We start from the raw sequence: 48,168 nt of genomic DNA, 5'->3' as shown, positions 1-48,168 counted from the left end.
GAACGAGCGGAGCGAGCCCGACAGAGAGTTGTTTCTGTATCTGTATGATAGTCAATGAGTAGCATTTACGATCATCAGCGAGATGCGCACAAATGGTTCATAGGGTGAAGGTACAGTATCATGCTCTATAGTTTGTTGTCAATCTCTATAGGTTGCTGTCAATAAATTCTTTTTTCCGTCTTCCGTCTGTGGCTTCTCACCCGACAGGGAGATATTCGGAATTCCATTTGTCCCCCTGTCGGACGGGGGTTAGGGGGCTGCTTTGCCTAGCGCCGCGCGAATCCGGCTAATGGCCTCGGTGACGCGCTCGCCCGCTTTGTCGCCCGCAATGGTGAGGCTCATGCGGACGTACTTATCGCCGTATTCCCCGTAGCCGACGCCGGGGATGACGAGCACCCCCGCTTCTTCGAGGAGCAGCTTTGAGAAGCTCATCGAGTTGTGGCCGTCGGGGACGGGAATCCAGACGAAAAAGCCTGCCTTGGGGTAGGGCAAGCTCCAGCCCAGCGAGTTCAAGCCATCAATGAGGAGCTTGCGGCGCGTGTCGTAGAGGGCGAGCGTCTCGGAGTTATCGGCATTGAGCAGTGCCCAGCCCGCGGCACGGGAGATGGCGGAGAACTGCTTTGAGTCAATATTGCTCTTCATTTTGTTCAGACTCGCGATGGCATCGGGGTTACCGACGGCAAACCCGATGCGCCAGCCCGTCATATTGAAGGTTTTAGACAGTGAGTGCGTCTCGATTGCCACGTCTTTTGCGCCTTTTGCCTGCAAAATAGACGGCGGTTTGTAGCCATCGTAGCCCACTTCCGCGTAGGCGCAGTCGTTGCAGATCAGCAAGTCATACTCTTTGGCGAAGCGCACAGCCTCCTCAAAGAACGAGAGAGGCGCGGTTGCCCCCGTGGGGTTGTGTGGGTAGTTCAGAAAGAGTAGCTTGGCGGCTTTTGCTGTCTCGCTAGGGATAGCCGTGAGATCGGGGATAAAGTGATTCTCCGCCGTGAGGGGCATTGCGTAGGGAACTCCCCCAGCGAGCAGCGTCTGCACCTTGGGCACCGTGTAGTTCGGGTCCGGAATCAGCGCAATGTCACCGGGGTTGATGTAGGCCCAGCAGAGATGCGCCAGTCCTTCTTTTGAGCCGATCAGCAGAATGATCTCGGATTTCGGGTCCAGTGAGACGCCGTAGCGATTCTCAAACCACTGGCACGCGGCCACGGTCAGGCCCGGGTCGCCTTGGTCGGACTCATCGTAGCGGTGGGTCTCTGGGTCTTGGGCAAACTCGTAGAGCTTGTCAATAATAGGGCGTGGCGTTGGCTGATCTGGGTCACCGATACCAAAATCAATGAGATCCTTGCCCTCGGCGCGAGCCTTGGCCTTGAGGCGAGCGATCTCGCCAAATAGATAGGGGGGGATTAAATCCAGTCGGGAAGCACGTTGTGGCATGCGAGAATTTTATCAGGAAATTTTAGGTGACGGTAAACTCTTGGGCATTTCTACCGATCATAGTAGTGTCAGAATCTGTGATACACTTCTTGTGGTTCTCAAAAACCATCCTGGGGGCGATTGGAGTAGACAGGGTGAGGATGAGACAGGTGGCGAGCCGAGGCGCGGGTGGCCTCGTAAAAACCCGTAAAAAAAACAAACGCCAAGAAGAATAACTTCGCGGTTGCTAAGAACGCAGTGCGTTCCTTAGCGCTTGCTTAACTAGATTAAGCCATCGCGCTGCTGACCAGTGAGGAGTGAGCAGTCCGGTGAAATTAAACCTCACTACCTATCGGCGTAACGTGCGCACCGCCGGGGGAAACGAATCGTACTAGGACCCAGCCCAGCCCGTCCGTAGGCGGGGCCGTCTGAAATTAAATTGCGGACTATGCTCGTAGAGGCTTGTTCTTTGACCACTTTGGACTGGGGTTCGAGTCCCCACGCCTCCGTTTTAGTTGGTGTAACTATCAATACGTGTTTTTAACTGACTGGCTTAAGGGAGATCTCCATCGGATGCCGCAGAGGAAAATAAGTGTCGTTACTGTTGCCGGACTTGTGGGGATGTCAATGGTGCTTCCTGCACAGGCGCAGAAGACCAAACATAAACCTGAGCTAGGGGCGGTTTGGGCGAGCCAGTTCGGGGGCACCATACGGGTGCTCTTTGGGACCGTCCCACTGCCGGTTTCAAGCTCAAGCCGCCTGCCGTACCGGGATGCACGTGATAGTGCTATTTGTGTGGCTCCGGAGTCGCTCACCGCGCTTGGGATTGTAGCAACGGTCGAAGGGGGCTCTGTCAAGCTAGTGGGCTCCGACCGCAACCTGATTATGGTCGCCGCGCGCCAGGGGCCGTTTGAGCGCTCTGGGGGCGTCTTTGTGGATGTGGTGGAGGTTCTCAAGACCATGGGAGTTGCTACCCTGACCTACGAGCCTTCCACAACAACTCTGACCCTGCGTGCGGTTCTGCGCGAGGTTGCGCTACAGGGCGACTCGCTTCGTGTCAGTGCGGGCTTGCCGATCGCACCGAAAATTACCACGGAGAACCAGGGATTGCGTGTCTTTATTGATTTTCCGGGAACGACAATTGCCGAGCTGCCGCCCGCTCTAGAGCTAAGCTCCGCTAAGGTTGCCTCCGTTCGCGCCACCCAACTAGACGAGAATACGGCTCGCCTCACTCTTGAACTTCCGGAGCCGCTGGCGCTGAACTGGAGGGAAGGGAAGGCCGCGACTGTTGCTACACTGACACCACCCGGTGCTCCGGTGACAATTGCATCGCCTGTAGTGGCACCAAAGCCTGCCACGTCGGCGTCGAAAGCGCCTCCCCCGATGGTGTTTCGCAGTGTTTCCGCCACGCCTCTGAGCGACGAGCGACTGCGCTTTACGCTGGAGACGAGCCGCTTGGCTGCGGTACGCCCGTCGGTGCAAAAAGACACTCTCACGCTTGATTTTGGCAATATCTACCTAGCAGACTCCGCCAAAGCGGGCGCGGCGACTCTGGCTGGTGTGCAGCACCCGCTGATTAAATCCGCGCAGCTTGTGCCCGTTGGGGCCAATGCTGCACGGCTGGTGATTGAGCTGGCGAGCCGTGTCGGCTACACAATAAAGCATAGCAAGGGGGGCGGCTTGCTGCTTGAGCTGCTCACGCCGCGCAAGACCGAGGGGCCGCTTGTGGGCAAGACGATTGTGGTGGATCCCGGGCACGGAGGCTCCAGTACGGGTAACCCGGGGCATGATGGGATTCTGGAGCGCACCTTGACGCTGCCCATGGCGCTCTCGCTGGCGCAGACTCTGGAGGAGCTGGGAGCCAATGTGATTCTGACACGGGAGTCCAACTTTGATCCTGGCCTTGAGGAGCGCGCCCTGATTGCCAACCGGGCCGGTGCAGATCTCTTTGTCTCGGTTCACTGCAACGATGGCAGCTCTAACCACACGATTCGTGGTGCCGAGGTCTACTACCACGCCAGCGAGCCGATCAGTCAGGATGTCGCAAAGTTCATTGCCGATAAAGTTCGGCAGGGTGTCAGTGCTATTCCCGTGCGTGGTGTGCTCTCCGACTACCGAATCTATCCTGGCGACGGCTTTGCGGTGCTGCGTCACTCCCAGATGGCGGGCGTCCTGGTGGAGACGGGCTACATGAGCAATAGTGCAGACTATGCCGCGCTGAAGAACAAAGATGTCCAGACACAGATGGGAGTTGCGATAGCCCAGGGAATCGCGGACTTTTTTGCGGCAAACCCAGACTCTCTGGCGACGCGTTATGCCAAGCCTCAGCCCCAGCGAGACTATGGTTTCCCACCCCGTCTCACTTTTCCTGAGAACGATACGTCTGATTCTCCGGTAAAATAAGCTGTGTCTAACCAGAAACGTGTTTTTCTTGCGCTTGTTTCTCTGCTGATTGGGATGGGCGTGTTCTTTGCAAACCGCCCTGAGCCCAGGTATGTCTCACCCTATGTGCCTGGTGCCACGCCGCCACCCGTGACGGAGCTTGGCCAGGAACCGATTCAGGTGACTCCAACGCCCGCACCGGATGCCCCGCCTGTGCAGGCGAACACGGTGACTTATTATCAGATTGTGGACAGCCCCGACGGCCCCATACTGCGCCCGGCGACGCGCGAGCTGGCGGGGGAGAAGCCAACGAACGAAGCGCGGCTGGCGGCGGCAGTTGTGGCCATGACCGAGGGAGCAACGCCCGCTCTGCCCAAGGGGACGACGCTGCTGCGCCTGAAGATCGAGGGGACCACCGCACTGCTAGACTTCAGCAAGGAGCTCAAGGAGAACTTCTCGGGTGGCGACAAGGCCGAGCAGCTTGCCATCAATGCACTGACCGCGACAGCGGGGCAGCTTCCGCGCATTGAGACCGTCCAGATCTTCATTGACGGCGCTGTGGTCGAGACGCTTGGTGGGAGTCAGTCCTTGCTAAGACCGCTCAAAGTCCCTCAGAAAAACTAACGTTATGGCCTGCCTCGGGGTTTTTGATTCCGGTTTGGGGGGGCTGACCGTGGTTCGGGAGATTCAGCGGCTACTGCCCACACTGCCGCTTACTTACATAGGCGACTCGCGCCATGCACCCTACGGGAGCCGCTCCGAGGGTGAGATTTGCCAGCTCTCTCTTGCCCAAGCGGAGTTTCTTCTGGCTCAGGGGTGCACGGCGCTGGTGATTGCTTGCAACACCGCCACTGCCGCTGCGGCCGGGACTCTCCGCGAACACTTTCCCTGCGTGCCAATAATCGGGATGGAGCCCGCCGTCAAGCCCGCCGCCGCTGCCACCAAGTCGGGGATCGTGGGGGTGTTGGCAACTGTCGGGACGCTACAGAGCGCCCGGTTTGCCGCCCTGCTGGACCGTTTTGCTGCCGAGATCACGGTCTTGACGCGCTCTTGCCCGGGCTGGGTGGAAGCTGTCGAGGCGGGCGCGTTTGAGACGCCTGAGACACTCCGCTTGCTTCAGCGTGAGGTCGAGCCGCTGCTTGCCGCAGGGGCCGATACCCTGGTGCTAGGTTGCACCCATTTTCCCGCACTCCGCCCCGCGCTCCAGGCTCTCGTCGGCCCGGAAGTGGTGCTGATAGACACGGGTGCGGCTGTCGCGCGTCGGGTAGCGGAGCAGGTAGCGGCGCAGGGGCAGGAAGCGGGAAGCCTCACACTCTTTACATCGGGCACACCGACGGTGTTTTCCCGCAGTGCACGCGCTATACTGGGAGTGGAGTGGCTGCCAATGGTGTGGCCGCTTGTCTGGAAGGATGGAAGGTTAGAGAATGCCTAGAGTGGATGGTCGGGGAAACCTGGATCTGCGTGTGGTGAAGATTGAGCGGGGGTTCATGCCCAATGCGGAGGGATCGTGTCTGATCTCGATGGGGAGCACAAAGGTGATCTGCACCGCGACCGTCGAGGAGCGCGTGCCGATGTGGATGAAGGGGCGTGGGGAGGGCTGGGTGACTGCGGAGTACTCGATGTTGCCGCGCTCTGGCAAGGACCGAAAGCCGCGCGAGTCTAACAAACCCGATGGCCGCTCGGTAGAGATTCAGCGACTGATCGGGCGGAGCCTGCGCTCCGTGGTGGATATGAAGGCGCTGGGGGAGCGAATGATCACGCTGGACTGCGACGTGATCCAGGCCGATGGCGGGACGCGCTGTGCGAGCATCACGGGCTGCTATGTCGCTCTCGCCGAAGCACTGCACAACCTCAATCTCAAGAAACCCGCACTTTCTGACTCAATCGCGGCTGTCTCTGTCGGGATTGTGGGCGGGATCGAGCTTTTAGATCTCTGCTACGAGGAAGACTCCCGCGCGATGGTGGACATGGACATTGTCGCGACGGGCACTGGGAAGTACGTCGAGGTGCGTGGCACCGCTGAGGGCCGCCCGTACGACCGTAAGCAAATGGATCGGCTTTTAGACACCGCTAATGTCGGGCTGGAGACGCTCTTTCGTAAGCAAAGAGAAACTCTCGCCGATATTATTTGAGATCACCTCAATGAATATCGAGGCCCGCCAGCTTCAGCGCATGCTCCCGCACATCGGAGGGCCAGGCTGTCATCTGCTCGGCGAAGCCTTCCGATCAGGTGCACGTGTACCCGTTTCCCCTAGGGCACCACGACGGCCCGTTGCCGCTGCGAACAAGCTACCCATCGAACGGTAGGATGGCCGCGCTACGGTAAAATAGACATTATGTCACGACAATCAAGCCCTTTCCTGGGCATCAATCCGTTTATTGAGAGCCAGCTCTCCTGGATTGGTTTCCATGGACTGTTTTTGGGAGAACTGGTGGGGCTTCTCAATCAGGAGCTGCCCGAGGACTACCTTGCCTACCTGGAAGAGCGCTGCTACGTGAGTGTGCCGCGTCAGGCAAGCTACCCCGATGTGGTCGTGCTAAGAACAGCGCCCAACGTACCACGAGAAGGCAAAGAAAGTGGTGGCGTTGCCGTTGCCGAGCGGCCCGTTATTGCGGCCACGAGTCAGCCGACAGGGACGGTTCGCCTTGCTCCTCTGGTGCGTGAGCGCTTTGTGGCGATTCGGGATTTGCGGCGAAACCGTGCGGTGGTTCTGGTAATCGAACTGCTCAGTCCCGCGAACAAAGACCGCTGGAACCCGGGGCATGCGTCGTATCTGCGCAATCAGCAGACACTTCTGGAAAGCGAGACGCATTTGGTGGAGCTTGACTTTCTGCGCCAGGGAGAGCACACGGTTGCCGCGCCAAAGTCAGAGCTGCAAGAGTGGGGGAGCTGGGATCATCTTGTGGTACTGCATAAAGCTGGTGCCGACAGCTGCGACTTCTGGCTAAACTCCCTTGAGAGTGCACTGTCTGATATTTGCCTGCCGCTCGCTCAGGGCGAGCCCTGTGTTGGGGTTGCACTCCAGGAGGTGTACGAGCGTGTCTGGGTCAAAGGTGCTTTCTGGCGGGAGCTGGATTATCAGCTTGCTCTCAAACCCGCATTGACAGAGGAGCGAGTGCACTGGCTGGCCGGTATAATTGGGACAGTATGAACAACACTCTTCAAGACTTTCTCAAAGGCCAGCTCGACACGCTCCATGCCGAGCATCTCTACAAGCCGCTCACCACTGTGACAAGCGCTGTTGGTGCACGGGTGCGGATCGCGGGAAGTGAGCGTGAGCTGATTAATCTGTCGTCCAACAACTATCTCGGGCTGGCAGGCGATATGCGGCTGCGGCAGGCGGCCTCAGACGCGGCGCTTGCGATTGGGGCGGGCGGCGGCGCGGTGCGGCCTATTATCGGCAACTTACAGCTCCACAATGATCTAGAGAAGCTCATCGCCGAGTTTAAGCACGTGGAAGATGTACTGGTGTTTCAGAGCGGCTTCACGGCCAATGCTGGCACGATCCCGACCATCACCGACGCTGACGATGCGATTATCACCGATAGCCTGAATCATGCGTCTATTATTGACGGCTGCCGTCTCTCCAAGGCCAAGCGCGCGATCTACCAGCACTGCGATATGGACTCGCTAGAGGACGCACTAAAAAACGTAATGGGTGCCAAGAAGCGCTTAATTATCACAGATGGGGTGTTCTCCATGGACGGCGATGTCGCGCCGCTCGATCAAATTTGTGCACTCGCCGAGCGCTACGATGCCGCCGTGATGGTGGACGATGCGCACGGCTCAGGAGTGATGGGTAAGAACGGGCGCGGGACAGCCTATCACTTTGGGGTGCATCAGAAAATTGATATTCAGCTGGGGACGCTCTCCAAGGCCGTGGGCGTGGTCGGGGGCTATATTGCGGGCTCGTCGGCGCTGATTGACTTTCTGAAGCAGCGTGCGCGCCCGTTTCTGTTCTCTACCGGCTGTCCACCCGCCGTCGCCGCGGCGTGTATCAAGGGCATCGAGCTGATGCGTGACGAGCCAGAGCTCTCCGAAAGACTCTGGGCCAACACAAAGTACTGGCAAGAGGGATTGCAAAAACTCGGCTTTGGGATTGGAGTAACGCAGACGCCGATCACTCCCGTGATGATTGGTGATGAAGCCAAGACGCAAGAAGCACAGCGGCTTTTGCGCGACGAAGGCATTCTCGCGCTCGCTATTGTCTTTCCGACCGTGGGCCGGGGTAAAGCACGCCTGCGCACCATGCCCACGGCGGCGCACACAAACGCCGACTTCGACGAGGCTCTGGCAGCCTTTGAGAGCGTTGGCAAGAAGCTGAGGTTGATCTAGAAAGCCAAAAAAACACCGAGTGCCAAAGCACTCGGTGTTTTTTTGTTGTCGCGAGAGTGGCTAGCTGTTCCTGCCATCGCCTCCGGTCGCCTTAACAGCGATGGGGTACTCTTCTCCGCTAATCGTGACATAGAGATTTCCCGCAATCCCGGGGTAGTCCGCGGGGGTCGTGCCACCAGGAGGCGTGATCTTCCATATCACCTTGCTGAGGATACCGCGGATGGGATACCAGGCACTGTCCGTACCACGGAGCTGTCCGACAATACGACCATCGTTGGTGATACGGCCATCGAAGCGATGTGATCCCAGGCTTCCAATGATCGAGCCCTGTTTATCAACCGCAATCTCAACCGAGGAGGCGCTCGTAAACTTCCCACCAGGAACTCGGCTCGCGTCGAAGCCCGGAGGAGCGAAGAAGAATCCGCCATCGGTGTAGGAAGCACGGTAGCTACTGTTCACCTCGGAGCCACCGATGCTCGCCTCGAAGTTGCCCGCCGAAGTGACCCCATTGATGGCCATCGTGAAGTCGCCGGAGACGCCCGCAGCACCCGCGCGGGCACCCAGCTTGCCCTGGATCATACGCTTCGTGTAGAGCGGTTGCTCCGCAGCTGGAAGCCCCGAGATCTCAGTGGCGTTGTAGGTTACCTCACCAGAGAAGCCCCCGTCATTCTCGACCGAGCCAACAAGAGTTCCGACGGGTTTATTGAGAGACTGGCTAAAGAACCCAATCATCGAGCCCGAGGGATCCACGGTAAAGCTGAGAGTCCCGTTCTCGCCCTTCTCGGGGAGTCCGTAGGTGCCACGGTACGAGGCTTTGTACGGGCTGTCACCGCCCGCCACGGCAGAGGAACTCTTGCTAAACGATGCAGGATAGAGTGCCCCACTGGAGCTGAAGGTGAAGTTGCCCTGCGCGGAGCCATCGGCGGTCTTGATCAGAGTTCCCGCGAGGGGGAGAGTGGCACTGGCGAACTTTACTGTCGCCTGGAACGCGCCGGTATTGCCAATGCTTCCTGTCAGCAGGCCCGTTTCCGCACCACGGGTGAGGGAGCCAATGATATTTCCCTTGCTATCCACGCTGTAGCTCGCTAGGCCGTTTAGAGTCTTCCCCTCAACCAAGAGCCGAGTGTCTGCTCCGTAGACGCCGCTGTAGATACCCTGGTAGTCGCTATTGACGGTCGTCAATGAGCCGCCGATGGTGAAGTGGCCCTGGTACTGCGTAACGCCACGGGTAATATTGAAGTCACCGCCACCACTGCTCCCACCGGACATGAGGCCGCTGATGGGCGAGGAGGTCGTGCCGTTTTTCAGGGTGCCCGTAAACTTGCCCTTGTTCTCCACCACACCATCAAACGCATAGACCAGGTTGGTGGTTGCATCCGTGAAAGAGCCCACCATCCGTCCCTTTTGCTCTACCGTAAAGGAAAACGTCCCGTTCTCTCCAATAGCGGGAAGGGTATAGGTCGAGAGGTAGTTTCCCACAAACTCACTGTCGGGCGGAGCACCACCTGCGCAACCCGCGAGGGCCGCGAGAGAGAGGCTGCCAAGGCTCATAAGAAATGCCGCACGAGTCTGCTTCCGGGGTAGGGTCTGATTGCCCATAAAATTCATCCTTTCGTTGAGGCGGTGCTCGCCCTCACAAACGTCTGCCTTTGTTATCGGTAAGAGTTGCAAAGGTTTTCAGGGGGGAATTGTCGAATTTACCAGGATGTCGAAGCTAAGATTTGCAATAGTGGGCTGCGGCGTGATCCATGGGACCCACGTCGACGCTATCCGGGCCCTCCCGGAGGATGCCGAGTTGGTGGCTGTCTGTGATGAAGTGGGGGATCGTGCCAAGGACGTCGGCGAGAAGCTTGAAATTCGCCACTTCAGGGATTTGACCGCGATGCTGGACTGGGGGCAGTTTGACGTGCTCACGGTCTGCACTCCCTCGGGGCTCCATGGTTCCTGTGGCGTGTTAGGGGCGAAAGCGGGCAAGCATATTGTCTGTGAGAAACCTCTGGATGTCACCCTGGCAGCAGCCGATGCGCTCATTGCGGCGTGTCAAGAAAACAATGTCAAGCTGGAAGTGATCTCTCAGCATAGGTTCTCATCAGGGATGCAGCTTCTCAAAGGCTGGCTGGACGAGGGCAAGCTAGGGAAGCTGGTCTACGGGGAGTCCGTCACCAAGTGGTACCGCACCCAGGCCTACTACGACTCGGGGGGCTGGCGAGGGACGTGGGATTTGGACGGCGGGGGCGCACTGATGAACCAAGGGGTTCACTACGTGGATCAGCTCCGCTGGATCATGGGGCCGGTCAAGTCCGTCGCCGCCACGATGGGCACGATCGCCCACGAACGCATAGAAGTCGAGGACATCGTCTCCGCCACGATTGAGTTCCAGAACGGTGCGGTTGGCACCCTACTCGCCTCCACGGCAATGTTCCCGGGCTACAAGCAGTCTCTGGAGATCTATGGCACACACGGTGCCGTTCAGATAGATAACTCCCGTGTCCGCCATGCCCAGTTTGCCTCCGGCGACGAAGAGCAGAGTATGTTTGGAGTGAAGGCTGCCGAGCCCGTTGTCAAAGACGGGATCTTCACTGCGACGGGCGAGAAGGCGGAGCTTACCCTGTCTCAGGGAGCGGGCGACCCGCGTGCCATCTCGCTGGGTGGCCACGTCGCGCATCTCAAAGACCTCATCACGTGCATCCGTGAGGACCGCGAGACCTTCATGAACGGCCAGGAAGCCCGCAATGCTTTGGAGCTAATTGTCGGAATCTACCAGTCCGCCAAGACGGGCACGCGCGTCAACTTCCCGCTGTAGCGCTTTTTATTTTTGAAAGAGAAACTCCTCGGCGTTAAGTAAGGCCCAGAGGGCATCCTCGAAGCCTTGCTTACGCTCTTTTTGTTTTTGAATATGTGCCACGAGCTTTTCCGACTCCGCCTTGCTGGGTGGGCGACAGAGTGTGAGATAGTACAGCTCCTCGACAATTCTGGCATCGCGCACGGGTTTGGCCCAGGGCTCGAAGTCGGTGAGGAGCTTTTTTAGGGTCGTGCCGTTGGCGAGCTTGTCGTTGATGCTCCCGGAGTTCACCAGGTGCAGTGACTGCGAGAGATTCGGCTGGGGCGAGCGCTCGCAGGAGCAAAGAATCTCGCGTTTGGGCCGCCCGAAGATCTCTAAAAAATAACCCGAGTTGCGGCTCTCGCGAAGCTGCGTGGCACGGATGCCGTCGGGGTAGGGATAGAACCGATCCCGCTTGCCGGTCACCTGGCCCACCACATCCAGCAGTGTCTCCGCCCCAAGACGGCGTGGGTAGGCGCGGGCGAAGTAGCGGTCATCGCGCACATTGCCGGGTAGCAGCGGCGTGGGCGTCAGAATTTGGCTGCTGCGCTGGTAGGTCTCCGAGTTCAAGATTAGCCGCGTGACCGCTTTCAGGTCGAAGCGGCTGGCGAGGAGCTGGTCGGTGAGGTACTCCAGCGCTTTTGGATTGCTGGGAGGATTAGAGAGCCGGAAATCGTCCACGGGCTCGACAATGCCGCGCCCGAAGAAGTCTGACCAGAGCCGGTTGGCCGCGACCCGTGCAAACTGCCGGTTGTCTTTTCCCGTCAGCCAGGTAGCGAGTGTCTCCCGCCGATCCGCGAAGGGCTCGCCCGCAACGGGGACTTTCTCGCCCAGAAACCGCATCTTCGCCGTGGCTTTATTGCGCGGGTTGGCAATCTCACCGTCGCGCTTCACATAAACCTGTTCCTCCCCGAACTCCGGGCCGCCCTTGCGCCCGTAGCGGGCGAAGAAAGCCGCAAAGTTGTAGTAATCAGACTGTTTCCAGCGCTCAAAGGGATGGTTGTGGCAGCGCGCGCAGCCAATTCGGGTGCCCAGAAACGTACTCGCCGTGGCTTCCGTCAGGTCCTCCGGGGTCTGTGCTACCCGGCAGTAGTTGGCCGGGCCGGTGTGAAACGTACTACCCTTGCCGGTTAAGAGTGCGAAGGTGAACTTGTCGAACGGAGTGTTCTGCGCCACCTGTTGCCGAATCCAGCGGTAGTAGGTATCCGCGCCCTCATCGCTGAGAAACTGCCCGTTGACCCGCAGCAAGTCGCAGAGCTTGAGGGTTCGCAGATCCACGTAGGCGTCCGTCTCTAAGAGCTTGTCAATGAGCTTCGAGCGCTTCTGTGGATCGGGTGAGTCCAGAAACTGTCGGGTCTGGCTTGGGGTGGGCAGGGTTGCCGTGAGATCGAGGGAGACGCGGCGCAGGAACTCGCTATCCGTGCAGCGCGGCGACGGAGTGAGGCCCAGCTTGTCGAGCTTGCCTAGTACGGTGAGGTCCAGTGGGTTAGTCGCCTCGGGGTGGAGTGAGAGCGGCGCATAAGGCAGCGCAACCCGCGTGACTTTTACCTCGCCGCTGTAGGCCACCAGAATCGCGCTCTCCCCCGGGCCACGAACACGCACTTTCCCGGTATCGTCCACACTGGCCACGGCATCGTTCTGGCTACTAAAACGGCTCCAGCGCGTGACATCGCGCTGGGTACCATCGCTATAGGTGGCTCGCACTGAGATCGCCACGCTGTCGCCCGGCTTGCGCACGAGGGCATCCTCGGGGGTGACGGTCAGCTCCGTGATGCTTAAATCAGTCTTCTCGTCCGGGGCGGGGTGACCCTCTGCCAGCCAGCGCTGGATAATGAGATGAGCCTCCGAGTAGGGGGTGAGCAGCTTGCCCCCCGCGTGGGGAACAAGCCCGAGCGGCTTGAGCAGAAACAAGCTGCGGGTCGGATCGCTCGCTGCGATACGCCGTCCACTTGCCGCTCTGACGATATTTTCAAAGTCGAACGCCGGATCCCAGGCCCGCAGCGAGAGGGCGAACCCGCCCTTGCCACCCTGTTGTCCGTGGCAGTTCCCCTGGTTACAGCCCAGCTTGGTGAGCACCGGCAAGACATCATTCGTGAAGCTCAGCTTCGGCTTGGGAGCTGGCTTTTGTGGCGACGCAAAGGCGAGCGCCGCCAGCAGGGCAGCGGACGCAGACAGCAGTGTTGCGTGAAGACGCTTCATGCTCTCCATTTTACCGCTACAGCCGCTACAATGGGGATTATGCGAGCGTGGTATTACCAGCAGTTCGATGCGGATTTTACGCGTGACATTCCGGCGGAGGGCTACGGCGGGTGGAAACAGGCCGAGCTTCCCATTCGTAAGGAGGCCACGGCGCTCGTGGTCATGCACGCCTGGGACACGGGCACGCGCGAGCAGTTCCCCGGCTGGCACCGGGCCGTCGAGTACATCCCCCGCGCCGATCAGATTCTGCGCGATGTCTTCCCTCCCTTGCTTGCCGCCGTTCGCGCCGCGGGTTGGCCAGTCTTTCATGTGGTCAGCGGTGGCAGCGACGAGCAGCACTTGCCTCGCGCGCAACCTGACACGAATCTTCTGCGTTTCCGGGCGGAGAATGTCTTTGTCGGGCGGTACAACGAGGCCGATGTTAAAGCGGGATTTGCGCGGCTGGACTTTCCTGAGCAGGCGCGTCCGCTGGCCACCGAAGGCATTGCGGAGAACGGAGAGCAGCTTGCCACGCTGGCGAGCGCGGTGGGTGTCTCCCACTTGGTCTACGTCGGGTTTGCCCTTAACTGGTGCCTCTTGCTCTCGCCGGGCGGGATGGCCGAGCTGAGCCGTGCGGGCTATCTCTGCTCCACGATCCGTGAGGCAACCACCGCCGTGGAGAATGCGGAGTCGGCGCGAACTGAGCAGGCAAAAGCGCTTGCCCTCTGGCGCGTGGCGCTGGCGTTTGGGTTTGTCTTTGATCTCGCGGACTTTCTGGAAGGGCTGGCCTGATGCGTGCCCGGGTCTGGGCGATGATTTTGGGTGTGCAGGCGATGCTTCTCTGGTGGACGGCAGATAGCGAGATTGCGCGCAGTGTCTACTTGCTCTGCTACTCATTGATGATGCCGACCGTGCTCTATCTGCTGGTGGGTGGGGCACTCCGGCGGCTCCTCCAGCTCGACACGCGCGAGTGGCTCTTTGGCTACGCCGTGCTCACCGCAACTCTGCCGATTGTCGGCTTCGGGGGGCTGCGGTTTTTACTGCCCGGCATGGGCTATCTTGCGTACTCCGCCCCGAGCATGCCGCAGTGGACAAACTATCTGCCCGCGCTTGCCTCTCTGCCTGTGCTCCAAAGCCCCGTGGCAATTGACGGTTTTTTTAAAGGCCGAAGCGCCGTCCCATGGGCGGCATGGGCCGTCCCCATCGCCTTCTGGAGCACCTACTTGCTGCTTCTACACGGCCTCTGGCTGGGGCTGGCGGCGGCGCTCCACCGGCACTGGATTCGCGAGGAAAGGCTCACCTTCCCAATTGCCGCGCTTCCGCTGGAGCTAAGCGCGAGCCAGTTCGCACTGCTGCGTCAGCCACTGTTCTGGGCAGGTGTCGCCGTTCCGGTGATTTTTCAGAGCCTGCTGGTGCTTCATGAGTGGTACCCGACCATTCCCGCCGTCCAGCTTAAAGTGGCGGACTACAAAGACCAGCTCTTTCCGTCACCTCCCTGGAACACGATCCCGAGCCTGGGCGTGAGCTTTTATCCCATGGCGGCGGGGCTGGCCTATCTCATGCCGTCTAGCGTGAGCCTCTCGTGCTTGATTTTCTGGGTACTGATCCGGCTCGCCTACCCGCTGTGCACGTTTTTTGGTCTGGAAGCGACGGGGCAGGGAGCGGCGCGGTTTCCCTACCAACTAGAGCAGAGTGCGGGCGCATGGCTGATGTCGGCGGGAGTCGCGCTCTGGGCGGGGCGCAAGCTCTTGCCGAACAGTGCGCTCGTGTGTGTGGTGCTGGCCGCCGGACTGCTCTGGGGTATCGGTTTGCCACCGGGAATGGCCTTACTGACGGTGATCGGCTACGCGGGCTATGTGCTGGCGGGTGCACGGGCGCGAGCCGAGGCGGGTGGTGTCTGGATCTTTGCGCCGTTGACCTGGACTCCCGGCCGGGTCGCGTTTGAGTTCTCGGGCGCGCCGCGCCTGGAGCCGCGCAGCCTCGCGGCGTTCGGTCTGAGCGATCTGGTGCACATTGATATTCGTGGTCAGTCGCTGCCGTACTTAATGGAGGCGCTGAAGCTCTCCGATGCGCAAGGAATCTCGCCGAGGCTGCTGCTGCGTGCCGTGGGAGTGTTCTCGGTCACGGCGCTGGCCTTTGGCTGGCTGTTTTGCCTGCCGCACTTCTACGAGCTGGGCGCGGCCACGGCAAAGAGCAACGCCTATATTGTCACGAAGACTCAGATCGGAATGAAGGAGATGCACCAGCTCGCCAGCCGAACTCCGGGCTTTGATCGCGCGGGAATCGGTGGCATGGCATTCGGGGCGCTCTTTGTCGCACTCCTCACGTTCTTGCGGATGCGCTTTGTGGGTTTTCCGCTACACCCGGTCGGCTATGTTCTCGGGACGACCCTCACGATGAACGCATTCTTCCTCCCGACACTCTTTGCCTGGCTGATCAAGACGCTGGTCTTACGTTACGGCGGAAGCCCCGCACACAAGAAAGCCCTTGGGTTTTTCCTCGGACTGACTCTGGGCGACATCGGCATCCAGACCTTCTGGACACTCTTTGGCCGAATCTTCGACCTACCGATCTACCAGTTCCTCACCTAATCGCTCCCACTCGGTGAGGGCTTGGGCAAGCTGATTCTGGGTCTGCGTGTGCTCGGCGGCGAGGGCGATAAGATCGCCGGTGCCGGTGCCGAGGTTGGCTTCGAGCTCGGCGAGGCGCGTCTCGAGCACAGCAATGCGCTGCTCGGCTTTCTCAAGGGCGGCCTGCGTCTTTGCGCGTGCCTTGCTCTGCTCACGCGAGAGGGGGACGCTCTCCAGCTTGGGCTGTGGCTTCGGCTGGGATTTGGCAGTGGTAGTAGAAGCAACGGGCGTGGGGTTTTGTAGCTCGCGCCAGACGGCGTAGTTGCCCTCGATCAGTTCCGCACTGCCTGTGCCTGTCAGGCCCAGTGTCTTTGTGGTGACGGCATTGAGCAAGTAACGATCGTGGCTGACGAGAAAGAGCGTGCCGGAGTAGTCCTGGAGCATCTGCCCAAGTGTCTCGCACGACTCAATATCGAGGTGGTTGGTGGGCTCGTCGAGAATCAGAAGATTGCACGGGCGCAGCAGCATGCACGCCAGCGCCAGCTTGTTCTTCTCGCCGCCCGAGAGCATCACCACTTTCTTAAACACATCATCGCCCGTGAAGAGAAAGCGCGCTAAGTAGCTCCGTGTCTGGGTCTCGTTGAAGGCGGGGGACTCGTCTTTAAGCGTTTCGTAGACCGTTTTCTCGACATCCAGCGCATCCGTGGCGTGCTGCGAGAAGTAGGCTCGCTTGACATTGTGGCCCCACGCGATCTCGCCCGCTGTTGGCTCCTCTTCCCCGAGCAGCATCTTCACCAGTGTGGTCTTGCCCGCGCCGTTTGGCCCCACAAAACCCACTCTATCGCCGCGCTCGATCACGGCATTGAGGTCTGAGAAAAGTGTCCGTGCCCCGTAGGCTTTTGCCACTCCCGAGAGATTGAGCACCTCGCGCCCGATCCGCCCCGCATTTTTATCGTCAATTTTCGCCTTCACGCGTGCGGTGTCAAGGCGCACCGCCTCCACTTTTTCCATTCGCTCGATGCGGCCCTGAGTCTTGTGGCGGATGATACTCGCGGTGTTATTCGCGCCCATGTTGCGCTTAATCAGATCGTTGAGGCGCGCAATCTCTTTTTGTTGCTGGCCGTAAAGCTCGGACTGACGCTCCAGCTTCTCTTCTTTTTGCCGACGGTAGTGGGAGTAGTTGCCCTTGTAGAGTGTCATCTTCTGGAACTCCAGCTCGGCGATACTATCCACCACCGCATCCAGAAAGTACCTGTCGTGGCTCACTAAGATCACCGCTCCCGTGTACTCTTTCAGAAAACCCTCCAGCCACTCAGTTGCATGAATATCAAGGTGGTTGGTCGGCTCGTCGAGAATCAGCAAGTCCGGTCGGGTGAGCACGAGCTTCGCCAGCGCAAGGCGTGTCTGCTCGCCACCGGAGCAGTCGCCCACTTGCTTGGTGAGTGTCTCGGGGCCAAAACCCAGACGCTGCAAAGTGGCGTCTTTTTGCTCCTCGATGGCATACCCGCCACGCGACTCGAATTCATCAAGTGCCTCGGTGTACTCCATCAGCGCCTGGTTCAGGGCATCCTCGTTGGTGGCATCGCTCATGGCGTGCTCCGCCTCAGTGATCTTCGCCTGCACCGCTCGGTACGGCTCCAGCGCGACCTCGATCTCCTCAGCAATGGTGTTCTCAGGATGCACGGGCGCTTCCTGCCGCAGATAGCCCATGCGCCGCCCATTTGCCAGATTGATCTTGGGAGGGGTACTGCCGCTCGGGTCCGGTGTGTCCTGACCCAGCAAGATCTTGAGGAGCGTGGTTTTCCCACCGCCGTTGCGCCCAATAAGGCCCAGCTTCTGGCCAGCCGCAACACTGAACGTGATGTCCGAAAATAGTAGATCTGCCCCAAAACTCTTGGCGAGGTTGGACACCGTAAGAATGCTCATGAATTAAAAAACTCCCGAACATTATCGCCCGGGAGTGTGAACTTAGCAAACTTGAGGTGAGGTCGAGGCTTGCTCGACGCCGGTAAACACCGGAAATTATCGTGGATAGATGTTGAGTTGGATCGTTGCCTTCGCGCTCCCCTTCTCGCTTCCGTCGCGTATGCCCCCAGGGCGTTGTGCGTGGCTCTTCCATTCGGAGCTCATCGCGGCTTGAATTGTGGCCTGGAATGGCCGGGTGAATTTAAATGTGATCAAATCATTCTTGATTCCCGGTTGTAGGCCGCTGGAAGATTGTGTGTATTGGGCTGAGTCAGAATTAAGGCCACTAACACCTACCAAATATTCTTCTGACGACATATTCCAGGTTGTGGTTCCTTTGAAACTTCCGTTATCGGTTGTATAGGAGATCATGTAATCGTCACTCTTATTCTTTGTGGTGTTCGTGGGTTCTTCAAAGTTGCGAATGAAGGCACGTCTCGCATCAACTGCCACTAATTTTACAACAAAGGGTTGTCCCAGACGAATCGATACTGACTGCTTGGTACGATCTACCTTCACGCCATTGATAAATACATCCACTCCCCCCGCTTTGGTTTTTGCATCAACGGTGGCGCTGACGGTCACAACAGCTTCATACGCGCTTCCTCCTGTCGCATTGGATCCGCCGCCAGATTCGCCGCCAGCACCTTTTGAACCTTTTTCAAGCTTTTCTACCTTTGGTCCTAAAGTATTGACTGCTTTCTCAATTCCTGGAGCCCGTAGTTTGGTAAAGGAGTTCAGGTTATCCCAATACGACGGACAGTTGAATTTATTCTTTTTTAGTAGCTCCGCTGTGGGAGGCTGTGGGATTTCCTTTAACATTTGATTCACACGAGCAAGATCTGTCTGACATTCTTTTGCACCAGATGCATTGTTGTTAGAAGAAAACTCGCGTGAAGCAAGTGTCAGTCGTTTTCTTAATTCAACAAGACGTTGCTGTTGCTGGACAGCAAACTCCATGCGTTTAATATCTACCTGACTTGTAGGAATCCCAAGATCTTTCATGGTGTATTGAATTTGATTGACAGTTTCTCGTGCTATAAGATCTGCCGACTGGTAGATGACCTGACTGTAGGCTGTGGTGGAAAATATGCACACAGCAAGGGTTGCTGTGGCTCGGGAGAACGATCGTGCTGAAGACAGTGATTTCATAGTTGGTTCCTTTCTCTGCGGGGCACCCAATGTCATCGTGCCTTACTAAAGAAAGGCCATATTCTCGAAAAATGTGACAAGAATTTTTATTTTTCTGTGAGATACCGAATTTGAAAGAGGCGATTTAGCTGATCGTGAATGAATAGGTCGCTTGGGAAACGGTTACGAATCTCCTCGGTCACGGCGATGATCTCAGAATCCGCGACTTCTGGCGATGAGTAGGCCATGAGGATTGTCCAGCAGATATACCACTCGGCGGGGGCCAGGGCGTAAGCGCTTCGTGCAAAGGCAACACACTCGGTGCTGCGGTTTTGGTAGTAGTGGTAGCGCCAGGAAAGCGCAGCGTGTGCCTCCGCGTTGTGGGGATGCTGGAGAAGAAAGTGATGCAGAATCGCCAAACTCTCGTCGTGTCGTCCCTGCTCGGCGTAGATCCAGGCAAGCTCCGACCAGCTCGCCACAAAATCTGGGGCTAGCTGCACCAATCGCTCCGCATAGGCGAGAGTCTCGTCATCGAAGCGCCTCTGGTTCATCCGCACCTGGAACAGATGCCGTAGGACCGAGGGATTATTTGGATCCAGACGAACCGCTGTTTCGAGCAGGGCATAAAGTGGCTCCCAGAGTCCGAGACGTGCATAGGGAGTGTAGGCCGCATCGTAGCCGTCAATGTCATCGGGAGCGATCTTCCGTAACTGCTCTAGTGTATCGAGTTGCTCCTGGTAGCGGCTCAGACGACCCAGGACGCGGCTGAGTCCGTGGTAGAGCCGCCGCTCATCTGGAGTAAGAGCCAGCGCCTGCTGATAGGCACTTACGGCATTTTCGTTATGACCTTGCGCTTCGTAGAGTAGTGCCTCCAGTGTTGCGGAAAATGCGTGGGCTTTTGCGGTGATGAAAGCGTCTGCGGCCTCGGTGTCGCGTGCCTGGTTGCGGAGAACCTCCCAGAGCCCCAGAGCGGCAGGCAGACAGGCGGGACTACGGCGCAACGTTTCGATATAGAACTCTCGTGCTTCGTCCCAAGAACCACAGTGGTAGCACTGATCGGCAAAGGCAAGCAGCGGCTTCCAGGCGCGTGGGTGCCGTTCGAGTGCCTGGCGGAGCGTGCCAAGTGTCTCGGCCTGGTGTGCCAGACGCTGATCCACGCGCACGCACAACTGGAACTCACCACCACTGGGAAGCTTGACTGTGACGATTCGGGAGGGAGTGACGATCTCAGAGAGAGCCTGCTCCATCCGGCGCAGGCGGGGCGGATGGCCCAGGAAGATCGTCACGCGTGGGCGCAGGCGAACGCGCGCACGGTGGAGACGCTGGACAACGGCCTCGACGGAAAGCCCGAGGTGTTCGGCAATCTCCTGGTGTGAAAGCTGCTCCAGCATGAGGCGAAACGGCACACGGTAGGTATCGGGGAGGGCATTGATCTCCTGCGCGACCCGCTCCAGAAGCTCATGATCTTCCACTTGCTGTGCTACACTTGGACCAGGCATCCTCTCGGGCTGTGATGAAAGCAAATCGGTACGCCGCCGCTGACGCTCTAGCCACTTGAGACAGCGCCGCCGCGCTATCTCCTGGAGCCAAGGGCCAAAACCACTCTCATGGCCTGGTTTCTGGGAAAACTGATCTAGAGCATGAAGCGCCTGAATAAAGGTCTCTGAGGTTATGTCCTGCGCATCAGTAGCAGGATCAGCGTTGCAGGTGGCGAGCATTCGCTGGCAAAGCGACAGGACACGCGGCGTATGACGCGCCCAGAGCATCCCAAACGCCGCATTGTCACCGCGCTGGGTTCGCACAATCAGCTCCTGGTCTGAGGGAACCATGCCTCATTTTACAGGTAAAATAGCTCCATGAAACAACCCAAGGCGGTGAGTGTTTTTCTACCTGCCACGCTGGTACGTCGGGCGCAGACGAATGCAGCCAAGTATCCGTTTGCGAAGGTGATTCGGGATCAGATTGTCGCGGCGGCGCAGCCGTGGCGTGAGCTTTCCGATACGCATCTCTTTGGCCTGTTCTTTGGCAACACGATCAAGCGGAGCTGGATGGTCTGGTCGAATGGCTACTGCCCGAGCTGCAAGAAATCCGTCCCGATGTACACCTGGAAGATGAACGCGCTCAAAGAGCCTTGGAAAGTGCGCTGCCCGCACTGTGATGATTTCTTTCCAAAAAACGACTTCGGGGCGTTTTATGTGTCCGGGCTAGATGAGCGCGGGATCTTCGATCCGAAGACAGCCAACCGGAAGCTGCTGGTGAACCCGAGTGGGCCGCAAGGGTTTGGCGTGGATGATGGTGAGGGCTACGTCGAGGGCGATAAGCGCTGGCGCTTTATTGGGGCGTACTTGGTTTATGGGCAGTGGAAGCAAGCCGTCCACGGGGGGATTGTCGCGCTGTCGGCGGCGTATGCCGTCACGGGCGAGGCGCACTACGCGCACCAGGCGGGAGTGCTTCTGGCGCGGGTGGCGGAGCTCTACCCGACACATGACTTTGGCAAGGAGGGCGTGATGTACGAAGGCCCCCCGCGCTCTGGCTACGTCTCCACCTGGCATGATGCCTGTGTCGAGACACGCGAAATGGCACTCGCCTACGATAGAGTGCGCGAGGCGCTCGCCAAAGATACCGCACTGGCGGCGTTTCTGAAGAAGCCCTCGCCTACAGATGTCCTGCGGCAGATCGAGGACGGGATCTTGCGTGACCCTCAGCGCAACTTAGACAAGATCTACTCCAACTACCCACAGACCGAGCTGACCGTGGCGATTTTAAAGACGGTCGAGGGCTGGCCGGGCAACCGAGCGGAGATTCTAGCGCTGCTGGACAAGACGCTGGAAAAAGCGACGGCGGTTGATGGGATGACGGGCGAGAAGGGGCTAACGGGCTACTCGGTCTATGCGACCAGCGGGATCGCCACGGTGCTGGCACTCTACGCACGCATTGATCCAAACTTTCTGCCAGATTTATTGCGGCGCAACCCGCGTATCGGGGAGATGTATCGCTTTCCGCTCGAAACGTGGTGCCTGGGGCAGTTCTATCCGCGCATCGGAGACTGCGGGACGTTCGCTGCGCCCAGCCCGACTTACTGCGGCGTGAGCTTTTCGACCAATCCCGGCATCGGGGCGTCTATGTTTGATTTTCTCGGGCGGCTCCACGCGGCGACGGGCGAGGTCGGGTTTGTGCAGGCACTGCACCATGCCAACGGGAAAACGACCACAGACTTGCCCCATGATCTCTTCGCCGAGAGCCCGGCGCGCTTCCAGGAGCAGGTGAGCGCCGTGATTGCTAAGCATGGCACCGAGCCCAAGCTGGGCTCGATTGATAAGAAAGAGTGGCACTTGGCTCTACTGCGAGGGGGAGAGGGCAAAAACGCCCGTGCCCTCTGGCTAGACTACGACTCGGGCGGCTATCACCACCACAGCGACGGGCTCAATCTCGGGCTGTTTGCCCAGGGGCTCGACTTGCTGCCGGACTTTGGCTACCCGCCCGTGCAGTTCGGCGGCTGGGCCGCACCCCGCGCCCTCTGGTACACGATGACGGCGGCGCACAACACGGTTGTGGTGGATGGAAAAGACCAGAAGCGGGTCGGCGCGGCAATCACCGAGCGGGCGGGCTATGAGGGGCTACCTGCGGGGAAGACAACTCTGTGGCGCAACGAGAAAACCTGGCAAGCTGTACGCGCTGAAGGGGCTGCGCTGTATGGCATCGAGCGCTACGAGCGCACGGTGGGGATGGCGGATCTCCCCGGTGGCGGGTTCTATGTGGTGGACTTCTTCCGTGTGACGGGGGGGCAGGACCACGCGTATTTTCTGCACAGTGGCTACGGCACGGTGGCAACAAGCGGCCTCGCCCTCGCGCCCGGCCCGGATTACGGCAACAAGACCCAGACCCGCGCTTTCCGCACCGACCCTAACCCTAAATCTGGCTGGACCGTGGACTGGACGCTGGAAGACCGTTTCAAGACGCGCCCGAAAAACGCCCCGCTGGTTCATCTCAAGCTTACCTGCCTGACGGAAAACGCCAGCGCGAGCCTTTGTGAGAGCTGGGTTGCACCCGGAAACTACAACACCGATACCGATGGCGAGTGGATTCCCACGGTGGTCGTTCGTCGGCAGGGAGCCGCTCCTTTGGATACTATATTTGTCTCCGTACTAGAGGTTTATCAGGACAAGCCGCTGATCAGGAAGGTACAGCGGCGCAGGGATAAGCTCGGGCAGATTGAAGCTGTGAACGTCTCCCTATCCAACTTCTCAGAAGACCAGTGGACACTTGCGGGCTCCAATCTGTCGTATCAGCGCGAGCGGGAGGGATAGTATGAAAACCGAGCAACTTCCTATTGGCAATGCCCCGGAGCCGGTGGCACTTTCGCATTTTCCTAGTAGCTTCCATGCTGTTGTCTGGCGCAACTGGACTCTTGTACCAACGGCGCGGCTCGCGAAAACGATCGGCACGACACCGGGGAATATCAAAAAACTCGGCGCGGCGCTGGGGCTCCCCGCCCCAAAACGCATCTCCGCCGACCAGTGGCGGCGCTCAGCGCTAACGATCATCCGGCGCAACTGGCACTTACTACCCTACGAGCAGCTGCTGATCTTGCTGGACTGGACACCTGAGAAGCTGGCCTTCACACTCCAGGAGGACGATTTTCTCTACATCAAGCTCGGGAGTCACAAACCCAAGTGCCAGACCGTGCGCTGGCAGGAGCCTGATGCTACGGCACAAAAACGCGCATCTGAGCTTGCCATGATTGTCAAAGACAGCTTCCCCAAAAAGCAAGAGCCGCTCTTTGCCTTTGTGAAGGCGCTGGAGAAACCCATAAAACCTCGGCCCAACTCCAAACCCAATCCCTTCTCGCCGCGCTTTTGTTACTCCTACCACGCGCTCTATGGCGACCCACTCTTAGAGAAAGAGGCCGATCCCTACCCTGATGGCTACCTGGCGCGCCTGGCGGCGTCCGGCGTGGACGGGGTTTGGATGCAGGCAGTGCTAAGCAACCTCGCCCCTAACCCGTGGAACCCAGCGGCCAGCGCTCACTACGAGGAGCGCCTTGCCGGCCTACGCAAGCTGACGGAGCGAGCGAAGAAGCACGGGATTGGGGTGTGGCTGTACTGCAACGAGCCGCGCACTTTGCCGGTGGCCGCATTTGCCAAAGCGCCCGACGTGAAGGGCATCACGGTGGGGGAGCATGCGACCCTGTGTACGGCAGTCCCCGCCGTGCGTCAGTACCTCACCGATGCCATCGCGAGTGTTTGCGCTGCCGTGCCCGAGCTGGCAGGCTTCTTCTCTATCACCTACTCCGAGAACCAGACCCATTGCTGGAGCCACGGCGAGGGCGCGAAATGCCCTCGTTGTGCAAGCCGAGGAACGGTCGCCTCACTCACGGACGTCAACACGGCCATTCACTCCGGCCTTGCCAAAGCCGGAGGTAAGCAAAAACTTATCGTTTGGGACTGGGCTTGGCCCGATTCCGTTGTGGCTGATGCAATTCTAAAACTCCCTCGCGATGTGCTGTTTATGAGTGTGAGTGAGTGGGATCTGCCGATTCGGCGCGGCGGCGTTGCTGCCACCGTTGGCGAGTACAGCCTTTCTGCCGTCGGGCCGGGGCCACGCGCGACCCGGCACTGGGCGCTGGCAAAGGCGAGAGGCATCAAGACGGTCGCAAAAATTCAGGCCGCCAACTCCTGGGAGCTCTCCGCCGTGCCGTACGTGCCCGCCGTCGCCAACACGGCAAAACACGCAGTCCGGCTAAGAGCCGCGCAAGTGGATGCCCTGATGCTCGGCTGGACACTGGGCGGCTATCCGTCGCCGAATTTAGAAGTCGTCGCCGAGATCGGGCAAGGTGCCCGCGCCGACGAAGCCTTGCAGCGGGTCGCTCGCCGCTGGTTTGGTGCGCGTGATGCGGCACAAGTCGTGGCTGCCTGGACCGCCGTCTCCACTGCGTACGAGGAGTTCCCGTTTCATATCCAGACCATCTACAACGCGCCGTTTCAGCACGGCCCGGCGAACTTGCTCTGGGAGAAACCGACTGGCTATCGGGCAACCATGGTCGGCTTCGGCTACGACGATCTTAGCACTTGGCGCGCCGTCTACCCGCCTGAGGTCTTCATCGCCCAGCTCCGCAAAGTCGCGGATGGTTTCCAGCGCGGCGCAGGCTCGCTTCTGTCAAGTTCAAACCCCACGGTCCGCACCGAGGCGCACCTGATGGAAGTTGTCGCAATTCACTTCGCCAGTGTCGCCAACCAGGCCCGCTTTGTCCAAATCCGTGGCGCACGCTCCGCAGAGCGCACGGAAATCCTAGACGATGAAGTAGCCCTAACCCGTCGCCTGCTGGCACTTCAAGCCCAAGATGCACGGATTGGGTTTGAAGCCTCCAACCAGTACTACTATGTGGAGATGGATCTGCTAGAGAAGCTGGCCAATCTCGCGTACCTGCGGGAAGGATTCTCAATGGTGGGGGAGAATCTAACGGCATGATACGAATCGGGCTGGTGGATTTTGACACGTCGCACGTCGAGGCCTTTACCCAGCGCCTCAACCATATCGCGATTGCCGAGAGCGAGTGGGTGGACGGTGCCAAAGTAGTGGTGGGCTGCCCCGGCGACTCCAGGATCATGCCCGAGCGCATTGCGGGCTATGTTGAGAAGCTAAAAAGTTTTGGCGTGGAGCTGGTCGAGAAGCCCACGGATCTCATCGGCAAGATAGATGCTGTGATGATCGAGTCCCAGCAAGGCTCGCGGCACTTAGAGCGCGCCCGCCCGTTTCTCGAAGCAGGAATCCCCACGTTTGTGGACAAGCCCTTCGCCGGGAGCCTTAAAGAGGCCGATGCGATGATCGCGCTCGCGCAGAAGCACAACGCCCCGCTCATGAGCTGCTCGTCGCTGCGCTACGACCCGCAAATTACTGCCGCTCTCGCGAAACAAACCGAGCTTGGGAAGCTGCTCTCCGTCGAGGTCTGGGGGCCGTGCGCCTTGCATGAGGGCAACCCTGGCTTGCTGCACTACGGCATTCACGGTGTCGAGATGCTCTACACACTCCTTGGGACGGGCTGCGTCGAAGTCCAGTCCTGGCGCACCGAGCCCAGTGAAGTGCTCATGGCCCGCTGGCCCACCGGGCATCTTTCCAGCCTGCGGGGCATTCGGACGGGTCAGTACGGATTTGGCTTTGTGGCGCACTATGAGAAAGGCAACCAGCCCTACACCATCACGGGCTCGGCCTACTACCGCGAGATGCTCAGAGCTATTGTGGGGATGTTCCAGACGAAGAAGCCCGCCATTCCCTACGCCGAGATGCGTGAGCTGATGGCATTTGTCGAGGCGGCTGATAAGAGTGCGGCACTCGGAGCAAAACTGCAGAAAGTGGGCTAGCTCCATGTCCCCAAAGCTTAAACACTGGCGCTGGCGGATTTTCAGTATCACCTGGCTCGCCTACGCCGGGTTCTATCTCACTCGTAAGGGCTTCTCTGCCGTCAAGCCCCTCTTGAAAGAGCAGCTCGGTGTCTCCAAAGGTCAGCTTGCGGTGGTGGACACCGCCTACAATGTTGCCTATGCCTTTGGGATGATGGGCTTCGGGGTTCTGGGGGATCGGCTGGGCACGCGCAAAGTGATACTCGCGGGAATGGGTATCTCGATTCTCGCGGGAATTGCCATGGGCTTCTCGCACACGATGCTGCTCTTTGGCGTACTCATGACGGTGCAAGGGCTGGTGCAGTCCACGGGCTGGGGACCGCTGGCACGGAATTTGAGCCAGTTTTTCGGCACCAAAGAGCGCGGTCTGGTAATGGGGCTCTGGTGCACGAATTACTCATTGGGCGGGGTGATTGCAACTGCCATCGCAGGGACTGCTGCCCAAAAGTTCGGTTGGCAAGCTGCTTTCTGGATTCCAGCACTGCTCCTGCTCGTGATCTGGGTACTCTTTCTTCTTTTTCAGCGCGACAAGCCCGAGGATGTTGGGTTGCCTGCCATTGAGGATGTTGAGCATACGGCTCAACTGGATGGTGCTCCCGCACCATCGTCGTGGGACGATGTGCTGGCGGTGGTCAAGAACCCGATGGTGCAGCTCCTCTGTGGGGTTTACTTTGCCATCAAGCCGATCCGTTATTTATTTTTGCTCTGGGGGCCGCTCTATATCCACGAGCGCCTCGGAACGGGGGTCGCGGAGTCGGCGCTGATCAGCGTGACCTTCGAGGTTGGCGGACCGATTGGGGCGCTGCTGGGCGGCTGGATCTCGGATAAGCTCCTCGGAGCCCGCCGGATGCCCGTCTGCGTGGTGAGCCTGATCATGGTCGCCCTCTGCCTGGCACTCTTCGGATTTTTACCCGCCAATAAATTCGCGATTGGGGGCGTGCTGGCGGTGATGGGGGCCTTTCTCTATGCCGCCGACTCTCTGGTCACGGGCACGGCTGCTGTGGACTTCGGAACGCGCAAGGGCGCGGCGACGGCGGCGGGGGTGATCAATGGGTCGGGCTCGTTTGGGCAGATCATTGGCGGATTTCTCCCTGGCTTGATCGGTGACAAGCCCGCGGACTGGAACCCGCTGTTCTGGGGGCTTTCGGTAGGAGTGGTTATTGCCGCCCTCGCGCTGGCCCCGAAGTGGAACGCGATGCCCAAGGCTGCCGAGTAAAAAGACTGCCGAGTAAAGCCGAGTAAAATTATGGAAATCATCAACCCCGCGACGGGAGATCTTTTAACAACGGTTGCGGCAGGAAGCGCCGCAGACATTGACAGCGCTGTACAGAAAGCCCAGCGTGCCTTCGAGGGCGAGTGGGGGCACTCTGCGCCGCGTGAGAGAACGGCGGCGCTACAAACGCTCGCGGCTGTCCTGCGGGACAACGCGGAGGAGCTGGCACAGCTAGAGTGTGCGAATGTCGGCAAGCCTATCGGTTCGGCGCGAGGGGAGATCGGCTACGCAGCGCGCGTCCTAGACTACTATGCGGGCCTTGCCTCGGTAGCACGCGGGGAGACCGTCGGCTTGTCTGGGGGGCTGGGATTGACCCTGCGTGAGCCGCTGGGGGTCTGTGGCCTCATCGTCCCTTGGAACTTTCCGCTGGTCATCACGCTCTGGAAGCTCGCGCCCGCGCTGGCGATGGGTAATACGGCGGTGATCAAGCCCGCGGAGTGGACACCGCTCACGGTGCTACGACTCGCGGAACTCGCCAAAGGCATCTTGCCGGAGGGCGTTTTGAACGTCGTGACGGGCACAGGAACCGAAGCGGGCGCGGCGCTCGTGGCGCACCCCGGCGTTCGGAAAATCTCCTTCACGGGCTCCACCGTAACAGGTCGCGCCATCATGGCATCCGCGGCGCAGACAATCAAGCGGGTCTCTCTGGAGCTGGGCGGCAAGTCGGCAAGCCTTGTCTTTGCCGATGCGGACTTGGAGAAAGCCGCAGGCTCAGTGATGAGTGTCTTTGATAATACGGGCCAGGACTGCTGCGCCCGGAGCCGCTACTTAGTTGAGAAGTCTATCTTCCATGATTTCGTCGAGCGTTTCGTGGAAAATACGAAGAAGCTTATTGTTGGCGATCCGCTGGCTGAGAACACGGATCTGGGGCCACTGGTCGCCGAGGCGCACCGGGAGCGCGTCCATGGCTTTGTCGCGCGGGCGGGCATCAAGCCGCTGATCGGCGGCGAGAAACTAGACGGCCCTGGCTGCTTCTACCCGCCGACCGTCTTTACCGGAGTCACCTCGGATTCCGAAATTGCCCAGCAAGAGATCTTTGGGCCAGTCGTGACAATCCTGCCCTTTGAGACCGAAGCCGAGGCAATCGCCCTTGCCAATAACACGCTCTACGGGCTCTCGGGCTCGCTGTGGACACAAGACGCCGCTCGCGCCATGCGCGTCGCCCGCGCCGTGCGCACGGGAGCGTTGTCCGTCAACTCCTCCCGTAGTGTGCATCTGGAGCTGCCCTTCGGCGGCTACGGGCAGAGTGGCCTGGGCCGCGAGCTGGGGCCGCAGGCACTTGATGCGTACAGTGAGGTAAAAAGCGTCTACTGGGCGCAGTAGCCCCGCTGGTTGGAGCGGCGGGTGATGGGTGAGGAAAACGATGACACGAGAAGAGCTAGAAAAAGCAGTCGGAAGCGGCGAGATTGATACGGTGCTCGCCGTGATGCCGGATCTGTATGGCCGCCTTTTGGGCAAGCGGCTCACGGGGCACTATTTTTTAGAACACGTTGTTGACGATGGTATGCATGTCTGCGATTATCTGCTGGCCTGCGATATCGAGATGGACCCTGTTCCGGGCTACGCTTTCACCAACTGGGAGCGTGGCTACGGCGATCTGCATGTCCAGCCGGATCTGAAGACGCTACGTCGCGCCGCCTGGCTGGACAAAACGGCGATTGTTTTGTGCGACGCGCACGCGAGTATCGCCCCGCGCACCATGCTTCAGGCGCAGATTGCCAAGCTCAAATCCCGTGGACTGACCGCAATGGGCGGCACCGAGATCGAGCTCTACGTCTTCGAGGAGAGCTACGATGCGCTGCGGGAGAAACACTACGCGTCGCCCAAGACGGCGGGGCGCTACATCGAGGACTACCATATTTTCCAGGGCACAAAGGAAGAAGCGCTGATTGGAGCGATCCGACGTGCACTCGATGCCAGCGAGGTGCCGATTGAGTCTAGCAAGGGCGAGTGGGGCCCAGGCCAGCAAGAAATTAATCTCCTCTTCTGTGAGGCGCTGGAGCAAGCTGACCGCAATGCACTCTATAAGCACGCCGCCAAAGAAATCGCCTGGCAGCAGGGTAAGGCTGTGACCTTTATGGCCAAGTGGGATGAGACGCTCGCGGGCTCCAGTATGCACGTCCATCTCTCGCTCTGGCGGGAAGATGGCACGAATGCCTTCTCCGACGAGACCTTCTTCCTACACTTCCTTGGGGGCATGATGCACCACGCCCGAGCGATCACGGCGTTCTTCGCGCCCAATGTCGCCAGCTACAAGCGCTACCAGGCGGGCTCCTTTGCCCCGACCAGTATCGCTTGGTGCCGAGACAACCGCACTGCGGGCTTTCGAGTGGTCGGCTCGGGCAAGTCACTGCGTATCGAGTGCCGCATTCCCGGAGCCGATGCCAACCCCTATCTCGTCTACGCCGCGCTCATCGCCGCCGGGCTGGACGGTGTGGACAACCAAATTTCGCCGCCGCCGCTCTTCGAGGGCGATGTCTACGAAGCCAAGAATCTGCCTCGGGTTCCTGCCTACTTACGTGAGGCAATCGAGGCTTTTGAAACCAGCGACTTTCCCGCCCGTGCGTTTGGTCAGGAGATTGTCACGCACTACGCGCACTTCTGGCGCACCGAGCAGCGCAAGTTCGATGAAGTGGTCACTGACTGGGAGAAGAAGCGGTTCTTTGAGAGGATTTAGCAAATGCGTTTAGAGGGAAAAGTGGCGCTGATTACCGGCGCGGGTTCAGGAATTGGGCGGCAGGCCGCCCTGCGTTTTGCCCAGGAGGGCGCAAAGATCGTGGTGGTGGACTTGAATCTCACCGCTGCTGAAGAGACCGTGGCATTCGTAAAAGAGCAGGGTGGAGAGGCAATCGCCACTCGCGCCGATGTCTCGAAAGCCGCCGATTCCGCCGCGATGGTGGCGCTCGCCGAGCAGACTTACGGGGCGCTGCACATTCTCTTTAATAATGCGGGGATCTCGCACGCCGACGACGACAACGCTGAAACCACCGAGGAGAGTGTCTGGGACTTGACGTTTGCCGTGAACGTGAAGGGCGTCTTCTTTGGCTGCAAGTACGGCATCCCGGCGATTCGTCGTGCAGGCGGCGGCTCGATCATCAACACCGCGTCGTTTGTGGCCGTTCTGGGGGCCGCGACGCCGCAGCTTGCCTACACTGCCAGCAAGGGCGCGGTGCTCTCCATGACCCGTGAGCTGGCCACGATCCACGCCCGAGAAGGCATCCGCGTCAACGCGCTGTGCCCAGGCCCGCTCCGCACCGAGCTTTTGATGAAGTACCTCAACACGGAAGAGAAGCGCCAGCGCCGCCTGGTGCATATTCCCATGGGCCGCTTTGGGGAAGCGCTGGAGATCGCCAACGCCGCGCTCTTTCTCGCCTCCGATGAGGCCTCCTTCACGACGGGCGCAACGTTCTTGGTAGACGGTGGCATCACGGCGGCGTATGTGACTCCGGAATAAGCGGCCCGCTGACTGACTCCCCTCCCTTCGTCCCTCGGAACGAGGGTTTCAAGCGAAGGGAGGGGCTGAAGGAGGGATGCGATGCCCTACGGCGTCAGCACGACCCCGTTCTCCATTACGGTGGGGAAGAAGTCGCCTTTCAGAACCTCACCGGGCTTGACGGTGATATGGTGCTCCACCAAGTGCTCCTTGCCAGGCTCTTTCTCGTAGCGCGTCCAGCCGGGCATGTAGTGCACGGCTATTGCAGGGCGGTTGCGCTCGGTGCGGTTGATCGGGGCGCCGTGCCAGGTGAGGCAGTGGTGGAAGACAACGCCGCCCGCCTTCACCGGCTGGGGAACCACCTCAACGGTCTCGCCATCCGGAATCCACTCCGGTTTGTAGGCCGGCCTCCAGACATTGGGATCGCTCTCCTCGGTGATCGAGCCGATGGTGCCGCCGTTTTTCGGCCCCCACTTGTAGCTGCCACGCACCATGCTCATACAGCCATTTGCTTCGTCGGCGTCCTCAATAGCGACCCAGGCGCTGATGAGATCGGCGGGCTGAATAATCGGCCAGTACGGGTGGTCCTGATGCCAGCCCGTGGGCCCACCGACACGCGCGGGCTTCTCCTGCATCTGATCGTGCCAGACGCGCACGGTATCGGTGTCCATGAGCTGTGCGATGATTTTGACAATCTTCTCGTTGTAGAGGTGCTGACGAAAGGCCTCTTCAGCCTGGAACATATTGACGATCTGTGTGACCACAAAGCCCTTGTCCTGGCCCCAGGAGATATTGCGATTGGACTCGGCGGCATGGGTGGAGGTTCCCGACTTACAGCGGGCAAGCGCCTCGCGCAGACCGGCTGTTTCCTCGGGAGTCAGCACGAGGCCGTAGTTTAAGTAGCCGTTTTCGCGGAAAGACGCGACCTGATCTTCAGTGAGCATGGATGCAGTATGCAGGATTTCCCCCCAGAATTCCAGAACCTCTACGGTATAAACTTGTAGGTTTCCGGTAATGTCCAGAGAAATTCAAAATGCTGTCTTTTCCTCGTTTGGCTCCGAGCACCGACTGGTGATTCTCACCGACGTGCCGGGGCCGTTCTGGGAGCAGATCGGGTGGCGGCACATGGATTTTCTCTCCCTCTATCTGGTGCGGCGCGGGCGGGCGACCCATGTGATCGAGGGGCAGCCCTTTGAAGTGGCACGCGGCGATGTCTACGCGATGGCTCCGGGGCAGGCGCACTGGTTCACTCACTGTGACCGGCTGGTACTCGACACGATTCATATCCGGCCCGAGCTCTTCGATGAGGCGACCTGGGAAACTCTTGGTGTGCCAAGACCCGGGCGCTGGCTACATCTCACTCCCAGTTCCCACGCGCAGATTGCGGAGTGCTGGAGTGAGCTTCGGGATGAGTGGGAGCAAGGAAGCCCTATCTCGCGCTGGTTGGTGGCTCCGCTCTTTGGCCGCTTGCTCGTTCGGCTGGAGCGATTGGGCCGTCGCGTTGGGGAGTCCGGGCACCATGAGGAGACAGTCGCGAGTGCCGTGCGGTATTTAGAGGAGCGCTTCGCCGAGCCCGTTCGGATAGAGCAGCTTGCCCGCCTTGTCTTTCTCTCACCGGATCGTTTTACGGAAGTTTTTGCGGCGGCAATGGGGCAGTCACCGCGTGATTATCTCAAGCATCTGCGCCTTGAGTGCGCTAAAAACCTACTATCCACCACCACCACACCGATTGCACGGATCGGGCTTCTCTCTGGCTTTTCGGACCCGGCGTACTTTGCACGGATTTTTAAAGAAAATGTTGGCGTCTCTCCTCGGCTCTGGCGCGACTCTTGCAAAAGCCCCGAGTCAGGATGAGAATTACCTACAGTTTACGAGAAGCGGATGTGCTGGCATGGCGGGAACGGGCAAACCGAACTTCGTCTCGATCAAGTACGAACTGGTGGATTTTGGTGGCAGCAGCGGTGCTCTCGGCTGGCCTAGGCGCGTGGCAGACACCCGCGTTTTTCTTCTGGCTCGCCGTAGGAGCACTCGTTCTCGCGCTCCATCCCAAAGAAGCGATTCCCGACGAAGTGCTTGGTGTGCGGAGTGTGACCCTCGAAGAAGCTGGTGTCCGGATTCACTCGCCTCGCTACCGTCGTCTGATCTTCTGGGACGCTTGCCAGTCCTTTGAGGAGGATGCGCATAATCTCTACTTGCCGTTTAGTCCACAGGGAATTTTGATTATCCCGCGTCGCGCCTTCCCAAGCACAGAAGCCTGCACTGAGTTTCGTCAGGAACTCATTCGCAGGAGTGTCTGGGGACTACGTCAGGCTGCTTGACGGTTGCTTGACACGCCGATGAGGCTGGTAGAAAGATCGGCACCCGGCAGTATTTCGGTCTGGTAGCGACAGGTATATGCCCCAGGGAGCGTGAGGGCAGCCTGAGCAGCATCCGGGTCTACCGCGACTTCCAGAGTTCCAGCGTACTCAATCGTATCCATGTCCTCGATCTCTGGACGGCCCAGTGAGACGCCGAGTGTGTAGAGGCCAGGCTTGAGCAGCAGCTCGCCGAGAGTGAAGCGCACCCGCACCACCTCCCCAGACTCTAGGCGCACGAGTTTGCCCTGAAGCGCCGATGAGCAGTCCACTAAACGGTAGGTGTTGGAGTCGGCGATCCAGAGTGTCACCGAGGCATCCGTCAGAAGCTGCTCGGCCTTGATGGCGAGCTCAAACTGGACTTTGCTCCCATTGTAGACCAGCGACTGTGGTGTCCCATCGGCAGCGTAGGGCTGGAGCGCGAGTGAGAGAAAATGTCCCGTACCTGTGCCCGTGCGCTGAGCATTCGTGAGATCACCACCGAGCGCCGTGCCCGTGCGGGTCATGAGCTGGTAGGTGGCGGCGACGCGGGCCACGGGGCCATCTTCGTGGAGCTGGCCGCCGTGCAGCAGTAAAGCGCGCGTGCAGAGCGCGGTCACCGCCGCGAGATTGTGGCTGACAAAGAACACTGTCCGGCCACTTCCGGCCACTTCCTGCATCTTCCCGAGGCACTTCTTCTGGAACTCCGCATCACCGACGGCTAGCACTTCATCTACGATCAGAATCTCAGGGTTCAGGTTCGCGGCCACGGCAAAGCCCAGCCGCATCGTCATCCCCGAGGAGTAGCGCTTGACGGGGGAGTCGAGATGCAGTGCCACGCGCGGCCCGGCGAACTCAATGATCTCGTCGAAGCGGTTTTGGATCTCCTTGCGGCTCATCCCCAGAATCGCGCCGTTCATAAACACATTCTCGCGGCCCGTGAGCTCCGGGTGAAAGCCTGTCCCAACTTCTAGCAAGCTCCCGACACGTCCATAGAGCGCAATTTGTCCTTCGGTCGGCTCAGTAATGCGTGAGAGCAGCTTGAGCAGCGTGGACTTACCCGCGCCGTTGTGCCCGATCAGCCCGACCACTTCCCCTTGATGGACATCGAAACTAAGACTGCGCACCGCCCAGAAGTCCTCTTTGGGAGACTGTTTACCACGGAGTGTCGCGAGAAGGTTCTCAGTGAGCGTCCCAGGCCGCGTGCCCTTGGGGGCAATTTTATAGAGCTTGCCAAGGTTCGAGACACCTACCATCTTGGTGCTAGATGACATCGGCGAACCTCCGCTCCTGCATCCGGAAGATCAATAAGCCCACAAACAAAACCGCAACACTCATCAGGGCAGCGTAAGCGACTTGCCAGGGCGCAATGAGCAGCGTCCCCCCCATGAGCGACCAGCGGAAGCCCTCAATAAGAATCGCTGCGGGGTTGCCGACCAGATAGAGAGTCCCCAGGCCGCCCAGCTTGCCCGCCATCTTCGCCAGTGGCCACTGCACCGGCGAGAACACCATCAGTGAGTTTAGCCAGACGGGCAAGACAAACTGCACATCTCGGTAGGAGACCATCAGAGCAGCCGCCATCATCCCCACACCGAGCGCCATGACCGCCAGCGCCCCGAACCAGAGAGGAAGCGTGAGAATAGCCAGTGTCGGTACGACATGGAAGAAGGGCATGAGCAGGACAAACGCTGCCAGCGCCACGAGGGTATCCATCTGCGCCGCGACGGTAGAAGCAACGGGTAAGGTGAGCCTAGGGAAAAATACTTTTGAGAGCATTGCGCTGTTGCCCACCAGGCACGTGCTGATCTTGAAGATGGAGAGGCCAAAGATAGTCCAGGCGATCTGCCCGGCGAAGGCACGCAGGAAGAATGCGCTGTCGCCTTGCGCGAAACCCGCGATTTTTCCAAAGACAAAGCTTGCGATTGCGGAGGTGAGAAGAGGTTGAAGCACCACCCAGACCACGCCGAGTGCTGTCTGGCGGTAGCGCAGTAAGATCTCTTTCTGGGCAAACGTCCGCACTAGCTCCCAGTACTGCACCAGCTCATGAATATTAAGCGCCGCCAGCCCGTGTGGCGGGCGAACCAGAATCAGCGGCTTTGTCTCGGTCACCAGATCTCTACTCCTGTGGAGCGCCACCAGGCGAGTGTCTCCAAGAGAGTATCGGTTAAAGAGTGGGTCTTTCTCCAGCCCGTGAGGTGGGAGAGAAGGACTGAGGAGCCGACGCACTCCGGCATGTCTGAGGGCCGCAGGCGTGCAGGATCCACTTCCACCGTGACACATGTTTGTGTCAGAGTGAGGAGCGTGTCCAGAATGCTCTGTATGGTCACTGCCTCCCCACTGCCAACATTGACGACGCGCCAGGGCGCAGGCTCGAGCTCGCAAAGGAGTAAACGATACGCCCGAACCACATCGCGGACATCGAGGAAGTCACGTCGCGCTTCTAAGTTGCCGACGCGCATCACGGGCGCATCCAGCCCCCGCTCAATCCGTGCAAGCTGACGGGCAAATCCCGGCGCCACAAAGACCGGGGTCTGACGCGGCCCCGTGTGGTTGAAGGCTCGTGTCACCGTAATCGAGAGCTTCTCGGAAGCCAGTGGCTGCACGGCTGTCTCCATCTCGGCCTTGGACTGTGCGTACGGGCCTTCTGGGCGTAGCGTGTCGGTTTCCGTGGCAGGCACGTTTGGTGGTGTGGTGCCGTAGACATAGCCTGTGCTAGCAAGATGCAGGCGGCAGGGCTTCTCGCTCTGGGCCACCGCTTCCACCAGCATGCGCGTGGCATCCACATTGGCAGCACGAATCACCGCAACATCAGTACCCGCTCCGGAGGCAAAGCCCGCCAGATGGAAAATAACATCGGGTGTGCTCTGCGCCAGTGCTTCCCGGATCTTAGCGGGATCGCGCAGATCCGCCTCTAAAAGAGGCATGCTACCAGGAAGCATCGCGCCTGATGTGTGGCCGTAGGTCGTGCCAAAGAGCTTCGCTAGGGGATAGTGCGCCGCGAGCTCCGCCGCGAGATACCCCCCGACGAATCCCGTTGCTCCGGTGATAAGAATACGCATGAACCAGCCCACCCCTTTGTTCGCCCCCATGAACGGGGGCGGCGATTCTACTGGCGCGCTTCTAGGCGGGCGATGTCGGAGTCAACCATCATGTGAACTAGATCCTTGAAGCTGGTTTTACGCGCCCAGCCGAGCTTAGCTTTCGCCTTCGCGGGATCGCCGATCAGAAGATCTACCTCGGCAGGGCGAATGAAACGAGGATCTATCACGATGTACTTCTGCCAGTCCAGCCCGGCGCGCTCGAAAGCAACCTCGACCAGCTCCTGAACGGTGTGCGTCTCACCCGTGGCAATGACATAGTCATCGGGGGCATCTTGCTGGAGCATGAGCCACATGGCCTCGACATAGTCGCCTGCAAAGCCCCAGTCGCGCTTGGCGTCTAGATTGCCCATGCGTAGCTCGCTCGCGAGCCCGAGCTTGATCTTGGCGACGCCGTCACTGACTTTACGAGTGACAAATTCTAAACCGCGACGAGGCGAGTTATGAACCACAACGCGACCAACACCTGCCTGAAATACCCCACTCTCCGTTTCCAGATCAAAAATCCAGTCCCCGGAGGAATTGGGAAGCTCAAGAACCTTGCGAATTTCCGAGGGGCTTTTTCGTAAGTGCTGCCCTTTCTGCGAGGCTTCACCAGAGAGGTTAAGCTGGTAGTAGGTCTTTCCATCACGGTGCTCCGCATACACCGACGAATCCCGACCCTGAAGGGAGTAGAGCCAGCACAAGCCCTGAGCCAGCACGGCGCTGTTGGTCTTGATGCTCTCGCCTTTGCCTGCCTTCAAACCGTCTCCTGCGTAGTAGCCCTCCAAAAAGAATTTCTGAATTTCTAACTTGGCATTAAGGATCAGTGAGGGGATTTGTTTGAAGCCATCCTCGGTGTAGAGCTGGGCGCGAAGCCAGGTACACAGCGCAGCATTTCCTGTCAGATTGAGCTGACCGACCGTGCGCTCCGGGTTCCAGCCCGAGACTCCCTCATACTCATGAGTACCTCCCATAAATAGCCGCGCCCAGAGCTCCATCATGCGGGAGCGCATCCCTTTATCGTTGTTGGTGAACTGGACTTTCCGCTCACCGACATACCCGTCGGCGCACATCATGCCCAAAAACTCGGCCAGCTCTGGCAGAACTAGCGTCCAGCCAGGAGTGCCAGGAAAGCCCTCAGCCAACTTGATAGCCTGGCCCTCGATCTGCTCGTCCGCACGAACCACCTGATCGTCTTCGCGGAGCATATGGTGGTGGGCGGTGGTACAGACGACTCCCGCTCGCGCTTCCGTAGAGAGTAAGCGGTGATCAGAATCGGTGGTTCGGCGGTAGGTGGCGGTCAGTCCGCAGATTCGTGTCCACTGTGTGCCGTCCCAGACCTCCATTCCTGGAAGCTCAAACGTCTGTACTGAAGAGCCTTTACGGCGCAAGGGCACGAGAGCCTCGGGGGTTGTGACGGCGACCCGCCCGCCTTCGCGCACAATAAGCGGAGTATTGCCTGCGATGCACTCATGATTGAAAAGTATGCCGGAAACGGCAAATAGGTTATAAGATTCGCGGTAATTTACCGTGATAAAGTGGCCATAGACTTTCGCAACACCGTACGGACTGCGGGGATAGAAGGGTGTTTCCTCGCGCTGGGGCACTTCGAGCACTTTCCCATACATCTCCGATGAGCTTGCCTGGTAGAAACGAATCTTTGGATTTACCGAGCGCACTGCCTCCAGCACCTTGGTGACACCAAGCGCCGTGAACTCGCCGGTTAACACTGCCTGGGACCAAGATGTCGGGACGAAGCTCTGTGCCGCGAGGTTATAGACCTCATCAGGTTGTGCGGCTTTTAGTGCCTCGATCAGTGAGTACTGATCCAGCAAGTCCGCTTGGACAAGCGTGATTCGGTTCCGCAGGTGCTCAATGCGCTCGTAGCTCTCCGTACTGGAGCGCCGCACGACGCCGAACACTTCATAGCCCTTTGACAGCAATAGCTCTGTCAGATACGATCCGTCCTGACCGGTGATACCGGTGATCAGTGCACGTTTACTCAAAATTCTAAGCTCCTCGATCTAGATATATTCGGCAAAGTGGGGCTCGTTGTGTTTGAACACGACAAATCCCACTACCAGAGAGATAAGTGCGAACGCCAGGGCGTTCCCAAGATAAGGCCAGAGCGACTGCAGATTCCCCTGTTCCGGGTCAATCGCACGCAACCAGCCGGTCTGAGGAAACGCTAGACGACGCCCCGCTTCCGTGAGTGCTGCCACCGGGTTGAGCAGATAAAGGCTCTGCCACTGACGTGGTACCTGGTGCAAAGGGTAGATATTGGGCACCAGAAATCCCCACAAGCTTAGCACAATCCCTACGAGATGCCGCACATCGCGGAAATAGAGATTAGCACATGCTAGTAGCATTCCCCAACCCGTCGCTAACAAAACCACCAATAGGGCAATCGGGATATTCAAGAGAATCCAGGGCCCAGGCGCAACTCGGAAAAATAGTAAGAGAGGCAGTAGGCCCACTAAGCCAAACCCAAAGTCCACGAGCTTGGAGAGCACCGCCGCGATCGGAAAGACCTCACGAGGGAAGTAGACCTTGGTAATTAAGTTCAGGTGCCCTACAAGGCTCTCCGTCGCCGCCGTGAGGCCCGACGAAAAAAGATTCCAGTAGAGCAGCCCGAAGTAGGCAAAGACAGGGTAGGGAAGCCCCCCGGTTTTCTGACGCAGTATAATCTGCCCGACGATACTAAAGATCAGCGCAGTCGCCAGTGGATAGAGCACCGCCCAAGCATAGCCCAGCACCGATTGTTTGTAGCGGGTTTTTACATCCCGCCCAATCAGCCCAAGAATCAGTTCTCTATAAGCAGGTGAACGAAACGACATAACGGCAGACACAGCGCCTATTGTACCGTATCTGGTATTTTCGCAGGACGAGCCATCTCCACGTGAGGGATTCCGTCCTCGTCGTAGGGGGCGGAAACCGCCACAAATCCTAGGCTCCCGTAGAATTTCTCTAGATACACCTGTGCCGAGATGCGAATCGCACACCCCGGCCAGAGCCGCTCCGCCTCCGCGATCCCACGGCGCATCAGCTCACGCCCCAGCCCCGTCCCACGCACCGAAGCCGCCGTACAGACCCGCCCAATGCTCGCGTCCTCAGGGAACTCTTTGTACTTCCCCCCCGGCGCAAAGAGCCGCAACGAGGCAACGAGGCTCTGGTGCTCGTCACGGCCCAGCAAGTGCCGAGCTACCTGATCGTAGCCATCCGCATCCAGGTAGACACAGTTCTGCTCAACCACAAACACTTTTTGTCGCAGATACATGAGTTCATAGAGTTCCCAGGTCGTGAGCCTATCAAAGATGCGCCAGAACCAGTGCTCTTCTGGGCCGCTCCGACCATTCCAGGTAAGATTTTTCTGCTCCAGCGCCTCGGCGAGCTTTTCCAGCTTCTCCTTGAAGCTTTGGGCACGGAGCGAGCGCCTCGCATCGTCGTGCCAGTGTTCAATGACCTGACCATGTGTTCCACCGGGTGCGGGGGCATGATCCAGACAGTCGTGATCGCCCCAGTCGGTCGTAATCGGAATCCAGCGTGTGTGCCACCAGACAGGGCGAACACCCGGATCGCTGATGCAGTAGTGGTCGCTGTAGTAGGTGGAGGTTTGGTAGATCTCTTGCTCACGCTGCCACTCCGAGAGAATCTCTTCCAGCGGCAGAAGACGACCACGGCCCACGAGCGAGATTTTATCGTTCTGCCCATTATGTCGGCTCAAGGACTCGCGAAAGTCATCCAGAAAGCCGATGCCCAGCGCTTGCTCCACCGCGATAATCTCTTCCTCGCTGGCTCCCGGATTGAGCGTGGCAAGGACGTGTGGGAACTGCGCTTCCAGCTCTCGTTCGATCCGTTCCCAAAGTGTGGTGACGGTCATCAGGTGCCTCCAAGAAGGCGGCTTTGGAGCACTTGGTAGGTCATAAAATGCCCATGCTACGGCTAAATCGGCCCGTTGCTCACAGCCCCAGCTCCTCCATAAGAGTGGGGAGAAACTTGGTGGAGACTTCGTTGTTGCGGTAGCGGCTGTCGGCGAGGATTTGTTTCAGGAAGCTGATATTGGTGGGCAAGCCCTCAATACGCGTCTCGCTCAGGCAGCGCTCCATGCGGCGAATGGCCTCGTCGCGGTCCACGCCCCAGACAATCACTTTGGCGAGATTACTGTCGTAGTAGGGCGGGACGGAGTAGCCAGAGTAGATCTGCGTGTCCACTCGGACACCCAGGCCTCCGGGGAGCAGCACCTCGCCCATCTTGCCCGCCGACGGCTGGAAGTTCTTGGCGGGGTCTTGCGCGGTGACACGGCACTCGATGGAGTGCCCTGTCCATGTAATATCCTCTTGCATGAGGCTCAGCGGCTCCCCGGCGGCGATGCGAATCTGCCACTGGATCAAGTCAACGCCCGTCACGAACTCCGTGACCGGGTGCTCGACTTGAATGCGGGTGTTCATCTCCATGAAGTAGAACTCGCCGCTGGGTGTGTAGATAAACTCCACGGTTCCCGCATTGGCGTAGCCCGCCGCCGCGCCCGCTTTTACCGCTGCTGCGCCGATAGTCATGCGCTGCTCGGGGGTGAGGGTGGGCGACGGTGCTTCCTCGACCACTTTCTGGTGGCGGACGGTCTGGACGGAGCACTCGCGCTCGCCCAGGTGAATCCCGTGACCGTGCTCATCAAAGAGTACCTGCACCTCGATATGGCGCATCTCACGGATGTACTTTTCCAGATAGAGCCCACCGTTGCCAAACGCCGCCTCCGCCTCGACCTGTGCCACTTTAAACTGACGCTGCATCTCGTCTTCGTTCTCGACGATGCGAATCCCACGTCCTCCACCACCCGCCGTGGCCTTCATCATCACCGGGTAGCCAAGCTGACTGGCGAGCTTGAGAGCATCGGTGTCGCTCTCGACGATGCCCTTAGAGCCCGGTACGGTAGGGACACCTGCGGCTTGCGCGGTGGCGCGGGCTGTGGCTTTGTCGCCCATCTTCTCGATGGCGGAGATAGGGGGGCCGATAAACTTGATACCACACTGCTCGCAGATCTCCGCGAAACTCGCCACCTCCGAGAGAAAGCCGTAGCCGGGGTGGATAGCCTGCGCTCCGGTGTTCAGTGCGGCAGCGATAATATGCGGGATGTTGAGATAGGAGTCTTTGGAAGGACCGGGGCCCACGCAGACGGTTTCATCGGCGAGGCGCACCGGCAGCGAGTCTCGGTCAGCATCGGAGTGAATCTGGACGGTCTTGATGCCTAGCTCTTGGCAGGCACGAGTGATCCGAACCGCGATCTCGCCGCGGTTGGCAATGAGGATTTTAGTGAACATGGCTGTCTTTACTGTTTATTGTCCGGCGTTAGGGAGATTTAGTGCTCTGCCGATATTGCCGGGAAGGGCAGTCGGGCTGGTGACTTCACCGGTTTGGGAGTTGTACTGGAGAGGCTGCTTGCTCACCCCATCAATCAGCATTTCGTCGGTGACCCCGTAGCGCTTGAGCTCCGTGAGGCTGGTGGGGAGACGCTCCTCGTTATCCATCTTGTACATGGTGATAGCCTGCTGGATCTGGCTGACGTAGCTGATCGTACCGACTTGCTGTGCTCTTTGCTTATGGGTAAGCACACGCTTGCCCGACGCATCCTTGCCGCCCCCGATAAGGCGAGGGACGAGCACGGTGGCCAGGATGGCGATAATAACCAGCACCACAAGGATCTCGATCATCGAAAACAATCGTCGCATCTATTTTTCCTCCGGCGTGATCTCAAAGAGAGGCTGGCCGTACTCGACGGGCTGTCCTTCCTCCACGAGTAAAGAGACGAGCTTGCCTGAAACGGGAGCTTTACAGGCACTGAGCAGGCGCATCGTGTCAATCTGCGCGAGCACTTGCCCCCCTTGTATTTGCTCGCCCACCGTGACGGGAGCGAGCTGGATCACCCCGACATGCTCCGCCGTGACAAAGAGGGACGAGGCGACGGCGGGAGGAATCGTTGCGTTAGGGACCGTTTCCGTTGCAACGAGCGGGGCAAGGGGGACTGTCACACTACGACGGAGGCGCAGAGAGGCTCCCTCACTACGCACCTCTATCTCCGTGAGACGTGGAACGGCACTAAAGAGCGCCGCAAAACCTTCGATCTGTTCGTGGTTCATTTAGACTGTTCGTGATTCATTTAGATTTTCTTGACAAAGACGCACCACTCCACCACCTGGAGCACTTTAGAGACGATCATGAGAGAGAATGCGCCTACCAGACCCCACTCTACTGTGGACGGTGGTCGGGTGAGTGTTACTGTACTCTCACTTGAGGAACTGAAGCTAACCTTGGCGACGGTCTGCTCGATGAGAGTGAAACTCCCCTGGATTCCCTGCTTCATGAGAGGGGAGAGCAGAGCGCAGAGAACCATCGTGGCCACGATCGCGAGCGGCATTACTATTTTATATTTTTCTGACTGGTGGTCGTTATAGATCACGCAGTTACGACAGCGTTCCGCCTTTTGGGAATCATTAAGGATCACTTTGGGCGGTGCTGTGGAACCCGGAGCAGAGGGGTTTGCATAGTTGTATTGTGATGACGGAGCCATCTCCAACTGCACGCCTCCCTGACTCTTGTTGGCAGCGGCACTGACAATCTCCTGCTCACAGTAGCACCCCCGGCGCTGCCGCCAGCAGGCATCGCGCCGCTGGTAGATAGGGCAGTGCGGGCGTACCCAGTCACGGCAGTAGCTCCCTTCCCAACACTTACCCAGAAGCGAAGTGCGTAATGGTTTTTGTTCGCGTTTTGCACTGGCACCGAGCTTGACCTGTGAGAGATCGGCATCGGAGCCACGACGCTGGATCGCACGACCGAACTTGGAGAAAATATCGCGCAGTACCAGTATCCCACCAATAATGGCAGGAGCGATGGCGGCAAGGGGGAAAACTCCAAGGGCGTTTGAGACTCCCTTTGAGGCAATTTCGCCGCCCATCATAGGGAAGGCAAAAGGAATCCCCAGACCAAGCACCCCCGCACTGATCAGAATGACATAGCCGACTACTTCCTCAAACCAGAAAATAACCGCAGCGCAGAGCGAACCAATGCCTAGTCCGATCATCATCGCCTTGCCCGCTAGTGCAATGATGCCTAACATGACCTGCTGCTTTGCAGTATCCCAACCTGAGAAGCCACTCAGCCCTGCGAATATTCCGTATAGTAAGTAGGCAAAGCCTAGGCCCGCCACCACGAAGCTAAGCGTCATCGTTAGGTTGGCTAGGGCAAAGACGACAGGCGGGACATAGACTCCACCTTCTTCGGATTCTTCTCTACTCATGAGGCTTCTCCTTTAAAGTGTCTCCAGCGGACATCTAGGACTTAACGCGCTCCAGATAGCTGTCGGTACGCGTATCAATCTTGAGCTTGTCCCCAACATTGATAAAGAAGGGAACAGCAACGACAACACCACCCTCGACGGTTGCGGGCTTGGTTCCACCGGAGGCTGTATCGCCACGCACTCCAGGATCCGTCTCAATGACAGCAAGCTCCATAAAATCCGGAACCGTCACCTGGATAATCTGCTCCTTGTGTGTCACTGCCTGGATCTCCATGTTCTCTTTCATGTACTTGGCTTGAGAACCGATCAGAGCCGCAGGAACGCCGGTCTGCTCAAAGGTATCCATATCCATCAAGAAGTACTCGCTATCTTGCTCGTAGAGATACTGCATTGGCTTTCGCTCCAGATAAGCGGCTTCCATTTTCTCCCCCGCGCGCCAAGTCTTATCTAAAGTACGTCCCGTGCGCAGATTCTTGAGGGTTGAGCGGACGAAAGCTCCTCCCTTGCCGGGTTTGACATGCTGGAAATCAACGATGGTGTAGATATCGTTGTCATAGATGAGAGAGAGCCCGTTGCGGAATTCACTGGTATCCAATCAAAAACACTCCTTTGAAACTGTGGCTATTATAGCACGAAAAAGGCCCCCGGCATGTGCCGGGGGCCACCGTAAGGAGAGGCCTTACTTAGAAGCGAACAGAGAACTGTCCGGCAACGACGCCACCCTTTTGGACGTTTTCGGTCGCAGCCGCGGAGCCGTTGAAGGCAACATTGCTGCGTCCGTTGTAGTCCGCCACCTGGTAGAGAAGACGGAACGTGCTCGCCGGGTTGAAGTCAAACCGGTAGCCGATGTTGGTGAACATCTCACGTGGCTTTCCTGCAGTTCCCGTGCGGGTGTAATCGGTTGACTCGGTGGAAACTTCCACCGAGGAAGGACCGGTTACCTGCCACTTCACACCTAAGCCCAGGTTCTCGATCTTGTTCGTAGTGGCCAGGCCGCCGAGGCCCGCCTTGCCCGTGCCCGTGTAGTTCTGGGCAGATCCCATCAGCTCGATACGGTTGGACAGGTTGTAGGAAACCTTCCCATAGCCACCCTTGATATCGGTGGGATTCTGGAAGGAACCCACACGAGCCCAAGCACCCGGAGCGCCGAAGAACGGTCCGACATTACGGTAACCACCGGTCAGCATGAAGTTGCCCTTGCCCACTTGAGCATTGACATCCATCGCTTCATTATTCTTGGTCGTTACTTTTTTGGAGCCGATCTGGGTGTTCGATTTGGCATACTTGCCAACAATGTTCAGACCCAGTAGGCGGGTAGAGACATCAGCCGCGAGGACATTCACGGTATCGAAGTTTGCTGCACCCGCTGCGGCCTGAGGTCCGCCACCGAAGGTAAGATAGGTCGCGTTGACGTTGAACTTGGTCAGGAAATTGACGTTCACGTTTGCACTACCACCCGCGAATTGGTTCACGCCCATCGCACCCACACGGCCCGCCTGGCCGAACGCACCAACAGTGTTGGCGCGGGTCAAGCCGCCCACGTAGCCACCACGGAACGCACCCGCCATCACGCCAGGGGAGAGGTTGGCTGAAGCCGGACCATAGCTGACCGGGTTCACCTTACCTGCCTGAGCAGTGACATTGATGCCATGGAGGCGGAAGTTTGAACGAAGGCCATCCGTGGGAACCGTTCCCATGTCGGTCTTCTGGTTGGTGAAGTAGGAATCCTGATCAGGAGTCTTGAAGGTGTAATCCCCGAACATAGTGGGGATGCGACCTACAGTCACACCGGTGCTGCCAATGATGGGCAGTCTGGTGCTGGTGCTCATGTGAGCTGACCAGAGGGTCGTTGCCTGATCCTGATTGACCTTAGCTGCACCACGGTCGGAGCGGACGCCCATACCGCCACCGAGGTAGGGCAGATAGTTGCCCACCGTCAGATTGGCTTCGAAAGTCACGTTCTCGTTAGGGGTAGCCTTGAGGTTAAGGTCGAGGTCGTGCAGTGCACGGGTGTCGGCCAAAACGCCGCCGCTCGTACCAGGACCGCCCGTTACCGTGAAGCCGTCCTTATCGCGGAACCCGGTGACGGGAATACCCGCTGCCGCATTGCCGTTTCGGAAGTTACCACGCACGTAGGTATTGAAGCCACCACCGATCTTAAGACGCTTCTTCCACTCGGCCTCAAGGTTCGAAACGCGATCTTCAAGGTTCTTCAGACGCTTCTTAACAGCGTCCACATCCACACCGAGGGTTGTAAGCTCTGTCTGGAACTCGGCTACCATCTTGCGGATCAAGTCGAGATCCGTCTTCTTCACCATACCGGCGATATCGCCCTTGGTGGCGTAGCCCGACAGATCCACGGGGGCCTGACCGCCACCGACATTGCCGCGGCCTGCATGTGTGTGATCTTTATCAGCCTTGGTAGCGAGCTCGGCCTTAGTGGCGAAACCGCTCGTGTCGGGCAGAACAAGGGGCTGGCGGACGTAGCGGCTGTCGAGGATGTCCAGGAGACGAGCCAACATCACGGCCATCTCGTAGCGGGTCAGCGTACGCTTGCCCTTGTAGAGACCGTCCGGATCGCCAAGGATAATCTTGAGCTGAGCGAGTTTGTCAATTGCCTGGTAGGCCCAGTGGTCGTTCGGGACGTCCTTGAAAGGACCGTCCTGCGCCAGAACCGGAGCGACGGTAAGTGCCAGTGCTGCGGTTGCGAGAAGCGCTTTCTTCATGTTTAAAATTCCCTCCGAGAGTATCGGTCAACCTAAGACGTGCCAGGGACTTTCTCGAAGCTGGGGTAGTTTCCACGTTGCCTTCCCATCCTCTTCGTTGTCCTAAGCGATCTGTGCTGCCGTTTCAACCCTCTAAGACCCCGTTATTACTGTCAGGGTTTCATCTTTTTTTGGAAATGTTTTCCGGGCAGTAGTGTACCTAATATCTTAATAAATGGCAACCGTGCTTTTTTAGGAACGAAGCCTACTAGCTAGCGGCGACTATAGGGGAAAGTAAAGCGAGCATCCGTCGTTAGCATAAAACCGCGCTTGGCAGCGTGACGCACTTCGTTTCCGAAGAACTGATCGAGCCAGTAAATGATGATCTCTTCATCAATGCGCTCCCCCTCGGGGTGGATTAAGGCAAGCTCATAGCTCCAGACACTAGTCTTTGGATTCGTTTCCAGAGTGAGCTCCAGGATCAAGCCATCCACATAGCGCCGGTAGCGTTCACGATCTATCATGCCAAGTGGCTGAAGGGCTGCCAGTGCAAGAGGCTCGCTGTTGGCCAGTGTCCACATTTCCTGAACGATGAGCCGATCTCGCTCCGCAGTACGTCTCATTTTAAATTCTCCGGATTGAGTCCTAGTAGATCATCGGGAACAAATAAGCCATCTTTGCGGATCAGCTCCCCATCAAAGCGCACCTCACCGCCTCCATACTCAGGACGCTGGATATAGACCAGATCCCAGTGCACCTGGCTACGGTTACCATTGTCAGCCGTCGTGTAGGCTTGGCCGGGTGTGAAGTGGAAACTGCCTGCAATCTTCTCATCGAAGAGGGTATCGCGCATTGGTTGAAGGACATAGGGGTTGAACCCGAGTGAAAACTCCCCGATATAGCGTGCTCCTTCGTCGGAATCAAGTATCTGGTTGAGGCGTGCCGTCTGGGCGGGGGTGCTAGCTGTCGCCTCGACAATCTTGCCATTCTCCAGCACGAGTCGAATCCCCTCGAAGAGGCTTCCTTGATAGAGCGAGGCAGTATTGAACAGAATGTGCCCGTTGACGGAGTCGCGTACAGGGCATGTGAAGCACTCACCGTCGGGGATATTGCGCTCGCCGTAGCACATCACTGCCCCGATGTCCTTAATAGAGAAGCTCAGGTCAAGTGTCTCACCAGTAAGCTGAACCCGATCGGCTTGTAGCATTCGCTCGCGCAGAGGAACCATTGCCTCCTGCATCTTGGCGTAATCTAGAGTACAAACATCGAAGTAGAAATCCGTGAAAGCTTCTGTACTCATCCCCGCAGACTGAGCAAAGGCAGGCGAGGGATAGCGCAGAACAACCCATTTGGTATGGTTGACCCGCTGATCCGCGACAGGGCGCCACCAGAAGTTTTGGTAGAGGGCCATTTTCTCCGCCGGGACATCACTCATCTCAAGGCTATTGCTTGCCCCGCGGATCCCAAAATAGGCATCCATTGTCTTCATGCGCTCTAGCTCATGCTGGCCAATCGCCTGCATTTGTTCCGTCGTAGCGCTCTGGTAAAGAGTACGTAAAACACGATTGGAGTGCGTCTCCACAAAGGGAATAGCCCCCACGGCGGCGACTGCTTCTATAAGTGCCTGGACAAAATCATCGGGTGTATCGAAGGTTTCAATAAATACGCGCTCACCCACGCGCAGGCGCGCGGAGTGCGTAACAAGTACTTGGGCCAGCTGAGAAAGTCGAAGGTCAGACATAGAGCGTATTGTACCAAAAGAAAAGCAAAGTATTTTGTGTTTTTTCTTGACAGTTTATGTATGCTGCGATAATATTCTCCTTGCGCTTCGGACAAACCCGACGCAGACGACGAGAAGAAATG

At 58.6% G+C, this 48,168-nt stretch carries 38 protein-coding genes, 1 other RNA gene and 2 pseudogenes; 19 read left to right on the top strand and 22 right to left on the bottom strand.

All coding sequences use genetic code 11. The features are described 5' to 3' along the window. Positions 1–249: 249 nt before the first annotated feature. On the bottom strand, positions 250–1,434 hold the full coding sequence (locus ACH2ED_RS17635; protein ID WP_395093947.1) for an LL-diaminopimelate aminotransferase: 1,185 nt from the start codon (positions 1,432–1,434) through the stop codon (positions 250–252). 112 nt (positions 1,435–1,546) lie between these two features. On the opposite strand from ACH2ED_RS17635, the gene ssrA reads away from it, so the two are divergent. The 7 genes from ssrA (at position 1,547) to ACH2ED_RS17600 (ending at position 8,131) form a co-directional block, all read left to right on the top strand. Further along, positions 1,547–1,925, top strand: a transfer-messenger RNA (tmRNA) gene (gene ssrA, locus ACH2ED_RS17630). 61 nt (positions 1,926–1,986) lie between these two features. Next, complete coding sequence (locus ACH2ED_RS17625) at positions 1,987–3,816, top strand: N-acetylmuramoyl-L-alanine amidase (protein WP_395093945.1); 1,830 nt, start codon at positions 1,987–1,989, stop codon at positions 3,814–3,816. 3 nt (positions 3,817–3,819) lie between these two features. After that, positions 3,820–4,419 (top strand): GerMN domain-containing protein, encoded by a 600-nt coding sequence (locus ACH2ED_RS17620; protein WP_395093943.1) that lies wholly within the window; start codon positions 3,820–3,822, stop codon positions 4,417–4,419. A 4-nt stretch (positions 4,420–4,423) separates the two neighbouring features. Next, positions 4,424–5,227: a glutamate racemase gene (gene murI / locus ACH2ED_RS17615; protein ID WP_395093942.1), complete on the top strand. Its 804-nt coding sequence runs from the start codon at positions 4,424–4,426 to the stop codon at positions 5,225–5,227. Further along, positions 5,220–5,927 carry a ribonuclease PH gene (gene rph, locus ACH2ED_RS17610; RefSeq protein WP_395093941.1) on the top strand — a complete coding sequence of 236 codons (708 nt, stop codon included), beginning with the start codon at positions 5,220–5,222 and terminating at the stop codon, positions 5,925–5,927. Before murI ends, rph begins: the two co-directional genes overlap by 8 nt. Positions 5,928–6,131: 204 nt before the next feature. After that, positions 6,132–6,947, top strand: a complete 816-nt coding sequence (locus ACH2ED_RS17605; RefSeq protein WP_395093939.1) for a DUF4058 family protein — start codon at positions 6,132–6,134, stop codon at positions 6,945–6,947. Next, positions 6,944–8,131, top strand: a complete 1,188-nt coding sequence (locus ACH2ED_RS17600) for a glycine C-acetyltransferase (RefSeq protein ID WP_395093937.1) — start codon at positions 6,944–6,946, stop codon at positions 8,129–8,131. Before ACH2ED_RS17605 ends, ACH2ED_RS17600 begins: the two co-directional genes overlap by 4 nt. Before the next feature lie 60 nt (positions 8,132–8,191). Here the strand turns inward: ACH2ED_RS17600 and ACH2ED_RS17595 are convergent, their stop codons facing one another. After that, the gene (locus ACH2ED_RS17595) at positions 8,192–9,730 is read right to left on the bottom strand and encodes a hypothetical protein (protein ID WP_395093935.1); all 1,539 of its coding nucleotides are present in this window, start codon (positions 9,728–9,730) and stop codon (positions 8,192–8,194) included. 106 nt (positions 9,731–9,836) lie between these two features. Between ACH2ED_RS17595 and ACH2ED_RS17590 the strand changes: the two genes are divergently transcribed. Next, the gene (locus ACH2ED_RS17590) at positions 9,837–10,934 is read left to right on the top strand and encodes a Gfo/Idh/MocA family protein (RefSeq protein WP_395093934.1); all 1,098 of its coding nucleotides are present in this window, start codon (positions 9,837–9,839) and stop codon (positions 10,932–10,934) included. A gap of 6 nt (positions 10,935–10,940) precedes the next feature. On the opposite strand, the gene ACH2ED_RS17585 is transcribed toward ACH2ED_RS17590, so the two are convergent. Next, entirely contained in the window at positions 10,941–13,151 is a 2,211-nt protein-coding gene (locus tag ACH2ED_RS17585; protein ID WP_395093932.1) for a DUF1549 domain-containing protein, read from the bottom strand. A gap of 39 nt (positions 13,152–13,190) precedes the next feature. Here ACH2ED_RS17585 and ACH2ED_RS17580 point away from each other — a divergent pair, with 39 nt between their 5' ends. Together ACH2ED_RS17580 and ACH2ED_RS17575 are read left to right on the top strand one after the other, a co-directional pair. Further along, positions 13,191–13,922: a hypothetical protein gene (locus ACH2ED_RS17580; RefSeq protein WP_395093930.1), complete on the top strand. Its 732-nt coding sequence runs from the start codon at positions 13,191–13,193 to the stop codon at positions 13,920–13,922. Next, the gene (locus ACH2ED_RS17575) at positions 13,922–15,721 is read left to right on the top strand and encodes a DUF6785 family protein (protein WP_395093928.1); all 1,800 of its coding nucleotides are present in this window, start codon (positions 13,922–13,924) and stop codon (positions 15,719–15,721) included. Before ACH2ED_RS17580 ends, ACH2ED_RS17575 begins: the two co-directional genes overlap by 1 nt. Here the strand turns inward: ACH2ED_RS17575 and ACH2ED_RS17570 are convergent. From ACH2ED_RS17570 to ACH2ED_RS17560, 3 genes are all read right to left on the bottom strand, one after another. Beyond that, a complete protein-coding gene (locus ACH2ED_RS17570) occupies positions 15,695–17,626 on the bottom strand; it encodes an ABC-F family ATP-binding cassette domain-containing protein (RefSeq protein ID WP_395093926.1) in 1,932 nt (643 codons plus the stop codon). The genes ACH2ED_RS17575 and ACH2ED_RS17570 overlap by 27 nt on opposite strands. A 96-nt stretch (positions 17,627–17,722) precedes the next feature. After that, positions 17,723–18,817 carry a hypothetical protein gene (locus ACH2ED_RS17565; RefSeq protein ID WP_395093925.1) on the bottom strand — a complete coding sequence of 365 codons (1,095 nt, stop codon included), beginning with the start codon at positions 18,815–18,817 and terminating at the stop codon, positions 17,723–17,725. A gap of 86 nt (positions 18,818–18,903) precedes the next feature. After that, positions 18,904–20,625, bottom strand: coding sequence for a sigma-70 family RNA polymerase sigma factor (locus ACH2ED_RS17560; protein ID WP_395093923.1), 1,722 nt, complete (start codon positions 20,623–20,625; stop codon positions 18,904–18,906). A 27-nt stretch (positions 20,626–20,652) separates the two neighbouring features. Here ACH2ED_RS17560 and ACH2ED_RS17555 point away from each other — a divergent pair, with 27 nt between their 5' ends. From ACH2ED_RS17555 to ACH2ED_RS17525, 7 genes are read left to right on the top strand one after another with little or no spacing between them, the layout of a single operon-like run. Next, positions 20,653–23,103, top strand: coding sequence for a heparinase II/III family protein (locus ACH2ED_RS17555; protein WP_395093922.1), 2,451 nt, complete (start codon positions 20,653–20,655; stop codon positions 23,101–23,103). 1 nt (position 23,104) lies between these two features. Next, positions 23,105–25,264, top strand: coding sequence for a hypothetical protein (locus ACH2ED_RS17550; RefSeq protein WP_395093921.1), 2,160 nt, complete (start codon positions 23,105–23,107; stop codon positions 25,262–25,264). Beyond that, positions 25,261–26,154: a Gfo/Idh/MocA family protein gene (locus ACH2ED_RS17545; protein WP_395093919.1), complete on the top strand. Its 894-nt coding sequence runs from the start codon at positions 25,261–25,263 to the stop codon at positions 26,152–26,154. The genes ACH2ED_RS17550 and ACH2ED_RS17545 overlap by 4 nt, the downstream gene beginning before the upstream one ends. A 4-nt stretch (positions 26,155–26,158) precedes the next feature. Next, entirely contained in the window at positions 26,159–27,409 is a 1,251-nt protein-coding gene (locus tag ACH2ED_RS17540; protein ID WP_395093917.1) for an MFS transporter, read from the top strand. Between the two features lie 30 nt (positions 27,410–27,439). Further along, positions 27,440–28,789, top strand: a complete 1,350-nt coding sequence (locus ACH2ED_RS17535) for an aldehyde dehydrogenase family protein (RefSeq protein ID WP_395093915.1) — start codon at positions 27,440–27,442, stop codon at positions 28,787–28,789. Between the two features lie 40 nt (positions 28,790–28,829). Beyond that, positions 28,830–30,143, top strand: coding sequence for a glutamine synthetase family protein (locus ACH2ED_RS17530; RefSeq protein ID WP_395093913.1), 1,314 nt, complete (start codon positions 28,830–28,832; stop codon positions 30,141–30,143). Positions 30,144–30,146: 3 nt separating this feature from the next. Continuing rightward, positions 30,147–30,920: a glucose 1-dehydrogenase gene (locus ACH2ED_RS17525; protein WP_395093911.1), complete on the top strand. Its 774-nt coding sequence runs from the start codon at positions 30,147–30,149 to the stop codon at positions 30,918–30,920. A gap of 86 nt (positions 30,921–31,006) precedes the next feature. Here the strand turns inward: ACH2ED_RS17525 and ACH2ED_RS17520 are convergent, their stop codons facing one another. Continuing rightward, entirely contained in the window at positions 31,007–31,843 is an 837-nt protein-coding gene (locus ACH2ED_RS17520; RefSeq protein ID WP_395093910.1) for a phytanoyl-CoA dioxygenase family protein, read from the bottom strand. Positions 31,844–31,913: 70 nt separating this feature from the next. On the opposite strand from ACH2ED_RS17520, the gene ACH2ED_RS17515 reads away from it, so the two are divergent. Beyond that, entirely contained in the window at positions 31,914–32,753 is an 840-nt protein-coding gene (locus ACH2ED_RS17515; RefSeq protein WP_395093908.1) for a helix-turn-helix domain-containing protein, read from the top strand. 95 nt (positions 32,754–32,848) lie between these two features. Continuing rightward, positions 32,849–33,217 carry a YcxB family protein gene (locus tag ACH2ED_RS17510; RefSeq protein ID WP_395093906.1) on the top strand — a complete coding sequence of 123 codons (369 nt, stop codon included), beginning with the start codon at positions 32,849–32,851 and terminating at the stop codon, positions 33,215–33,217. Here ACH2ED_RS17510 and ACH2ED_RS17505 read toward each other — a convergent pair. The 15 genes and pseudogenes from ACH2ED_RS17505 to ACH2ED_RS17435 form a co-directional block, all read right to left on the bottom strand. Beyond that, a complete protein-coding gene (locus tag ACH2ED_RS17505; protein WP_395093904.1) occupies positions 33,205–34,506 on the bottom strand; it encodes an ABC transporter ATP-binding protein in 1,302 nt (433 codons plus the stop codon). The genes ACH2ED_RS17510 and ACH2ED_RS17505 overlap by 13 nt on opposite strands. Beyond that, positions 34,496–35,341 carry an ABC transporter permease gene (locus ACH2ED_RS17500; protein WP_395093903.1) on the bottom strand — a complete coding sequence of 282 codons (846 nt, stop codon included), beginning with the start codon at positions 35,339–35,341 and terminating at the stop codon, positions 34,496–34,498. Before ACH2ED_RS17500 ends, ACH2ED_RS17505 begins: the two co-directional genes overlap by 11 nt. Then, on the bottom strand, positions 35,338–36,291 hold the full coding sequence (locus tag ACH2ED_RS17495; protein ID WP_395093901.1) for a GDP-mannose 4,6-dehydratase: 954 nt from the start codon (positions 36,289–36,291) through the stop codon (positions 35,338–35,340). The genes ACH2ED_RS17500 and ACH2ED_RS17495 overlap by 4 nt, the downstream gene beginning before the upstream one ends. Before the next feature lie 47 nt (positions 36,292–36,338). Continuing rightward, positions 36,339–36,893, bottom strand: a pseudogene (locus ACH2ED_RS17490) (GDP-mannose 4,6-dehydratase); the annotation flags it as partial. A gap of 888 nt (positions 36,894–37,781) precedes the next feature. Beyond that, a pseudogene (locus ACH2ED_RS17485) lies at positions 37,782–38,321 on the bottom strand (GDP-mannose 4,6-dehydratase); the annotation flags it as partial. Between the two features lie 15 nt (positions 38,322–38,336). Further along, positions 38,337–39,161, bottom strand: a complete 825-nt coding sequence (locus ACH2ED_RS17480; RefSeq protein ID WP_395093900.1) for an ABC transporter permease — start codon at positions 39,159–39,161, stop codon at positions 38,337–38,339. A 5-nt stretch (positions 39,162–39,166) separates the two neighbouring features. After that, complete coding sequence (locus ACH2ED_RS17475; protein WP_395093898.1) at positions 39,167–40,192, bottom strand: GNAT family N-acetyltransferase; 1,026 nt, start codon at positions 40,190–40,192, stop codon at positions 39,167–39,169. Between the two features lie 79 nt (positions 40,193–40,271). Beyond that, complete coding sequence (gene accC, locus ACH2ED_RS17470) at positions 40,272–41,627, bottom strand: acetyl-CoA carboxylase biotin carboxylase subunit (RefSeq protein WP_395093896.1); 1,356 nt, start codon at positions 41,625–41,627, stop codon at positions 40,272–40,274. Positions 41,628–41,642: 15 nt separating this feature from the next. Then, on the bottom strand, positions 41,643–42,035 hold the full coding sequence (locus ACH2ED_RS17465; RefSeq protein WP_395093894.1) for a competence type IV pilus major pilin ComGC: 393 nt from the start codon (positions 42,033–42,035) through the stop codon (positions 41,643–41,645). Next, positions 42,036–42,443: an acetyl-CoA carboxylase biotin carboxyl carrier protein gene (locus ACH2ED_RS17460; protein ID WP_395093892.1), complete on the bottom strand. Its 408-nt coding sequence runs from the start codon at positions 42,441–42,443 to the stop codon at positions 42,036–42,038. A gap of 20 nt (positions 42,444–42,463) precedes the next feature. Then, a complete protein-coding gene (locus ACH2ED_RS17455; protein ID WP_395093890.1) occupies positions 42,464–43,600 on the bottom strand; it encodes a hypothetical protein in 1,137 nt (378 codons plus the stop codon). A 34-nt stretch (positions 43,601–43,634) separates the two neighbouring features. After that, positions 43,635–44,195: an elongation factor P gene (gene efp / locus ACH2ED_RS17450; RefSeq protein WP_309696731.1), complete on the bottom strand. Its 561-nt coding sequence runs from the start codon at positions 44,193–44,195 to the stop codon at positions 43,635–43,637. An 88-nt stretch (positions 44,196–44,283) separates the two neighbouring features. After that, the gene (locus ACH2ED_RS17445; RefSeq protein ID WP_395093888.1) at positions 44,284–46,326 is read right to left on the bottom strand and encodes an S-layer homology domain-containing protein; all 2,043 of its coding nucleotides are present in this window, start codon (positions 46,324–46,326) and stop codon (positions 44,284–44,286) included. Positions 46,327–46,577: 251 nt separating this feature from the next. Beyond that, a complete protein-coding gene (locus ACH2ED_RS17440) occupies positions 46,578–46,928 on the bottom strand; it encodes a hypothetical protein (RefSeq protein WP_395093887.1) in 351 nt (116 codons plus the stop codon). Continuing rightward, positions 46,925–48,046 carry an aminopeptidase gene (locus ACH2ED_RS17435; RefSeq protein WP_395093885.1) on the bottom strand — a complete coding sequence of 374 codons (1,122 nt, stop codon included), beginning with the start codon at positions 48,044–48,046 and terminating at the stop codon, positions 46,925–46,927. Before ACH2ED_RS17435 ends, ACH2ED_RS17440 begins: the two co-directional genes overlap by 4 nt. Positions 48,047–48,168: the final 122 nt, after the last annotated feature.

Source organism: Armatimonas sp., from assembly GCF_043757465.1.
Classification (GTDB): Bacteria; Armatimonadota; Armatimonadia; order Armatimonadales; family Armatimonadaceae; genus Armatimonas.
Note: the sequence above shows the minus strand (reverse complement) of the source record. Positions and strands in the feature narration are given on the sequence as shown.

What these genes read in the sequence shown, in the direction of transcription:
- rph (WP_395093941.1), top strand. Translation starts at nt 5,220, where the DNA reads ATGCCTAGAGTGGATGGTCGGGGAAACCTGGATCTGCGTGTGGTGAAG.
- ACH2ED_RS17585 (WP_395093932.1), bottom strand. Translation starts at nt 13,151, where the DNA reads ATGAAGCGTCTTCACGCAACACTGCTGTCTGCGTCCGCTGCCCTGCTG.
- ACH2ED_RS17465 (WP_395093894.1), bottom strand. Translation starts at nt 42,035, where the DNA reads ATGCGACGATTGTTTTCGATGATCGAGATCCTTGTGGTGCTGGTTATT.
- ACH2ED_RS17625 (WP_395093945.1), top strand. Translation starts at nt 1,987, where the DNA reads ATGCCGCAGAGGAAAATAAGTGTCGTTACTGTTGCCGGACTTGTGGGG.
- ACH2ED_RS17540 (WP_395093917.1), top strand. Translation starts at nt 26,159, where the DNA reads ATGTCCCCAAAGCTTAAACACTGGCGCTGGCGGATTTTCAGTATCACC.
- ACH2ED_RS17530 (WP_395093913.1), top strand. Translation starts at nt 28,830, where the DNA reads ATGACACGAGAAGAGCTAGAAAAAGCAGTCGGAAGCGGCGAGATTGAT.
- ACH2ED_RS17565 (WP_395093925.1), bottom strand. Translation starts at nt 18,817, where the DNA reads ATGAAATCACTGTCTTCAGCACGATCGTTCTCCCGAGCCACAGCAACC.
- ACH2ED_RS17455 (WP_395093890.1), bottom strand. Translation starts at nt 43,600, where the DNA reads ATGAGTAGAGAAGAATCCGAAGAAGGTGGAGTCTATGTCCCGCCTGTC.
- ACH2ED_RS17605 (WP_395093939.1), top strand. Translation starts at nt 6,132, where the DNA reads ATGTCACGACAATCAAGCCCTTTCCTGGGCATCAATCCGTTTATTGAG.
- ACH2ED_RS17635 (WP_395093947.1), bottom strand. Translation starts at nt 1,434, where the DNA reads ATGCCACAACGTGCTTCCCGACTGGATTTAATCCCCCCCTATCTATTT.
- ACH2ED_RS17570 (WP_395093926.1), bottom strand. Translation starts at nt 17,626, where the DNA reads ATGAGCATTCTTACGGTGTCCAACCTCGCCAAGAGTTTTGGGGCAGAT.
- ACH2ED_RS17435 (WP_395093885.1), bottom strand. Translation starts at nt 48,046, where the DNA reads ATGTCTGACCTTCGACTTTCTCAGCTGGCCCAAGTACTTGTTACGCAC.
- accC (WP_395093896.1), bottom strand. Translation starts at nt 41,627, where the DNA reads ATGTTCACTAAAATCCTCATTGCCAACCGCGGCGAGATCGCGGTTCGG.
- ACH2ED_RS17590 (WP_395093934.1), top strand. Translation starts at nt 9,837, where the DNA reads ATGTCGAAGCTAAGATTTGCAATAGTGGGCTGCGGCGTGATCCATGGG.
- ACH2ED_RS17515 (WP_395093908.1), top strand. Translation starts at nt 31,914, where the DNA reads ATGTCCAGAGAAATTCAAAATGCTGTCTTTTCCTCGTTTGGCTCCGAG.
- ACH2ED_RS17600 (WP_395093937.1), top strand. Translation starts at nt 6,944, where the DNA reads ATGAACAACACTCTTCAAGACTTTCTCAAAGGCCAGCTCGACACGCTC.
- ACH2ED_RS17495 (WP_395093901.1), bottom strand. Translation starts at nt 36,291, where the DNA reads ATGCGTATTCTTATCACCGGAGCAACGGGATTCGTCGGGGGGTATCTC.
- ACH2ED_RS17525 (WP_395093911.1), top strand. Translation starts at nt 30,147, where the DNA reads ATGCGTTTAGAGGGAAAAGTGGCGCTGATTACCGGCGCGGGTTCAGGA.
- ACH2ED_RS17580 (WP_395093930.1), top strand. Translation starts at nt 13,191, where the DNA reads ATGCGAGCGTGGTATTACCAGCAGTTCGATGCGGATTTTACGCGTGAC.
- ACH2ED_RS17445 (WP_395093888.1), bottom strand. Translation starts at nt 46,326, where the DNA reads ATGAAGAAAGCGCTTCTCGCAACCGCAGCACTGGCACTTACCGTCGCT.
- ACH2ED_RS17460 (WP_395093892.1), bottom strand. Translation starts at nt 42,443, where the DNA reads ATGAACCACGAACAGATCGAAGGTTTTGCGGCGCTCTTTAGTGCCGTT.
- ACH2ED_RS17440 (WP_395093887.1), bottom strand. Translation starts at nt 46,928, where the DNA reads ATGAGACGTACTGCGGAGCGAGATCGGCTCATCGTTCAGGAAATGTGG.
- ACH2ED_RS17535 (WP_395093915.1), top strand. Translation starts at nt 27,440, where the DNA reads ATGGAAATCATCAACCCCGCGACGGGAGATCTTTTAACAACGGTTGCG.
- ACH2ED_RS17545 (WP_395093919.1), top strand. Translation starts at nt 25,261, where the DNA reads ATGATACGAATCGGGCTGGTGGATTTTGACACGTCGCACGTCGAGGCC.
- ACH2ED_RS17550 (WP_395093921.1), top strand. Translation starts at nt 23,105, where the DNA reads ATGAAAACCGAGCAACTTCCTATTGGCAATGCCCCGGAGCCGGTGGCA.
- ACH2ED_RS17595 (WP_395093935.1), bottom strand. Translation starts at nt 9,730, where the DNA reads ATGGGCAATCAGACCCTACCCCGGAAGCAGACTCGTGCGGCATTTCTT.
- ACH2ED_RS17575 (WP_395093928.1), top strand. Translation starts at nt 13,922, where the DNA reads ATGCGTGCCCGGGTCTGGGCGATGATTTTGGGTGTGCAGGCGATGCTT.
- ACH2ED_RS17505 (WP_395093904.1), bottom strand. Translation starts at nt 34,506, where the DNA reads ATGTCATCTAGCACCAAGATGGTAGGTGTCTCGAACCTTGGCAAGCTC.
- ACH2ED_RS17555 (WP_395093922.1), top strand. Translation starts at nt 20,653, where the DNA reads ATGAAACAACCCAAGGCGGTGAGTGTTTTTCTACCTGCCACGCTGGTA.
- ACH2ED_RS17475 (WP_395093898.1), bottom strand. Translation starts at nt 40,192, where the DNA reads ATGACCGTCACCACACTTTGGGAACGGATCGAACGAGAGCTGGAAGCG.
- ACH2ED_RS17520 (WP_395093910.1), bottom strand. Translation starts at nt 31,843, where the DNA reads ATGCTCACTGAAGATCAGGTCGCGTCTTTCCGCGAAAACGGCTACTTA.
- murI (WP_395093942.1), top strand. Translation starts at nt 4,424, where the DNA reads ATGGCCTGCCTCGGGGTTTTTGATTCCGGTTTGGGGGGGCTGACCGTG.
- ACH2ED_RS17560 (WP_395093923.1), bottom strand. Translation starts at nt 20,625, where the DNA reads ATGGTTCCCTCAGACCAGGAGCTGATTGTGCGAACCCAGCGCGGTGAC.